Source organism: Streptomyces sp. NPDC091416, from assembly GCF_044756845.1.
Taxonomy (GTDB): domain Bacteria; phylum Actinomycetota; class Actinomycetes; order Streptomycetales; family Streptomycetaceae; genus Streptomyces.
This window is the reverse complement of sequence record NZ_JBIVTU010000007.1, coordinates 11,973-68,625: the sequence shown is the minus strand read 5'-3', so window position 1 is coordinate 68,625 and position 56,653 is coordinate 11,973. Positions and strand designations below refer to the sequence as shown.

Sequence of the window (56,653 nt, the reverse complement as noted above, 5' to 3'; positions counted from 1 at the left end):
TCGCGTTGAGGGACTTCTGGCCCGGCTCCGCCTCCGGCGCGCCGCACTCGCCGACGTCCTGCGGGTCGCTGCCGAGCAGGGTGCGCACCAGGGGGTGGGCGCAGAACAGTCCGTCGCGCACCCCGATGCCGTACTCGGCGGAGAGCGCCGCGGCGAAGTGCGAGCTGTTCCAGCCCTCCACCACGAAGGAGATGACGCCGACCCGCGGGGCGTCGTCGCCGAACAGCGAGAGCACCTTGACCTCGGGGACCTCGGCGAGACCGGCACGGACCTCGGCGACGAGCCGCTGCTCCCGGGCGACCAGGCTGTCGAACCCGGCCTCGGTCAGCGCCTTGCAGGCGGAGGCGATGGAGTAGACGCCGATGACATTGGGCGAGCCGGCCTCGTGGCGGGCCGCGGTGGTGTGCCATTCGACGTCCACCCCGCCGTCGGCGCGCCGGGCGACCTGGCGGGAGGCGCCGCCGCCGGCCAGGTAGGGCTCGGCGGCGGTCAGCCAGTCGGAGCGGCCGGCGAGGACGCCCGAGCCGAACGGCGCGTACAGCTTGTGGCCGGAGAAGGCGACCCAGTCGACGTCCAGCTCGGCGATGTCGACGGGGTGGTGCGGGGCGAGCTGCGCGGCGTCGAGGACGATCCGGGCGCCGTGGGCGTGCGCGGCGGCGGCGAGCTCCTTGACCGGCCACAGCTCGCCGGTGACGTTGGAGGCGCCGGTGACACAGACGAGCGCGGGGCCGTAGGGGTCACGGTCGGCGAGCGCGCGCTCCAGGGTCTCGACGGCCTGCGCCGGGGTGCGCGGGGCGTTCAGGTAGGTCACCCGGGCGTCGCGCCAGGGCAGCAGCGAGGCGTGGTGCTCGGTCTCGAAGACGAACACCTGGCAGTCGGCGGGCAGGACCGCGGCGAGCAGGTTGAGCGAGTCGGTGGTGGACCGGGTGAAGATCACCTGGTCCTCGGCGCGGCAGCCGAGGAACTCCGCGACGGTCTCGCGGCTGGACTCGAAGAGGTCCGTGGACAGCTGCGAGAGGTAGCCGGCACCGCGGTGGACGCTGCCGTAGTACGGCGCGTACGCGGCCACGTCGTCCCAGACCCGCTGAAGGGCCGGAGCGCTGGCGGCGTAGTCCAGCGCGGCGTAGGTGACCTCGCCGCCCGTGACCAGCGGAACCGTCACATCCTTGCCCAGAACCGGCAGCGGGGCACAAATCGACTGGTCGGTGGCAGCAGTGAGGACAGACATGACGAACTCCCGTAACAGGCAGGCGAATTCCGCGTGCCTGCGGATACGCGGCAGCACGGAGGGAAGAAAAGAGGGTGTGCGGAGAAGGGCCGAAAAGCCCTATCGCATTCGCTTGCTCACAAGAGGCTCCCTGAGGACCAGGACCCCACGGGTGGACATCTCACGATGTCGAGGGGTCCGCGCTTGCCGCAGACCTCGCTGCCTGCGGCCTGGTCTTCACCCGGGGCACCCCGCCACGGACGGAGGGTTGCCGGACAGCGGGCCGGGGCCGTAGTCGCTGTCACTCATGACCTGCTCAGCATCTTGCCATACGTGCCCGAACGCGCAAGGGCGCAGTCCATGATCTGGACTGCGCCCTGCCTCACATCCGTGCCCGGAGCCCTCTCAGGCGTTGCTGGCCACGATCCATCTCTCCAGCGCCCGGCCGGCCGCGCCCGAGTCGATGGACTCGGCGGCCTTCGCGATCCCCGCCGTGAGCTGCTCGTTGAGCGTGCCCTCGCCCGGGTCCAGCGCAACGAGCGCCGCCGCCGAGTTGAGCAGGACCGCGTCCCGTACGGGGCCCGTCTCGCCGGCGAGCAGCCGGCGGGCCACATCCGCGTTGTACGAGGCGTCCGCGCCGCGCAGGGCGTCCACCGGGACCAGGTCCAGGCCGACGTCGCGCGGGTCGAAGGCCTCCTCGCGCACCGTGCCGTTCCTGGCGATCCAGACGCGGGAGGTCGCGGTGGTGGTCAGCTCGTCCAGACCGTCGTCGCCCCGGAAGACCAGCGAGGAGTTGCCGCGTCCGGCGAGGACGCCCGCGACGATGGGCGCCATCCGCAGATCGGCGACGCCGATCGCCTGCGCGCGCACCTTGGCCGGGTTGGTCAGCGGACCGAGGATGTTGAAGGTGGTCGGCGCGCCGAGCTCCGCCCGGGCCTTTGCCGCGTACCGCAGGGCTGGGTGGAACTTGACGGCGAAGCAGAACGTGATGCCCGCTTCCTCGGCGACCTCGACGACCCGCTGCGGCGGCAGATCCAGGTTGACGCCGAGCTTGCCCAGGACGTCGGAGGAGCCGCTGGCCGACGACGAGGCGCGGTTGCCGTGCTTGACGACCTTGGCACCGGTGCCCGCCACCACGATCGCCGACATGGTGGAGATGTTGACCGTCTTGGCCATGTCGCCGCCGGTGCCCACGATGTCGACCGTGCGGCCCGGCACGTGAATGGTCGTGGCGTGCTCGTACATCGCACGGACCAGGCCGGCGACCTCCGTGACGGTCTCGCCCTTGGCCCGCAGCGCCACCGCGAAACCGGCGATCTGCACATCGGTCGCCTCGCCGCTCATGATGCGGTCCATCGCCCAGGCGGTGTCGTCCTCGGTCAGGTCCTGGCCGCGCAGCAGGGGGGTCAGCACGCCGGGCCAGGAACGAGCCGCCACGCTGTCGCCGCCTGCCGGGGTCACAACGTTCATGGTCCGCTCCTGGGGTCCACAGCCGGTAAAGGGGATGGGTCCACCCTATCGAGCCCCGCGGACAGCGAAGAGCCCCGTCCATCGAATGGACGGGGCTCCTGCTGTGGCGATCAGTTCAGGTGATCAGTGGTGGCCGTGGCCGCTGGTGATCTCCTTGTACTCCTCGGCGGTGGGCTTGGCGATCTGGTTGTTCTCGCCGTAGTAGCCCTTGCTGAGCTTGGCCCGCAGCTTCTGCACCACGGACACCTTGCGCTTGACACCGTTCTCGTCGACCAGCGGGCCGATCTCGACCGGCTTGTACTGCTCGTGCGCGGTGAGCGTGTGCAGCTGAGCGGGCGCCAGCGGCTCGTGGACCTCGACGAACTCACCGTGCGGCAGGCGCTTGATGAGCCCGGACTCGCGCCCGTGCAGCACCTTCTCCTTGTCCCGGCGCTGAAGGCCGAGGCAGATCCGCTTGGTGATGATGAACGCGACGACCGGGGCGACGAAGAACGCGATCCGGACGAACCAGGTGATCGAGTTGATCGACAGATGGAAGTGCGTGGCCCAGAGGTCGTTGCCGCCACCCATGAGCAGCACCAGGTACCAGGTGATCCACGCGACGCCGAAGGCGGTGCGGGTCGGCACGTTGCGCGGACGGTCCAGGATGTGGTGCTCGCGCTTGTCCCCGGTGACCCAGGACTCGATGAACGGGTAGACCGCGATCGCGGCCAGGACCAGCGGGAAGATCACCAGCGGGACGAACACGCCCAGGACCAGCGTGTGGCCCCAGAGGTTGATCTCCCAGCCCGGCATGACACGGATCAGGCCCTCGGAGAAGCCCATGTACCAGTCGGGCTGCGCGCCGGTGGACACCTGGTCCGGGCGGTAGGGCCCGATGGCCCAGATGGGGTTGATCGAGGCGATGCCCGCGATGATCGCGATCACACCGAAGACGAGGAAGAAGAAGCCGCCCGCCTTCGCCATGTACACCGGCAGCAGCGGCATGCCGACGACGTTCTTGTTCGTCCGGCCGGGGCCCGCGAACTGCGTGTGCTTGTGGTAGAAGACCAGGATCAGGTGGGCCACCAGCAGCCCGAGCATGATGCCCGGCAGCAGCAGGATGTGCACCGAGTAGAACCTGGCGACGAAGTCACCGCCCGGGAACTCCCCGCCGAAGAGGAACATCGACAGGTACGTACCGACGATCGGTACGGACAGGATCGCGCCCTCCATGAAGCGGACACCGGTGCCGGAGAGCAGGTCGTCAGGGAGCGAGTAGCCGGTGAAACCGGTGAACATGCCCAGGACGAACAGCAGGAAGCCGAACAGCCAGTTGATCTCACGGGGCTTGCGGAACGCACCCGTGAAGAAGACGCGCATCATGTGCACGAACATGCCGGCCAGGAAGATCAGCGCCGCCCAGTGGTGGATCTGCCGGACCAGCAGACCGCCACGGACGTCGAAGCTGATGTTCAGGGTCGAGGCGTAGGCCTCGGACATCCGGATGCCCTGCATGGGCTCGTACGGGCCGTGGTACACGACCTCGTTCATGCTCGGGTGGAAGAACAGCGTCAGGTACACACCCGTGAGGATGATGATGATGAAGCTGTAGAGGCAGATCTCACCGAGCATGAAGGACCAGTGGTCCGGGAAGATCTTGCGCATGTTGGCCTTGGCCAGGGAGTAGATCCCGAGCCGGCCGTCCGCCCAGTCGGCCACCTTCTCGCCGGCGGGCGCCTTGCGCTTCGTATCGGTCGCAGTACTCATCCGCGCTCCCAGAATGCAGGACCGACGGGCTCTTCGAAGTCACCGAGCGCCTCGAGGTTGCCCTCGCTGTTCACGCCGATCCGCAGCTGCGGAAGAGCGTGACCGGCCGGACCGAAGATGACGCGGGCGCCGTCGGAGAGGTCGAAGGTGGACTGGTGGCACGGGCAGAGCACGTGGTGCGTCTGCTGCTCGTACAGGCTGATCGGGCAGCCCACGTGGGTGCAGATCTTCGAGAAGGCCACGATTCCCTCGTGGGCCCACTCGCGCTCGCGCTTGTCCTTGATGTTGTCCGGCTCGATGCGGACGATCATCAGGGCAGCCTTGGCGATCTGCTTCTGGAAGTCGTGCGCGTCCTCCTCCAGGCCCTCGGGCATGGCGAAGGTCAGCGAACCGACGACGACGTCCTCGGGACGCAGCGGCTCCATCGTGTTCATGTTGACGAGCTGCTTGCCCTTGGCCCACAGCGTCGAGCGGAGCTTCTTCTCCGGCAGCGGACCGAGGTCGCGCAGCAGCACCACACCGGCGAGCGGCACCAGGGCCAGCGCGCCGAACATGGTGTTACGGATCAGCTTGCGCCTACCGAACGCGGACTCCTCGGCGCCGGCCGCGAAGTCGGCGAGAACCTTCGCCTTGACCTCGGGCTCGGCCGCGATCGCGTGACGCTCGTCCGCGACCTCGACGTCCGACATCAGGGTGCGCGCCCAGTGGACGGCGCCCGCGCCGATCGCGAAGAGCGCGACTCCCAGGGTCAGACCCAGGGAGAAGTTGAGCGCGCTCACATGACCGAACGGGAAGATGTAGACGATCTTGTCGACCGGGAAGATGACGTAGGAGGCGATGAAGCCGACCGTCGCCAGCATCGACAGCGTGAACATGAACGCGACCGCGCGCTCGGACCGGTTGGCGGCCCGTTCGTCGATGTCCTGGATGCGCGGCTTGTGGGCCGGCAGCCCCGGGTCGGCGAACGGATCGCCGGCACCCTCCACCGCGCCGTGCGCGGCGTCCTGCTCTGCGGGCAGGTTCTCTTCTGGAATCTCTTGGCTACTCATGACTTCTTGGCCTTAGCGGTGTGGGCCGCGACCCAGATGGCAACTGCGATCAGTGCGCCCAGACCGAAGATCCAGCCGAACAGGCCCTCGCTGACCGGACCGAGTCCGCCCAGGCTGAGGCCGCCGGGGCTGGCCGAGTCCGAGCCGTTCACCGTCTTGATGTACGCGATGATGTCCTTCTTCTGCTGCTCGGGCATCGTCGAGTCAGGGAAGGACGGCATGCTCTGCGGGCCGGTCTGCATGGCCTCGTAGATGTGCTTCGGGTTCACGCCTTCAAGGCTGGGGGCGTACTTGCCGTTCGTCAGGGCACCGCCCTCACCCGTGAAGTTGTGACACTGCGCGCAGTTGGTGCGGAACAGGTCGCCGCCCTTGGCGACGTCCGCGCCTTCGGGGCTGACCTGGCTCTTGGTCGGGACGATCGGACCGGCGCCGAGCGACGCGACGTACGCCGCGAGCTGGTCGATCTCGGCCTGGGTGTAGATGACCTTCTTCTTCGGTACCTGGGCGCCCGGCTGCTGCGCCGGCATACGGCCGGTACCGACCTGGAAGTCGACGGCGGCCGAGCCCACGCCGACAAGCTGGGGCCCGTCGGTGGTGCCCTGACCGCCGGTTCCGTGGCAGCTGGCGCAACCGACGGAGTACAGCTTCTTGCCCTCGTCGATGGCGAGGGACTGGGCGGTTTCGTCGGCCTGCGCCTTACTCGCGGGCGCAAACGCGGCGTACAGCCCCCCAGTAGCCGCAAGCGCGAGGAGTAGTACGACGACCGCCGCCAACGGATGGCGTCGTCGTGCGGAGAGCTTTTTCACGGATTACCCCGGTGTCAGGATCTTCTGCGTCGATGATGGGTCGGGTGCGAGCCCGGTTACTTGATCATGTAGATCGTGGCGAACAGGCCGATCCACACGACATCGACGAAGTGCCAGTAATAGGACACGACGATGGCTGCGGTCGCCTGCTCATGGGTGAACCTCTTGGCCGCGTACGTCCTGCCCAGAACGAGCAGGAAGGCGATGAGACCGCCTGTCACGTGCAGACCGTGGAAGCCGGTGGTCAGGTAGAACACCGAGCCGTACGGGTCCGAGGACAGCGAGAGGCCGTCCTTCTTCACCAGCTCGGTGTACTCGAAGACCTGGCCTCCGATGAAGATCGAACCCATCACGAAGGTGATCACGAACCAGGTACGGAGCTTCTTCACATCGCCCCGCTCCGCGGCGAAGACGCCGAGCTGGCAGGTGAGTGAGGAGAGCACCAGGATCGTGGTGTTCGTCGCCGAGAACGGGAAGTTCAGGGCTGACGCCATTTCCTTCCAGTGATCCGCTCCGGTCACCGATCGCAGGGTGAAGTACATCGCGAAGAGGGCCGCGAAGAACATCAGCTCGGAACTCAACCAGATGATGGTTCCGACGCTGGTGAGGTTCGGCCGATTGACCGACGGGTGCGCGTGCCCGGTTTCTACTGTCGTTGCTGTCGCCACGACCGACATTATGTCGGTCGCTTATCCCGCCCTCACTCCGGGGGGTGCCGTTCGGTGTGTCAGAGGGGTGTGTCCTCCCCGAACGGCCCATGGATCCGCCGCCCGGACCGGTGCTGACAGCCTGTCGGGCGGAGTACGATCCGCGCATCGGTCCCCCATGCCCCGAAGACACAGACGTCACGGAGGAACAATGCAGCCGACCGCCACGGTCCTGGTCTACAGCGACAACGCACACACCCGTGAGCAGGTGAGGCTGGCGGCCGGGCGCAGGCCCGCGGCGGACGTGCCGCAGGTCGAGTTCCTGGAGTGCGCCACCCTGCCCGCCGTCCTGGACGCACTGGACCACGGGGGTGTCGACGTCTGCGTGTTGGACGGCGAGACGGCCCCTGTGGGCGGCATGGGCGTCTGCCGGCAGATCAAGGACGAGATCTTCCACTGCCCGCCGGTCCTGCTCCTGATGGGCCGCCCCCAGGACGCCTGGCTGGCCACCTGGAGCCGCGCGGACGCCGCGGTGACCCTCCCGGTCGAGCCGGTCGAGTTCGCGGACGCCCTGGCCGCCCTGCTGCGCAGCAGGCTGTCCGTGGGGGCCTGAGCCCCCGCCCTTCCGCCGTCGCTCCGGGGCGCGGCGCACTCCGGAGTCAGACTCCGGGGCGCAGCCGCGCCGCCCGGACCGTGTCGACGCGGTCCGGCGTGGCGTCGTTGCTCAGGGCGCTGCCCTTCTGCCATTTGGCCCAGGACAGGTTCCAGTCTCCGTAGCCGTTGTCGAACGGCGTCATGGTCTCGCCCTCACTGCCGACGACGGTGACGATGTCACCCTCGCGGACGGTGTTGAAGAACCACTCGGCCTCGCTGGTGCTCATGCCGGTGCAGCCGTGGCTGACGTTCGCGGACCCCTGTGATCCGGTGGACCACGGGGCCGCGTGCACGTACTCGCCGCTCCAGGTGACCCGCGTGGCGTAGTAGACGTCGAGGTCGTAGGAGTCCGAGGAACCCTCGGCGATGCCGATGGACTCCCCGCGCATACGTACGTAGTACTCCTTGCCCAGCACGACCTTGACGCCGTTGCGGGTGGAGAAGCCGGGCTTGCCGGTGGTCACCGGGATGGTGTTGATCACTTCTCCGTTGCGCTTGACCGTCATGGAGTGCTCCGAGGCGTCGGTGATGGCCTCGATACGGTCGCCGGTAGTGATCTTCAGCGCTTTCGTGGGCGCGCCGTACAGCGCGTTGGTCACCTTGATGCCCGTCAGGCTGCTGCTGACCTCGATGGTGGCCTTCGCCGGCCAGTAGTCCCGCGGCCGGTAGTGGAGCGTCTTGTCGTCGACCCAGTACCAGGAGCCCGTCACCGCGGGTGTGGAGCGCACCCGCAGGGCGCGTTCCACGGTGGCCCGGGCCGCTCTGTCCGCGACCGGGGCGCTGAGTTGCGCCGTAATGGGCTGTCCGACGCCGTAGGTGCCCGCCTGCGGGCCGAAGGTGACCTTCAGGAACTTCTGGGCCGCCGCGGTCTCGAAGGAGAGCGTACGGCTGCCTGGGGCGCCGTCGTCGTCCTCCATGCTGACCTTGACGGTGTAGCGGGTACCTGCGGCGAGCGGGGCCGTGGAGTGCCAGCGGTGCCCGTCGGCTTCGAGTTCGCCCGCCAGATGGCGTCCTTCGGTGTCCACGGCCGTCACATCGGTGATGCGGCCGTCGTCACTGTCGACGCTGACTTCGAGGGGCTTGTCCGGATCGACCTTCTCGCCGCCGTCGGGGGTGTTGGAGGAGATCTCGTCCGCCGCGTCGAACGGCTGCGCCGAGAGCGGATGGTCGTCGGACTCCCCACAGGCTGCCGCCCCTGCGACCAGGGTCGCGGCCAGCAGAGCGCAGCTGATGACGGGACGGATACGCGGCGTGTGGTTCATGAACCCACGCTAAGAAGATTCATCCGTTTCAGCGCGCCGGGTGACTGCAAACGGGGGGCCCGCACTTCTCGTGGAAGTGCGGGCCCCCCCGTCGGGTGGAGCGGTGTCACGGGTGGAGCGGTGTCACTGGGTGCGGTTCTCGCCGCGGTAGTACTCGAAGACCCAGCCGAACAGACCGATCAGGAGCATCGGGGCCGAGAAGTAGAGCAGCCACCAGCCGAAGACGACTCCCATGAAGGCGAGTGCGCCGCCGACCGCCAGTGAGAGCGGCTGCCAGCTGTGCGGGGAGAAGAACCCCACATCGCCGGCCTCGTCCGCCACATCGGCTTCCTTGTTGTCCTGCGCCAGCGCGTCGACCCGCCGGGCCGTGAAGGCCAGGTAGAAGCCGATCATGACGCTCAGGCCGAAGGCCAGGACGAGGGCGGTGGTGCCGACCGGCTCCTTGGACCACACGCCGTAGGTGATGGCCATGACGAGGATGAACAGCGCCAGACCGAGGAACATCTTGCCCTGGACCTTCACTTGCCCGCCTCCTTGCCGCCGGCGAGGGCCTTGTCACCCTCGGAGTGGTGCTCAAGCTGTTCGAGCGCCGCGATCTCCGGGTGGTGCAGGTCGAACGCCGGGGACTCGGAACGGATCCGGGGCAGCGTGAGGAAGTTGTGCCGCGGCGGCGGGCAGGAGGTCGCCCACTCCAGCGAACGGCCGTAGCCCCACGGGTCGTCGACCTCGATCTTCTTGCCGTACTTGGCGGTCTTCCACACGTTGTAGAAGAACGGCAGGATCGACAGTCCGAGCAGGAACGAGGAGATCGTCGAGATCGTGTTCAGCGCGGTGAAGCCGTCCGCGGCCAGGTAGTCCGCGTAACGACGCGGCATGCCTTCCGCACCCAGCCAGTGCTGCACCAGGAACGTGCCGTGGAAGCCGATGAACAGCGTCCAGAAGGTGATCTTCCCGAGCCGCTCGTCCAGCATCTTGCCGGTGAACTTCGGCCACCAGAAGTGGAATCCGGAGAACATCGCGAACACCACGGTGCCGAAGACGACGTAGTGGAAGTGCGCGACCACGAAGTACGAGTCCGAGACGTGGAAGTCCATCGGCGGCGAGGCCAGGATGACACCGGTCAGACCACCGAAGGTGAAGGTGATCAGGAAGCCGATCGCCCAGAGCATCGGTGTCTCGAAGGACAGTGAGCCCTTCCACATCGTGCCGATCCAGTTGAAGAACTTCACCCCGGTGGGCACCGCGATGAGGAACGTCATGAAGGAGAAGAACGGCAGGAGCACGCCTCCGGTGACGTACATGTGGTGCGCCCACACGGTCACGGAGAGGCCGGCGATGGAGATCGTCGCGGCCACGAGGCCGATGTAACCGAACATCGGCTTGCGGCTGAACACCGGGATCACTTCTGAAATGATCCCGAAGAAGGGCAAAGCGATGATGTACACCTCTGGATGGCCGAAGAACCAGAAGAGGTGTTGCCAGAGCAATGCTCCGCCGTTGGACGCGTCGAAGATATGCGCACCGAATTTACGGTCCGCCTCCAGCGCGAAGAGCGCCGCCGCCAGCACCGGGAAGGCCAGCAGGACCAGCACACCGGTCAGCAGGACGTTCCAGACGAAGATCGGCATGCGGAACATCGTCATGCCGGGCGCGCGCATGCAGATGATCGTGGTGATGAAGTTGACCGAGCCGAGGATCGTGCCGAAGCCGGAGAAGGCCAGACCCATGATCCACATGTCGGCGCCGACACCCGGCGAACGGACCGCGTCCGACAGCGGGGAGTAGGCGAACCAGCCGAAGTCGGCCGCACCCTGAGGGGTGAGGAAGCCGGCCACCGCGAGGATCGAGCCGAAGAGGTACAGCCAGTACGCGAACATGTTCAGCCGCGGGAACGCCACGTCGGGCGCGCCGATCTGCAGCGGCATGATCCAGTTCGCGAATCCGGCGAACAGCGGCGTCGCGAACATCAGCAGCATGATCGTGCCGTGCATCGTGAACGCCTGGTTGAACTGCTCGTTCGACATGATCTGCGTACCCGGACGGGCCAGCTCGGCGCGCATGAAGAGCGCCATCAGTCCACCGATGCAGAAGAACGCGAACGACGTGACCAGGTACATCGTGCCGATCGTCTTGTGGTCAGTGGTGGTCATCCACTTGACGACGACGTTTCCCGGCTGCTTGCGCCGGACCGGCAGCTCGTCCTCGTACGAGTCGTCTGCTGCCGCGGCACCCTGAGGTTCGTTGAGGATGCTCACAGTTTGTTCGTCTCCGCATTCCTGGCCGGGTCGGTCTGCTCGATGCCGGCCGGCACGTAGCCCGTCTGGCCCTGCTTCGCCAGCTCCTTCAGGTGCGCCTGGTAGCGCTCCGGGGAGACGACCTTGACGTTGAAGAGCATCCGGGAGTGGTCGGCACCGCAGAGCTCGGCGCACTTGCCCAGGAAGGTGCCCTCCTGGTTGGGAGTCACCTCGAAGGAGTTGGTGTGGCCCGGAATGACGTCCTGCTTCATGAGGAACGGCACCACCCAGAAGGAGTGGATGACGTCACGCGAAGTCAGGATGAAACGGACCTTCTCCCCCTTGGGCAGCCACAGGGTCGGGCCGGGGTTGCCGGTCTGCGGGTTCCGGGTCCCCGGGACGCCGACGTCGTAGACGCCTTCCGCACCCTTGGGGAAGTCCTTGAGGAACCTGTCCGGGATGGCGTCGAGCTCCTTGGGGACCTCGTTGCCCGTGGCGGTCTCGCCGTCCACGTTCTCGATGTAGTTGAAGCCCCAGCTCCACTGGAAGCCGACCACGTTGACGGTGTGGGCGGGCTTCGGGGTGAGCTCGAGGAGCTTCGTCTCATCGCGCGCGGTGAAGTAGAACAACACCGAGACGATGATCAGAGGGACCACGGTGTACAGCGCCTCGATGGGCATGTTGTACCTGGTCTGCGGAGGTACCTCCACCTTGGTCCGGCTACGCCGGTGGAAGATGACGCTCCAGATGATCAGTCCCCAGACAAGGACGCCCGTGGCGAGCGCTGCCGCCCACGAGCCCTGCCAGAGGGAAAGGATCCGAGGAGCCTCTTCCGTTACCGGGGTGGGCATACCGAGGCGGGGGAAATCCTCCCAGTTGTATGAACAACCGGAGGCCGTCGCCAGGACCAGGCCCGCAGTCAGCACCTGCGGCAGCTTCCGCCGCATCGGGCGCCGCGACAAGCGGTCGGAGCCGTTGGGACTCACGTAGCGCCTTCCCGAGAGTCTCGCCCGCACGGTCGGCGCGCCCGTCTCGCTGGTCGGTCGCCGGCCCTGACGCGGGCAGGGGTTTGGATGTTTATGCGGACCAAACCCTACTGGACGCTATTTGGGGTCGCGCGGGGAGGGTGCCCAACGCGCCGCCCGACTCCCCGAAGGGGTGGAATCCAGGGCTCCGGCCGCCATCTGACGCCCCCTCTCCCCCTCGTACGGGCAGCCGGGTCCCGGGCGGCGGCCGGGACCCGGCTAGCGTGGCCGGGTGCCCTACTTCGACGCCGCGTCCGCCGCCCCCCTCCACCCCGTCGCCCGTCAGGCGCTGCTTGCCGCGCTGGACGAGGGCTGGGCCGACCCGGCCCGCCTGCACCGTGAAGGGCGGCGCGCCCGGCTGCTGCTGGACGCGGCCAGGGAGGCGGCCGCGGAGGCCGTCGGCTGCCGCCCCGACGAGCTGACGTTCACCTCGTCGGGCACGCGCGCGGTCCATTCCGGAATTTCCGGAGCCCTCGCGGGGCGTCGGCGTGTCGGCCGTCATCTGGTGGTGTCGGCCGTCGAACACTCGTCGGTGCTCCATTCGGCCGCCACCCACGAGAGCGCCGGCGGATCGGTCACCGAGGTGCCCGTCGACGTGACGGGCGCGGTGGGCGCGCAGGAGTACGCGAACGTGCTGCGCGCGGACACCGCGCTGGCCTGCCTGCAGTCCGCCAATCACGAGGTGGGCACCGAGCAGCCGGTGGCCGAGGTGGCCGAGGTCTGCCGGGCCGCGGGCGTGCCGCTGCTGGTGGATGCCGCGCAGTCGCTCGGGTGGGCGCCGGTGCCGGCCGGCTGGTCACTGCTGACGGCGAGCGCGCACAAATGGGGCGGGCCTGCCGGGGTCGGGCTCCTCGCCGTGCGCAAGGGGGTGCGGTTCGCGGCCCAAGGACCCGTCGACGAGCGGGAGTCGGGGCGGGCCGCCGGCTTCGAGGACATTCCGGCGATCGTGGCCGCGGCGGCGTCGCTGCGGGCGGTACGGGCGGAGGCGGCCGCGGAGTCGGTGCGGCTGGGGGCGCTGGTCGACCGGATCCGGGCCCGGGTGCCGGTCCTGGTGCCCGATGTGGAGGTGGTGGGCGATCCGGTGCGGCGGCTGCCGCATCTGGTCACCTTCTCCTGTCTCTATGTCGATGGGGAGACCCTGCTCCATGAGCTGGACCGGTCCGGCTTCTCCGTGTCGTCCGGTTCGTCCTGCACGAGCAGCACGCTGACGCCGAGCCATGTGCTCAGGGCGATGGGGGTGCTCTCGGAGGGCAACGTCCGCGTCTCGCTGCCGTCCGGCACGTCCGAGGAGGACGTCGACCGTTTCCTGGAGGTGCTGCCCCCGGCGGTGGCGGGCGTGCGGGAGAAGCTGGGTGCCCCGGCCGCGACGGCCCCCTCCCCCGCCCCGGCGGCCTCGCTGGTCGTCGACGCGCTCGGGCGGCGCTGCCCGATTCCGGTGATCGAGCTCGCAAAGGTGATCGGGGAGGTACCGGTGGGCGGGACGGTGACGGTGCTGTCCGACGACGAGGCGGCGCGCCTCGACATCCCGGCCTGGTGCGCGATGCGGGAGCAGGAGTACGTGGGTGAGGAGCCGGCGGACCGGGGCTCGGCCTATGTGGTCCGCCGGCTCTCCTGAAGCCTCTTACGCGAGGTGCGTGCGCACCTCGGCGGCGGCATCGTGCCCGTACGCCTTGGTGAAGCGGTCCATGAAGTGGTTGCGGTGCAGGGTGTACTCCTGGGTGCCGACCGTCTCGATGACCAGGGTGGCTAGCATGCAGCCGACCTGGGCGGCGCGCTCCAGGCCGACGCCCCAGGCGAGACCGGAGAGGAAACCGGCGCGGAACGCGTCGCCGACGCCGGTCGGGTCGGCCTTGACGTTCTCCTCCGGGCAGCCGACCTCGATCGGCTCCTCGCCGACGCGCTCGATCCGCACGCCCTGGGCGCCGAGCGTGGTGACCCGGTGGCCGACCCTGGCGAGGATCTCGGCGTCGGTCCAGCCGGTCTTGGACTCGATGAGGCCCTTCTCGTACTCGTTGGAGAAGAGGTACGTGGCACCGTCGAGCAGGATGCGGATCTCGTCGCCGTCCATCCGCGCGATCTGCTGCGAGAAGTCCGCGGCGAACGGGATGCCGCGGGAGCGGCACTCCTCGGTGTGGCGGAGCATGCCCTCGGGGTCGTCGGCGCCGATGGAGACGAGGTCGAGGCCGCCCACGCGGTTGGCGACGGCCTTCAGCTCGATCAGGCGGGCCTCGCTCATGGCGCCCGTGTAGAAGGAGCCGATCTGGTTGTGGTCGGCGTCCGTCGTGCAGACGAAGCGGGCGGTGTGCAGGACCTCGGAGATCCGGACCGAGCCGGTGTCGACGCCGTGGCGGTCGAGCCAGGCCCGGTACTCGTCGAAGTCCGAGCCCGCGGCGCCGACCAGGATCGGACGGGTGCCGAGCAGGCCCATGCCGAAGCAGATGTTGGCGGCGACACCTCCCCGGCGCACGTCCAGGTTGTCGACCAGGAAGGAGAGCGAGACCGTGTGCAGCTGATCGGCGACCAGCTGGTCGGCGAATCGGCCGGGGAAGGTCATGAGGTGGTCGGTGGCGATGGAGCCGGTGACTGCGATACGCACGGGGAGACTGCTCCTGCGGAGGTCGAGGGGAACGGTGCCTGCGGGCCACCCCACGCTACCGGGTTCCGGCAACCAGGCGAAGCAGGGAAAACTACCCGATAGTAGGGCTTTCCTCCTGAGCTCGGTGGTGCCTACGGTGCCGATATGTCGAACAACATCGCCCCGCGCGAGTCCGAGACCACCCTGGCCGAGCTGCGCGGGGACTGCGCACGGATGGCCCCGCACTGGGTCGTACCCGTGAGGACCGCCCCCACCCCTGTGGCCCCCTCCCTGATTCACGGCGTGAACGTGCCACCCGCCTCGGCCCGGCTGATCGACGCGACGGCGGAGTACGGCGCCTGAGTCACCGCGCTCCTCGCCGCGCCGGCGGCCCCGGGAGGGAACCGTGTGCGCCCGCGCCTCGTCCCAACGGTGTTCCGTACCAACGGGACGGGCCCGGCAGGGCCCTGGCGTACGACGGCGAAGGAGCGAACCGGTGAGCACCGAGCGACCCGACAACGATGTGACCCGCCCCCGGCGGCGGTCTCCCCTCGCCGTGGCCTCGGTGGCGGCGGCCGTACTGCTGGCCGGTGGCGGCGGCGCGTACTGGGCGATGGCGGCGGACGGCCACGGCGGCGGCGAGTACAGCGCGTCGGACGATTCCGCCGCCACTCCCCGGCCGCTCTCCCTGGACGAGCGGCCGGGTGGACCGGCCACCCCCTCCCCCCGGCCCTCGGCCCCGACGGAGGGCATCGCGCCGGGTGAGCCCGATCCGCACGGCGGCCGGCTGGTCTACCGTGCGTCCGGCGCCCTGCCGGACGGGCCCGGCAAGGCCGCCGTGCAGCGCCCCGCCGGAACGGTTTCGGCGTCCGAGGTCTCCCGGCTGGCCAAGGCGCTGGGCGTGCAGGGCACACCGCGGGCCGAGGGCACGTCGTGGAAGGTGGGCTCCGACGGGGACGGCTCGGGACCGGTGCTGCGGGTGGCCAAGCAGGCGCCCGGGACCTGGACGTTCGCCCGGTACGGTTCCGGCGGCACGGACAACTGCGAGAGCGTCACGGTCTGTTCGAGCAAGCACGTGGGGCCGGGTGGATCGGGGACGCCGGTGAGCGAGAAGGCCGCGAAGGCCGCCGCGGTGCCGGTACTGAAGGCGGTCGGCCAGGACGACGCCGCCCTCGACGCCCGCCAGTTGATGGGTTCGGTCCGGGTGGTGAACGCCGACCCGGTGGTGGACGGACTGCCGACGTACGGCTGGGCGACCGGGGTCCAGGTCGGCCCCGAAGGCGAAGTGGTCGGCGGAAGCGGGCAGTTGAAGGGCCTGGAGAAGGGCGCCGAGTACCCGGTGATCGGCGCGGCCGAGGCGCTGAAGCAGCTGAACACCGCGCAGCCGCCGAGCGGCCCGAAGTCGGGCGACTGCGCCACTCCCGCGCCCCTGGGCAACGGCGAGAAGCCGTCCGGCATGAGCTGCGGCACGCGGACCGGCGCGGAGCCGCCCACGACCACGGTGACGGTCGACAAGGCGGCCTTCGGCCTGGCGGCCCAGTACGTGGACGGGAAGCAGCTGCTCGTACCGTCGTGGATCTTCACGGTCCGTCCGGGTGCCGGCGGTACGGGTGACACCGTCACGCAGGTCGCGGTGGATCCGGCGTATCTGACGAAGGACGCCCCCGCGGAGAAGACCCCGGGCGACGGGACGACGGAGTCGGGGCGCGCGATCCTGTCGTACGAGGCCGACGGGCGGACGCTCTCGGTGACGTTCTGGGGCGGCGCCTGCAGTACGTACGCGGCGAGCGCGAGCGAGGACGGCTCGACGGTGCGGGTGTCCGTGACGGAGACGAAGCCGGAGAAGGGCAAGGCCTGCATCATGATCGCCAAGGAGCTGACCCGTACGGTCACGCTGGACCAGCCGCTCGGTGAGCGGAACGTGGTCGACGCGGCGTCGGGCACCTTGGTGCCGCGCGGCTGACACCCGCGGACACACGGACACACACGACGGCGGCGGCCCCGGGATCAGGATCCCGGGGCCGCCGCCGTACCGTCGCTACTGCCGCGCGCTCTAGCTGAAGGAGTCGCCGCAGGCGCAGGAACCCGTGGCGTTCGGGTTGTCGATCGTGAAGCCCTGCTTCTCGATCGTGTCGACGAAGTCGACGGAGGCGCCGCCCAGGTACGGGGCGCTCATCCGGTCGGTGACGACCTTCACGCCGTCGAAGTCCTTCACGACGTCGCCGTCCAGCGAACGCTCGTCGAAGAAGAGCTGGTAACGCAGGCCCGAGCAGCCGCCGGGCTGAACGGCGACGCGCAGCGCCAGATCGTCGCGGCCCTCCTGCTCCAGCAGGCCCTTGACCTTGGCTGCGGCGGCGTCGGACAGGAGGATGCCGTCGCTCACGGTGGTGGTCTCGTCCGATACGGACATCTGCTTCTCTCCCGGGTTGTACGGAGACTGCTTGCCGACGTTGCAACCGTCGAGGCCGCGGATTCATTCCGGGCCGAGCGCTTGCCTGTTCCCTTCATGCTCGCACACCGGTCCTGCGCGCGGATGCGTCACATCGACGCTATCGGCATCGTCAAAGTGACGTGAAGCAGTTATGATAGATAGCGTCAATTCGACGAAAAGGCTTCCTCCGCAGAGAAGAAAGGGTGCGTGACGTGACCACGGCCCACCCCGTCCAGGAACTCGATGTCCAGCCGACGCCCCTCGCCCTGCTCCTGCTGGGCCGCGAAGCGGACCCCAGGAGCGAGCGCGGGGTCGAATGCCCCGGCGACCTGCCCTCCCCGTCCGACCCGGACCTGGTGGAGCGCGCCCGCGCGGCCAAGGAGAAGCTGGGCGAGAAGGTCTTCGTCCTCGGGCACCACTACCAGCGCGACGAGGTCATCCAGTTCGCGGATGTGACCGGAGACTCGTTCAAGCTCGCCCGTGATGCGGCGGCCCGTCCGGAGGCCGAGTACATCGTCTTCTGTGGCGTGCACTTCATGGCGGAGTCCGCGGACATCCTGACCACCGACGACCAGAAGGTGGTACTGCCGGACCTCGCGGCGGGCTGCTCGATGGCCGACATGGCCACCGCCGAGCAGGTCGCCGAGTGCTGGGACGTGCTGACCGAGGCCGGCGTCGCCGAGCAGGTCGTGCCCGTCTCGTACATGAACTCCTCCGCGGACATCAAGGCCTTCACCGGCCGCCACGGCGGCACGATCTGCACCTCATCGAACGCGAAGCGCGCCCTGGAGTGGGCCTTCGAGCAGGGCGAGAAGATCCTGTTCCTGCCCGACCAGCACCTGGGCCGCAACACGGCCGTCCGGGACATGGGCATGACGCTGGAGGACTGCGTCCTCTACAACCCGCACAAGCCGAACGGCGGTCTCACCGCCGAGGAGCTGCGCAACGCGAAGATGATCCTGTGGCGCGGGCACTGCTCCGTGCACGGGCGCTTCTCGGTGGAGTCCGTCAACGACGTGCGGGCGCGGATACCCGGCGTCAACGTGCTGGTGCACCCGGAGTGCAAGCACGAGGTCGTCGCGGCGGCGGACTACGTCGGCTCGACGGAGTACATCATCAAGGCGCTGGAGGCGGCCCCGGCCGGCTCGAAGTGGGCGATCGGCACCGAGCTGAACCTGGTGCGCCGCCTGGCCAACCGGTTCGCCGCGGAGGACAAGGAGATCGTCTTCCTCGACAAGACGGTCTGCTTCTGCTCGACGATGAACCGGATCGACCTGCCGCACCTGGTGTGGACGCTGGAGTCGCTGGCCGAGGGAAACCTGGTCAACCGGATCGAGGTCGACCCGGAGACGGAGAAGTACGCCAAGCTCGCGCTGGAGCGGATGCTGGCGCTGCCGTAGGCAGCCGTACGCGGGAAGGCCCGGTACCCGTACGCGGGAAGGCCCCGGCACCCTCGATCCGAGGGTGCCGGGGCCTTCCTGTCATGACCGGTCAGGCCTTCGCGGGCTCCGGCTCCTCGGAGGAGGACTCCTCCGAGGCGGCCGGGGCCGGGATGCCGGCCTTCCTGGCCCGCTTCGCGGCCTTCTTGGCCGCGCGGCGCTCCTTGAAGAGCTCCACCATCGTGTACAGCGTGGGCACCAGGAGCAGCGTCAGCAGCGTCGAGGTGACCAGGCCGCCGATGACCACGACGGCCAGCGGCTGCGAGATGAACCCGCCCTCGCCGGTGACGCCGAGCGCCATCGGCAGGAGAGCGAAGATCGTCGCCAGTGCCGTCATCAGGATCGGGCGCAGACGGTGGCGGCCACCCTCGACGACCGCCTCGATGACGCCCTTGCCCTGCGCCCGGTACTGGTTGATCAGGTCGATCAGCACGATCGCGTTCGTCACCACGATGCCGATGAGCATCAGCATGCCGATCATCGCCGCGACGCCCATCGGGGTACCGGTGACGAGGAGCAGGCCGATCGCTCCGGTGGCCGCGAACGGGATGGAGACCAGCAGGATCAGCGGCTGGATGAGCGAGCGGAAGGTGGCGACCAGCAGCATGAAGACGATCGCGATGGCCGCCAGCATGGCCAGACCCAGCTTCACGAAGGCGTCGGTCTGGTCCTCGGTGACGCCGCCGATGGTGGCGGTGGCGCCGTCCGGGAGGTCCAGTGCCTTGATCTTGGACTGGAGGTCGGTGCCGACCGCACCGGTGTTGTCGCCGATGGGCTTGGCGGTGATCGTCGCGGCGCGCTGGCCGTCGATCCGGGTCATGGAGACCGGGCCGGGGACCAGCTTCACGTCGGCGATCGCGCCCAGCTTGACCGGGCCGAGCGGGAGGTTCTTCAGCTCCTCCATCGTGGTGGCCGGGTGGGCGGACTTGATGACGACGTCACGCTCGGTGTCGTCCATGATCGCCTTGCCGGAGGGCGTGCCGCGCACCGCACCGGCGACGGCGGCGCCCAGCGTGGCCTGGCTGAAGCCCGCGTCGGCGGCCTTGGCGTTGGCCGTGACCGAGATCCGCGGGATGCTCTGCGCCAGGTCGCTCTGGACGTCGGTGACGTCCTTGAGCTTCGCGACCTCGGCACGTACCTCTTCGGAGGCCTTCTTCAGGGTGTCCGCGTCGGCGGCCTTGACCACGACGCTCAGGTCCTGGCTGCCGAAGCCGTCGCCCGCGGCGATGGTGGTGTCACCGATGCCATCGAGCTTGGCGAGGGCCTCGTCGATGCGGTCCTGGGCCGCCTCGTAGTCCCCGGAGTCCTTCAGGGTGACCTGGTAGGAGGCCTGGTTGGCTCCCGTGCCGCCGCCGAAGGCCGCCATGAAGCCGGACGAGCCGACGGTGACCTGGTAGTCCTTGACGCCCTTGTCCTCGGCGAGGACCTTCTCGACCTTCTGGGCCGCCTCGTCGGCGGCGGCCAGGCTGGTGCCCGGGGTGAGCTCCTGCTTGATGGACAGGACTTCCTGCTCGCCCTGGTCGAAGAAGTTGGTCTTCAGGAGCGGGACCATGCCGAAGGTGCCGAACAGCACGGCGACGGCGATGACGATGCTGGTGATGCGGCGACGGGTGGCGAAGCGCAGCACCGAGACGTACAGCTTCTGGAGCTTGCTGCGGGCCTCCTTCTCCTCGGCCTCGCGGCGCGCCTTGTCCGGGTCCTCGGCGCTGCCCTTGGGGGCGCGCAGGAACCAGTACGACAGGACGGGGACCACGGTCAGCGAGACCAGCAGGGAGGCCAGCAGGGCCGCGGTGACGGTCAGCGAGAAGGAGCCGAAGAGCTGGCCGACCATGCCGCCGACCAGGCCGATGGGCAGGAAGACGGCGACCGTGGTGAGGGTCGACGCGGTGACCGCCCCGGCCACTTCCTTCACCGCGGTGATGATCGCGGACTGGCGCTCCTCGCCGTAGCCGAGGTGACGCTTGATGTTCTCCAGGACGACGATCGAGTCGTCGACGACCCGGCCGATCGCGATGGTCAGCGCGCCCAGGGTGAGCATGTTGAGCGACAGGTCGCGGGTCCAGAGCACGATCAGCGCGAGGACCACGGAGAGCGGGATGGACACCGCGGTGACCAGGGTCGAGCGCAGCGAGGCCAGGAAGACCAGGATCACGATGACCGCGAAGAGCAGGCCGAGCGCGCCTTCGGTGGTCAGGCCGGAGATCGCCTTGGAGACGGCGGGGCCCTGGTCGGACACGACGGTCAGCTCGGCGCCGGCGCCGAGGTCCTTGCGCAGGTCGGGGAGCTTGTCCTTGACGGCGTCGGAGATGGCGACGGCGCTGCCGTCCTTGTCCATCGTCGCCATGACGGCGAGGCTCGGCTTGCCGTTCGTCCGCGTGATGGAGACCGCGGTGGAGGGCTCCTGCTTCACCGTCGCGATGTCACCGACCCGGACCGGCTTGCCGGGCTTGCCGGTCGCCGGGTTCTGCCCGGTGACCCGCAGGTCCTCGATCTGCTTCAGGGTGGTGAAGGCGCCGCCGACCTGGACGGTGCGGCTCTTGCCCGACTCGGAGAAGGAACCCGCCGGGACGGTCGCGCCACCGGCCTGGAGCGCCTGCGCGAGCGTACCGGCGTTCAGTCCGGCCGCCGCGAGCTTCGCGTCGTCGGGCGTGACGGAGACCTGGAGGTCCTGCACACCGTCGACGGCGACCTGGCCGACGCCGTCGATGTCCTCCAGCGCGGGGACGACGGTGCGGTCCAGCTGGTCGGCCAGCGCCTGCTGGTCCTTGTCGGAGGTGACGGCGAGGACGACGGTCGGGATGTCGTCGGTCGAGCCCGCGATGACCTGCGGGTCCACGTCCTCGGGCAGCTGGGCGCGGGAGCGGTTCACCGCCTGCTGGATGTCCGCGACGAGCTGCTTGGTGCCCTCGTCGCCGAAGTCGAACGTCGCCATGATGACGGCGTTGCCCTCGCTGGCGGTGGAGGTGACTCCGGTGACGCCGTCGACGGCCTTGATCGAATTCTCGAGCGGTTCGACGACCTGCTTCTCGACCACATCGGGGGACGCACCCTGGTACGGGGCGAGCACCGACACCATCGGGAGTTCGATGGTGGGCAGCAGCTGCTGCTTGAGCTGCGGGATCGCGATCGCTCCGAATACGAGCGCGACGATCGACATCAGCCCGATCAGGGCCCTTTGCGCGAGGCTGAATCTGGACAGCCAGGACATGGGTTAGGTCTCTCTTCTGTGGCTTACGCGGCAGGTGGGCGGGTAACTCGGGGACAGACCCGGCCCGGGCCGACCGGTATACCGGTCGGCCCTTATACGATCGCTCACCGCCCGGGCCGGAATCGTCGGTCGCAGGTCGCTTTCCTTATCCCGCGCATACCGCAGGTGGAGTACGCCGCGGCTGCACCCTCACTCCACCCGAGGGCGGACCAGGCCCGATTCGTACGCAATCACAACGAGTTGGGCCCTGTCCCGCGCCCCCAGCTTCGCCATCGCCCTGTTCACATGGGTCTTGACGGTCAGCGGGCTGACCACCAGCCGCTCGGCGATCTCGTCGTTGGACAGCCCGCCCGCGACCAGCACCAGCACCTCGCGCTCCCGGGCGGTCAGGGCCTCCAGGCGCGCGGAGTACTCGGCGGCGCCCGGTCCGTCCCCGCCCGCGCCGGCGCCCTGCGCGAGGAACGTGGCGATCAGCCCCTTGGTCGCGGCGGGCGACAGCAGCGCCTCGCCGCCCGCGGCGATCCGGATGGCGTTGAGGAGTTCCTCCGGTTCCGCTCCCTTTCCGAGGAAGCCCGAGGCGCCGGCCCGCAGCGACTGCACCACGTACTCGTCGACCTCGAAGGTGGTGAGCATGACCACGCGGACGTCCGCGAGTTCCGGATCGGCGCTGATCATCCGGGTCGCGGTGAGTCCGTCCGTGCCCGGCATCCGGATGTCCATCAGCACCACGTCGGCGCGCGTCGAGCGGGCCAGGTCCACCGCCTGCGCCCCGTCCGCGGCCTCGCCGACCACCTGCATGTCGGGTTCGGAGTCGACCAGCACCCGGAACGCGCTGCGCAGCAGCGCCTGGTCGTCGACGAGCAGGACCCTGATGGCCGGTGTCATGCGTTCTCCCCCGTCGGCCCCGCCGCGCCCGGACGGTCCGGCTCCCGCTCGCGGGCCTGGAGGGGCAGGATCGCATGGACCCTGAAGCCGCCGCCGTAACGGGGCCCGGCGGTGAGGGTGCCGCCCAGCGCGGTGACCCGCTCCCTCATGCCGAGGAGGCCGTGGCCGCCGCGGACCGTGTCGCCGGCCGTGCCGGCGGTCGTGCCGCGGCCGTTGTCCAGCACCATGACCTCGGCAGTGGCCCCGACCCGTACGACGCTGATCTCGGCCTTCGCCCCGGGGCCCGCGTGCTTGCCCACGTTGGTCAGCGCCTCCTGGATCACCCGGTACGCGGCCAGGTCCACGGCGGCGGGCAGCGGCGGGCCCTCCTTCGCCGCGCAGGCGACCTCGACGGGCAGCCCGGCCCGCCGCACGGTCTCCACGAGCTCGTCGAGGACGGCGAGGCCGGGGGCGGGTTCGGTCGGTGCGGCCGGATCGCCGGACTGGCGCAGCAGCCCCACGGTGATCCGCAGCTCGTTGAGCGCGGAGCGGCTCGCCTCCCGGACATGGGCGAGCGCCTCCTTGGCCTGGTCGGGGCGCCGGTCCATGACGTGGGCGGCGACCCCGGCCTGCACGTTGACCAGGGCGATGTGATGGGCGACGACGTCGTGCAGGTCACGGGCGATCCGCAGGCGCTCCTCCGCGACCCGGCGCCGGGCCTCCTCCTCACGGGTCCGCTCGGCCCGTTCGGCGCGCTCCCTGATCGCGTCGACGAACGCCCGCCGGGAGCGGACCGCGTCCCCCGCCGCGCCCGCCATCCCGGTCCAGGCGAAGATCCCGAGGTTCTCCTGGCTGTACCAGGGCGCCGCCCCGAAGAGCATCGCGGCCGCGGTGAGCACGCCCATGGTGAGCAGCCCGACCCGCCAGGTCGTCGGCCGGTCGGTGCGGGCGGCGACGGTGTACAGCGCGATGACGGTGCTCATCACGACGGGGGCCGGCGGATCGGCGGTCAGCAGCTCGACGACGGCGAGGACACCGGTGGCGCCGAGCACCGCCATCGGCCGGCGGCGGCGCCAGACCAGGGCGAGGGCTCCGAGCGCCATCAGCAGCACACTGCCGGCCGCGGGCGCGCGGGTGCCGAAGGTGGGCCGGGGATGCGAGCCCGGGTCGACGAACGATCCGACGACCATGGCCACGTACACGGCCAGGGCGAGCGCGCCGTCCAGCGCGAGGGGATGGTCGCGCAGCCAGTTCCGCAGGCGCAGAACCCCGGTTCCGAGGGTGGTCACGTCAAGCTACGTTACGGCGTGTCGCGAGGATTCCGGGACGCTCGGCCCGAGAACGGGCGGGACCTCGCAGCACGGTGCCCCACGACCGGCCGGGGGCCGGTGGCGGGGCACAGGGTGCGGGTGCCGGAGCTGCCGGCCGTCAGCCGGTCAGCCGGGAATCAGACCGTCGCCGCTGAGCATGGCGCGGACCTCTTCGAGGGTCGCGTCGGGCGACGGCAGGATCAGCTCGGACGGCTCCAGGGAGTCGTCCGGCAAGGGTGTGCCGAGTTCGCGCACCCTGGCGAGGAGCGCGTGGAGCGTGGAGCGGAATCCGGGACCGTCGCCGCGCTCCATCTCGGCGAGCAGTTCGTCGTCGAGCTTGTCGAGCTCGGCGAGATGGCTGTCGGCCAGAACCGCCTGGCCCTCCCCCATGATCCGTACGATCATGACGCCGCCTTACTCCTTGTCGAACTTGTGCGGGGACCGGGATCGGTCCTGCTGCTGCGCGGCGTCCTGAGGGCCGCCCTCGATGGCCTGCTTCGAGGTGGAGCCGCCGGCCAGTTCGGCCTTCATGCGCTGCAGCTCCAGCTCCACATCCGTACCACCCGAGATCCGGTCCAGCTCGGCGGCGATGTCGTCCTTCGCCGTGCCGGTCGGGTCGTCCAGGGCTCCGGAGGCGAGCAGTTCGTCGATGGCGCCGGCCCGCGCCTGCAGCTGCTGGGTCTTGTCCTCGGCCCGCTGGATGGCCAGGCCGACGTCGCCCATCTCCTCGGAGATGCCCGAGAAGGCCTCGCCGATCCGGGTCTGGGCCTGGGCCGCCGTGTAGGTGGCCTTGATGGTCTCCTTCTTCGTACGGAAGGCGTCGACCTTGGCCTGCAGCCGCTGGGCCGCCAGGGTGAGCTTCTCCTCCTCGCCCTGCAGCGTGGTGTGCTGCGTCTCCAGGTCGGTGACCTGCTGCTGGAGGGCCGCGCGGCGGGACAGCGCCTCGCGGGCCAGGTCCTCGCGGCCGAGCGCGAGCGCCTTGCGGCCCTGGTCCTCCAGCTTGGACGTCTGGCCCTGCAGCTGGTTCAGCTGCAGTTCCAGGCGCTTGCGCGAAGTCGCCACATCGGCGACGCCGCGGCGCACCTTCTGAAGCAGCTCCAGCTGCTTCTGGTACGAGTAATCGAGGGTCTCGCGCGGATCCTCGGCCCGGTCAAGGGCCTTGTTTGCCTTCGCGCGGAAGATCATCCCCATACGCTTCATGACACCGCTCATGGGCTTCGCGCGCCCCCTTCTGACTCAACCAGTCACCAGCACTCCGACAGAACCCACAGTACGGGCCCTGTCTCTATTACCGCACTGTTCGAGCAGCGATGGGGTCCTCCCCAAGGACGACTGCCGCCGGTGACCGCTCCAGCCCAGGGAGTAGGTGACGGTCGGGGAAACAGCCGATGACGCCCGTATCGTCCGGCTCGGACACCAGCAAGGACGCAGGCCGTTGCCGGATCGTTCCCGGCCGGCCTGGGGTCGTGGCGATCGACCCCGTACCCTTGGGCCTTGTGTTCCGTAGCCGCTCCAAGGAAGAGAAGGCCCCCACCGACAAGGTGACGGCGGACCTCTCCAAGACGTCCCGCGACCCGCAGGCTCCCAAGGGTCGCCCCACCCCCAAGCGAAGCGACGCCCAGTCGCAGCGCCGTCGCGCCTCCAGTGGTGCGCCGCTCGACCGCAAGGAGGCCATGAAGCGCCAGCGCGAAGCGCGGCGCGTCGACATGGCCAAGCAGCGCGAGGCGCTCGCCAGTGGCGACGAGCGCTATCTGCCGGCGCGCGACAAGGGCCCGGTGCGCCGCTTCGTCCGCGACTTCGTGGACTCGCGCTTCTGCATCGCGGAGTTCTTCCTGCCGCTCGCCGTGGTCATCCTGATTCTCAGCGTGATCCAGGTGCAGGGCATCCAGAACATCTCGCTGCTGCTCTGGCTCGGCGTGATCGTGCTGATCGTCGTCGACTCGATCGGGCTCACGTTCCGCCTGCGCAAGCAGCTGAACGAGCGCTTCCCCGATACGCCCAAGCGCGGCGCGGTGGCCTACGGGCTGATGCGTACGCTCCAGATGCGTCGGCTCAGGCTGCCGAAGCCGCAGGTCAAGCGCGGAGAGCGGCCCTGAGTACGGTTTCCGCCGGTCCGGCCGGCGGCGTGTCCGCGGGCCGGCCGGCCGATGCGGTCTCCGGTTTCTCCGGGGCCTCGTCCGTCTGGCTGAAGGGGCTCGGCGGACTGCGCAACACCGTGCGCCAGGAGCTGGTCGCCCGACAGCTGGACGAACAGATCGCGGCGCGCTTCCCCGTCGGGCAGCGGCTGCGGATCCTGGATGTCGGCATGGGCCAGGGCACCCAGGCGCTGCGCCTCGCCCGGGCCGGCCACACCGTCACGGGTCTGGAGTCCGACGCCGAGATGCTGCGGGTCGCCCGCGAGGCGCTGGGCGGCGAGCCGGCGGGCATCCGCGAGCGGGTCCGTCTCATCGAGGGCAACGGCCAGGACACCGGCGTCCACTTCCTGCCCGGCAGCTTCGACGTCGTGCTCTGCCACGGCGTGCTGATGTATGTCCAGGAACCCGACGCCATGGTGGCCGGTCTGGCCAGGATGCTCGCGCCGGGCGGCCTGCTCTCGCTGCTCGTGCGGAACGCCGACGCCCTGGCGATGCGGGCCGGGACGGCCGGGGACTGGGACGCGGCCCTGGCCGCGTTCGACACGGACCGGTACACCAACCGCCTCGGGCTCTCCGTACGGGCGGACCGGCTCGACGCCCTCACCGCCACGCTCGCCGGGATCGCGGCACCACTGCACGCCTGGTACGGGGTGCGGGTCTTCACGGACCATGTGGGCAACGACGCGGAACTGCCGTCGGCGGCGGAGCTGGAGCGGGTGCTCGCGGCGGAGGACCGGGCGGGACGTACGGATCCGTACCGCGGGGTGGCCGCGTTGCTCCACCTGTGCGGGGTGCGGGGCTGAACCGCCCGGCGGGACACCGACGCTGAACCGCCCGGCGGGACGCCCAGGGGGCTGAACCGGCCCGTTGGGACATCCACAGGGCCGAGCCCGGCCGGCCGGAACCCCGCGGGACCAAACCGCTCGGCCGGACACGGGAGGCCGAACCGCTCGGCCGGACACCCCGCGAGGCCGAACCGCCGGACGGATGCCACGGGAAGCCGGACCGCCCGGCCGGACGCCTCCTCGGCCGGGGTCGCCCTGCCGGGCGAACTCAACAGGCCGCCAACCGGGTTAAAAGTGATAATCCGGACATGGATGCCATTCACTCCCGAAGCCGTGTCCGCCGGCTGCTGCTGCCTCTGTCCGCGAGTGTCTGTGCGATCGCGCTGGTGAGCGGTTGCTCCGACTCGAACTCCAACGCCTCGAACGCCGCCGCGACGAAGTCCGGTTCGGCCCAGCAGGGCTCCGCCTCGAAGGCCACCGGCGACCTGCAGGACGACTACCAGAGCGTCATCAACGACGTGCTTCCCTCGGTGGTGCAGATCGACGCCTCCGACAGTCTGGGCTCGGGCATCGTCTACGACGCCAAGGGCCACATCGTCACCAACGCACACGTCGTCGGTGACGAGAAGACCTTCAAGGTCACCGTCGCCAACGGCGGGAAGGTGATGAGCGCCAAGCTGGTGGCCGCCTACCCCCAACAGGACCTGGCCGTCATCAAGCTGGACGACGTCCCGGACGGGCTGAAGCCCGCGAAGTTCGGCGACTCGGAGAAGGTCGAGGTCGGCCAGATCGTACTGGCCATGGGCTCGCCGCTCGGACTGTCCAGCAGCGTCACGCAGGGCATCGTCTCGGCTCTCGGCCGGACCGTGAGCGAGAGCCGTGCGGGCGGCGGCACGGGCGCGACCATCGCGAACATGGTGCAGACCTCGGCGGCGATCAACCCGGGCAACAGCGGGGGCGCGCTGGTGAACCTGAACAGCGAGGTCATCGGCATCCCGACGCTGGCGGCGACGGATCCCCAGATGGGTGACAGCGCGGCGCCCGGCATCGGCTTCGCGATCCCCGTCTCGATGGTGAAGACGGTCGCCGACCAGATCATCAAGAGCGGCAAGGTCACCGACTCCGGCCGGGCGGCCCTGGACATCACCGGCCGCACGGTCGTCGACGACAGCTACAAGCCCGCCGGGGTCGCGATCGTCAGTGCGGAGCAGGGCGGCGCGGCGCAGAAGGCGGGGCTGCGGGCCGGCGACATCATCACCAAGGTCGGTGACGCCTCCGTCACGACCATCACGTCCCTGTCGGAGGCCCTGGCCTCGGACAAGCCGGGTGAGAAGGTCACCGTGACGTATCAGCGCGGCGAGGCGGAGAAGACGGCGGAGGTCACGCTGGGCGAGATCTGAGCACCTGGGCCGCCGCCACGGCGACGGCCCGGTCCGCCGGGCGGGCCCTCACGGGTCCGCCCGGCGGCCGTCGCGGGTCCGCCCGGCGGCCGTCGCGGCTCAGGCCTCGCCGGCGGCCGCCTCGCTCGGCTCGCTCGGCTCGCTCTGCTCACCCTGCTCGGCCCGGAGGCTCATCGGGCCGTAGATCTTCGTCGTGTCGTCGAAGAGCGTCACCTGGTCCGCCCCGCCGTCGAGGAGTTCCTTCCAGTACTCGCCGATCCAGGATTCCGCGTCGCCCTGTGTCGTGAATTCCTCCGGCTGCAGGGCCGGCTCCGTCTCCGTACCGTCGGACTTCTCGAACCGCCACGTCCACGCCATGTCCGCCTCCTGGGTCACTTTGTTCCGTCCGCAGCCTAGTGCTTATGACCAGGGCGGGAAGGGGCCCGCGCGCGTCCGGCCACCCCCACGTCGCGCACCGGGTGCGGGGACGCGGGAGGATCGGAGCGTGGAACTAACTCTGCTCGGCACCGGAGCCCCCGACGGGCTGCCGCGGCCCGACTGCCCCTGCGCCGCCTGCGCCACCGCCCGCGGGGCGCGGGCGCGGGCCGCGACCGCCCTGCTGGTCGACGACGCCCTGCTGCTCGACCTGACCCCCGGAGCGGTGTTCGCCGCCGCCCGCGCGGGCCATTCGCTCACCGGCGTACGGCAGGTGCTGCTCACCCATCCGCACGACGGGCCCGCCCTCGAACTGCCCGCCGGACTGCCCCCGGCGGGCCGCGTTCCGGACGGGCGGGTGCTGACGCTGATCAGCGGACACCGGGTCCGGGCCGTACCGATGGACGCGCCCGGCACCGGGTACGAGGTCACCTCACCGGACGGTGAACGGCTGCTCTACCTGCCGCCGGGCGCCGCACCGGCCGGTCTCGCCGACCGGATGGCGCAGCCGTACGACATGGTCGTCGGGGACGTCGTGGGACGGCCCGACGCCGTCGCCCGGCTGCGGGCGGTCGAGGCGGTCGGGCCGGCCACCGAGGTGATCGCCGTCCATCTGGACCACGACGCACCGCCGGGCCCCGAGCTCGACCGCCGGCTCGCCGCGGGCGGGGCCCGGGCCGTTCCCGACGGGACGACGCTGACGGTCGGCGGATACCGCGCCGAACCCGCCATCCCCCGGCGCACCCTGATCACCGGCGGCGCCCGGTCCGGTAAGTCGGTCGAGGCCGAACGGCGGCTGGAGACCTACCCCGAGGTCGTGTACGTGGCGACCGGTGGCAGCCGGGAGGGCGACACGGAGTGGGCGGCCCGGATCGGACTGCACCGGGAGCGCAGACCGGCGGCCTGGCGCACCGAGGAGACCTGCGAGCTGGTGGAGCCGCTGGCCTCGGACGGACCGCCGCTGCTGATCGACTGCCTCGCGCTCTGGCTGACGGACGCGATGGACCGGGTGAACGCCTGGGACGACGCGGTCTGGGCGAACGGCGGCGAGAGCGCGCTGCGGGAGCGGACCGCCGAGCTCGTCGCCGCCGTCCGCGGGACGCGGCGCACCGTCGTCGCGGTGACCAACGAGACCGGCTCGGGCGTGGTGCCGGCGACCGCGGCCGGGCGGCGTTTCCGGGACGAGCTGGGCCGGCTGAACGCCGCGTTCGCCGACGAGTGCGAGCAGGTACTGCTGGTGGTGGCCGGGCAGGCGCTGACGCTGCGCGGCTGAAGGAGCCGCCGCCGAACGGAACAGGAGAAGCGGGACATGGCACGTGTACGGCCGATGCTGGACGGGGTTCCGGAGACCCTGCTGTGGACGCTGCACAACCGGGCGTTCGAGGCGGGCCGCCGCTATCCGGTGCTGGACGACCCGATGGCGCTCCAGCTGCTGGCGAACCTGGACTACCCGTTCGAGGAGCGGTTCGGGGTGCCGGGCGCCTTCCACTCCCAGGCTCAGGCGCTGCGCTCACGCTGCTTCGACCTGGCCGTGCAGGAGTATCTCGCCGACCGTCCGGAGGCCACCGTGGTCGCGCTCGGCGACGGTCTGGAGACCGGCTTCTGGCGGGTCGACAACGGGCGGCTGAACTGGCTGAGCGTGGAGCTGCCGGAGGTCGCCGCCCTGCGCCGCACCCTGCTGCCGCCCTCGGACCGGCTGCGGACGCTGTCCGGTTCGGCCACGGACCTCTCCTGGCTGGACGGGATCGAGGACCCGGAGGGCCGGGGCGTGGTCGTCACGACGCAGGGTCTGCTCATGTACCTGCGGCCCCCCGAGGTACGCGCGATCCTGGCGGCCTGCGCCGAACGGCTGCCCGGCGGGATCCTCGTCCTGGACTCCATGGCCCGGTGGCTCGCCAGGGGCACGGTGGCGGGCACCTCGAAGGTGGGTGCCATGACCATCCCGCCGATGCGGTGGGCGATGGACCCCGGTGAGCGCGGCAAGCTGCGCGGCGCGCATCCGGGGATCACCGAGGTGCGGGCCCTGCACCTGCCGCGCGGACGGGGCGCGATGGGCGAGCTGATCCGGATCCAGAACCGGCTCCCCGGGCTGCGGACCCTCACGCCCGCGATCACCCAACTCCGGTTCGAGGACCGCACGCCGCACTGAGGGGGGCCGGAAATCGCGGCAGGTACTGTTCGGCGGGGAGCCCGGCTCCCCGGCCCACACCACGTATCGAACCGCGAGGCAGACCCCCGTGAATCTGGACGACTTCTCCGACCTGATCGAACGCCCCGACGGGGGTGTACGGCGCGATGCCGAGGAACGCCGGGAGCGGTTCATCGTGCCGCCGGGTGCCCTCGGCCGCCTCGACGAGCTGGGCGAATGGCTCTCGGCCGCCCAGCAGGCCGTGCCGGTCCGAGCGATCGAACAGGCCCGCGTGGTGCTGTTCGCCGGTGATCACGGGGTCGCGCAGCTGGACGTGTCCGGCCGCGCGGCCGGCACCGCGCACGAGCTGGTGCGCGCCACGCTGGACGGCGCGACGCCGCTCGCCGTGCTGGCCCGCCGGTTCTCCGTGCCGGTGCGGATCGTCGACGCCGGGCTGGACTGCGAGCCGGACCTGCTTCCGGAAGCGGTCGTCCGGACCCGGGTGCGGCGCGGCAGCGGCCGGATCGACGTCGAGAACGCGATGACGTCCGAGGAGGCCGAGCAGGCGGTGCGCCTCGGCATGGCGATCGCCGACGAGGAGGCCGACTCGGGCACCGATCTGGTGGTGCTCGGCGATCTGAGCGTGGGCGGTACGACGGCCGCGGCCACACTGATCGCGGCGCTGTGCGGCACCGACGCCTCGGTGGTCACCGGGCGCGGCGGTGCGGGCATCGACGACCTGGCCTGGATGCGTAAGTGCGCGGCGGTCCGTGACGCGCTGCGCCGGGCCAGGCCGGTGCTGGGCGACCAGTTGGAGCTGCTGGCCACGGTGGGCGGCGCGGATCTGGCCGCGATGACCGGCTTCCTGCTGCAGTGCGCGGTGCGCCGGCTCCCGGTGATCCTGGACGGGGTGGTCTCCGCGGCGTGTGCGCTGGTCGGACAGCGGTCCGCGTTCCGGGCGCCGGACTGGTGGCTGGCGGGGCAGTTGAGCGGGGAGCCGGCGCAGGCGAAGGCGCTGGACCGGATGGCGCTCAATCCGCTGCTGGACCACGGCGTCGTCGTCGGCGAGGGAAGCGGGGCGCTGCTCGCGCTCCCGTTCGTCCAGGCCGCGGCCGCGCTGGCGGCCGAACTGCCCGAGCGTACGCCGGAAACCGACGAGGACGAAGCGCAGGACGGAGCGCAGGACGACGCGGAGGACGGCATGAAGGACGACGTGAAGGACGAGGGCGCGACGTCCGACGGCGCGGGCTCCCCGGCCGGGGAGTGACGAGCGGCGGCTGACCGACGGGACTGCGGCCGTCCGGACACCTGCGCAGCGCGGCCCCTTTCATGAAACGCGATGCCCCATATGATCGCTTTTCATGGGAGAGGTCTGCTTGGCCAGCGAGGAATCCGCCCGGACTGCCGTCCGTCCGCAGAGCACCGGCCGGTCGCGGCGGGGCGCGGCCTTCGCCATCTGGTATCTGCGCGTCGTGTCGTTCGTCAATTTCCTCAGCGCCGTCTGGGTCACCTTCGGCCAGGACCTCCGACGCCACAACACCGAGAACTACTTCACGCCCTACCTGCTCACCGCGGGCTTCTCCTCCGGCGTCGTCGCCCTGTTCCTCGCGGTCACGATGAGACGGCGCAAACGGGCCGCGTGGATCGTCAACACGGTGCTGAGCGGCCTCACCCTGCTGCTCTTCGCATCGGTGATCGGCTTCCCGGAGGTGCGGCGGTATCCGCAGAACTGGATCTCGCTCGCCCTGACCGCCGCGTTCGTCCTCGCGCTCGTCCTCGGCCGGCGGGAGTTCTACGCGAAGGGCGACCGGTCCAATCCGAAGCTGGCCGCGCTGGTGGCGGTCGGCGGACTGCTGGTCACCTCGCTCATCGCCGCAGGCCTGGTCACGCTCACCAACACCGCGCACGACGACTACCGTTCGACGTTCCTCGACCGCTGGCGCTACGGCGCGCTGCGTCTGGTCTCCGTCGCCGCCGACGACTCGCGGTATCCCGGCATCACCACGCCGGGCTGGGTGAACGTCGTCATCAACATCCTTTCCACGCTGCTGCTCGTCGCGGTCGTGTACGCGGCCTTCCGGGCCCGCCGCGCGGTCGACCCGATCACTCCCGAGGACGAGGCGGCGCTGCGCGCCCTGCTCGCCCGGCACGGCGAGCGGGACTCGCTCGGCTACTTCGCGCTGCGCCGCGAGAAGAGCGTCGTCTGGTCCCCGACCGGGAAGGCCGCCGTCGCCTACCGGGTGGTCGGCGGCGTCTCGCTGGCCTCCGGCGACCCGATCGGCGACCCCGAGGCCTGGCCCGGGGCGATCGGCCCCTGGCTCGCCGAAGCACGCGCACACGGCTGGATCCCGGCGGCAATGGGGGTCAGCGAGGAGGGCGGCACGATCTACGCCCGGCACGGTCTCGACGCCCTGGAGCTGGGCGACGAGGCGATCGTGGAGACGTCCGAGTTCACCCTGGAGGGCCGGGCGATGCGGACCGTCCGCCAGGCGTACAACCGGGTGAGACGGGCCGGTTACGAGGTGACGGTGCGCCGGCACGAGGACATTCCCGCGGCCGAGATGGCCGAACTGGTGCGCCGGGCCGACGACTGGCGGGACGGCGCGACCGAACGCGGCTTCTCCATGGCGCTGGGCCGGCTCGGCGACCCGGCCGACGGACAGTGCGTCATGCTCGAATGCCGCGACACCGGCGCGGCCACGGCCGGGGGCGGCGGAGCCGGTGCGCTGCGCGCCGTGCTCAGCTTCGTCCCCTGGGGCCCGCACGGCCTCTCGCTGGACCTGATGCGCCGTGACCGGGACGCCGAGAACGGCCTGATGGAGTTCATGGTCATCGAACTCCTGCAACGTGCCGAGAAGATCGGCGTCACCCAGGTGTCGCTGAACTTCGCGATGTTCCGATCCGTCTTCGAGCGCGGATCACGGCTCGGCGCCGGGCCGGTGCTCCGGCTGTGGCGTTCGCTCCTCAGCTTCTTCTCGCGGTGGTGGCAGATCGAGTCGCTCTACCGCGCCAACGCCAAGTACCGGCCGATCTGGGAACCGCGCTACCTGCTCTTCGAGAAGAGTGCGGACCTGCCCCGCATCGGCATCGCCGCGGGGCGCGCCGAAGGCTTCCTGGAGGCGCCGGGACTGCCCAAGTGGCTGCACCGCTCGAAGCTCGGACCGCGCGCATGAGACGGATGCGGCCGCTCGGGCGGGCGGCCCGCCGGGAGTGGGGTCCGCTGTGGGCGGCCGTACGCACGGCGGTCGCCACCGAGCGGCTGCGGGCCGTCCCGATGACCCTGGCCGCGGTCTGTCTGACGGCACTGCTCCAGATGGTGCAGAACAGTTCCTGGGGCTATGGGCCGGTGCAGGCGCTCGGGGCCGTACGGGCCGAGGATCCGCTCCCGGCGGCGCTGCTGCGTACCCCGCTGTCCCTGTTCGTCCCGGCGCTCGACCTGCCGGTCTGGGGCGCCCTGGCGCAGGTGCTGCTGGTGTTCGGGACCGCCGAGATCTGCCTGGGCCGGTGGCGGACGCTGCTGATCGCGTACGTCGCGACGCCGGCCGGGACGCTGTACGCACGGATCGGCGTCGCGGTCGGCCCCGACGGGTTCCTGGGCCTGCCCGGCTCCGACGCCCGGGTCGTCGACACCGGGCCGTCGGCGGCCGTGGTCGCCCTGGCCGTCTGCGTCTGCTTCGCCCACCGCGCCTGGTTCACCGGCGGGCTGGTCGTCGTGGCGATGGTGGTGGAGGTCGCGGTGAAGGACAACCTGGCGGGCAGGGAGCACCTGGTGGCCGTCGCGGCGGCACTCGCGCTGTGCGCGGTACCGGCCCTGCGCGCGGGGCGGTGCCGTCAGGGTTTGGAGGTGGGGGCCGGGACGCGGTCGGGTGCGCCGCCGATCAGGTCCTGGAACCTGCGCCGCGGCCCGGCCCAGCGCACGTCGTGGTGGTAGGCGCGCAGGACCGAACGGGACCGGGCCCGGTGCCGGTTGCGGTAGAACCGCTTGGCCCACATCGAGGTCGGCCGGGCGAGGCGGACGGCGCCGATCAGGGCGACGAACGGGATCAGGGTGCCGACCACCGCCATCCGCGCCTTGCCCTTGAACAGGGCGATCAGCACGAAGCAGAAGTTGACGACGAGCGTGAGGACGACGCCGAGCCGGCCCTGTTGCTGATCGTCGCTCAGATCGTCCACGCCGAGCGGCGAGAACCCGCCGAGCACCAGCAGGACGAGGGCGGCGGTGAGGACCACCACCTCCACGCTCTGACGGCCCTCCTCGGTCCAGTACACGTCGTCCAGGTGCAGGATCAGCGCGAACTCGTCCAGCACCAGCCCCGCGCCCATGCCGAAGACGACCGCGCAGGCCCCGGCCGCGAAGCCGTGCTTTCCGCTCGCCACCGCGCCGAACCCGCCCACCACGCTCAGCACGACACCCGGCACCACGTGGTGGACATGGACCCCGCCGGGCGTGATGTTGCCGAACGGCCCCTTGCCGGCCCGGATCATCCGGGTGATGACCCGGGTGATCGCGAACGTCAGCACGAAGGCGGTCAGGGACAGGAGCAGGGGCAGCTTCCCCGGCTCGATGATGTTCCGATCGAACCAGTGACCCATCCCACCCACTCCCGATAAGTCGCTTCTGCCCCGCTTCATTGCGTTCCGGACAATCTATCGGCCCCGCCCACCGATTAGCCTGCGCGCCGTGACCTCCCTGAACAGCCACGGCCTGCGTTTCGCCTTCGGCACCCTCACCGTGCTCCCCGTCCGCGTCACCCGCTGGGACCGCGAGACCGCCCGGGCCGGAATGCTCTGCGCCCCACTGGCGGGCCTCGTCGTGGGGGTGCTCGCGGCGGTGCCCGGCAGCCTGTTGCTGCTGCTGGGCTCGGGGCCGCTGCTCGCCGCGGTGGCCTCGGCAGCCGTCCCGGCGGCCCTCACCCGGGGGCTGCATCTGGACGGTCTCGCGGACACCGCCGACGGGCTGGGCAGCGGCAAGCCGGCCGACGACGCGCTGCGGATCATGAAGCAGTCGGACATTGGGCCGTTCGGTGTGATCACCCTGCTGTTCGTCCTGCTCGCCCAGGTGGCGGTCCTTCAGCAGCTGTACGCACAGGGCTGGGCGCAGGGCGCGGTGGCGGCCGCCGTGTCCGGTGCCGTCGCCCGGCTCGCGCTCACCCTGGCCTCCCGGCGCGGCGTCCCCGCGGCCCGGCCGGAAGGACTGGGCGCCGCGGTCGCGGGCACGGTCCCCGCGGCCGGCGCGGCGGCGGCCGCGGCCTTGACCGTGGCGGTCTGCGCGGGCGCCGGGGCGCTGCTCGGCGGGTACGGGGCACTGCGGTACGCCCTCGCCGTCCCGGCCGCGCTCGTGGTTGCCCAGCTGCTGCTGCGGCACTGTGTGCGGCGCTTCGGCGGGGTGACCGGCGATGTGTTCGGCGCGCTGGCGGAGACGGCGGCGACGGTGACGCTCGTGGGGCTGGCGCTCGGCTGAGCCCCTGGACCTTCGGTCAGGCGCCCGCCGCCGGGCACTGCTCCCGCCAGACGCCGAGCTCGTACTTCTTCAGCAGCGAGCTCAGCCCCAGCCGCCGGGACTCCCCGCAGAAGCGTGCCACGGGCAGCTCGTACTCCACGTGGAAGACCGCCTTCCCGGCCTCGATGAACGGGGAGAGTTCCTCGCACTCCTCGTACTGGGCGCACTGTTCGTTGACCGCGAAGTCGAAGTCGCCCACCAGCTCGGGGATCTGGGGCAGGTCGTTCTTCAGGCCGACGGCGAGGTGGTGGCGGTGGGCGATGCGGGCGATGAGCCGGTTGTAGCGCAGCTGGTCGGCGGCGGTCAGCGGGAAGCCGCTCGGATTGCGGTAGCCGTCCATGTTGTCGGGCTCGACCGCGTCGAAGCCCTTCTTCGCGCACATGGCGATCCGGCTCTCCATCAGCGGCTCCAGGACGTCGGTGCGCCGGATGTCGAGCCACCGCTCCCCCTTCCAGCCGTTGCCCTTGCCGAGGACCGCGGTGGGGAACCTCGCCGCGTCCGGGCGGAACTCCTCCCAGGCTCCCGTGGAGAGGTAGCAGATGACCTTGCGCCCCTTGCGGTGCAGCTCGGCCACGCGCGCCGCTTTGTGGTCGAAGCCGTCGATGTCGTAGACCGGGGCGTCCACGGAGGTGTCCAGCCGGCCGGAGAGCTGCCACTGCCAGTCGGTGCCCGGCTCCGGCTGCCAGCGCGCCGGCGCGGACCGGCCGGAGGAGGCGGGCGGCGGGGCGGAGCCGGGCGCCGAGGTGCAGCCGGCCAGCATCAGCAACAGAATCAGTACGGTGGCGGGCAGCGCCCTCGGCCGGCCGCTCGCCCGGGCGGCCATCCGGTCGTCCATCGTTCCCCCTGGGTCCATGCGCAGGACGTCCGTCAACGCCTGTGCGGTCGCGGTCCGTTCCGCCGGGAAGATCATCCCGGTATGACAACCGTACGGCCGCCACGGAGCGCTGACGCCCCGCCGCCGTAATCGGGCAGCAAAGGCGCGCGTAGGCTCATTCCCGGCACATCGCGGGCGGCGTCTACGATGCGCCGGGCACGGTCGGCCACCCCCTCGACCGGCACAGGCCGAAAAAGAACTCAACGGAAGCGAGATTTCACCACCGTGACTGCTCTCACTCTCAGCACTGCCGGTGCGGCGACGCTGCGCGCCGACGCGCTCGTCGTCGGCGTCGCCAAGGGCGGCTCCAAGTCCGGGGACCTGGTCCTGGCTCCGGGCGCCGAGGCCGTGGACAAGGCGTTCGGCGGAAAGCTCGCCACCGTCCTGGCGACCCTGGGCGCCTCCGGTGCCGAGGGCGAACTGACCAAGCTCCCCGCACCCGACGGCCTGAAGGTCCCGGTCGTCATCGCGGCCGGACTCGGCCCGGTCCCGGAGAAGGACGGCGCGTACGACACCGAGACGCTGCGCCGGGCCGCGGGCTCCGCCGCACGCTCGCTCAGCGGCTCGAAGAAGGCCGGCTTCGCACTGCCCATCGCCTCCGTCGAGGACGCCGAGGCCATCGCGGAGGGCGCCCTGCTGGGCGCGTACGCCTTCACCGCCTACCAGGGCGGCGAGAACAAGCTCGCCCCCAAGGGCGCCAAGGCCGACGGCCCGAAGCTGCCGCTCGCCGAGGTCGCCGTCCTCGGCGCCAAGCCGCGCGACAAGGCCTTCAAGGCCGCCGCCGAGCGCGCCGTCGCGCTGGTCGAGGAGATCAACCGCGCCCGCGACCTGATCAACACCCCGCCGAACGACCTGTACCCCGAGTCCTTCGCCGCCGTGGCCACGGCCGCCGGCAAGGAGCACGGCATCAAGGTGCAGGTCCTCGACGAGAAGGCGCTCGTCAAGGGCGGCTACGGCGGTCTGCTCGGCGTCGGCCAGGGCGCGGCCCGCGGCCCGCGCCTGGTGAAGCTCGCCTACACGCACCCGAAGGCGGAGAAGACCCTGGCCCTGGTGGGCAAGGGCATCACCTACGACTCGGGCGGCATCTCGCTGAAGCCCGCCGGTCACAACGAGACGATGAAGTGCGACATGGCCGGCGCGGCCGCCGTGTTCGCGGCCGTCGTCGCGGCCGCCCGTCTGGGCCTGCGGGTCAACGTCACCGGCTGGCTGGCGCTGGCCGAGAACATGCCGTCGGGCAACGCCACCCGTCCCGGTGACGTGCTCCACATGTACAGCGGCAAGACCGTCGAGGTCCTCAACACGGACGCCGAGGGCCGGCTCGTCCTCGCCGACGCGCTGACCCGCGCCTCCGAGGAGAACCCGGACGCGATCGTCGACGTGGCGACCCTGACCGGCGCGATGGTGCTGGCCCTGGGCAACCGCACCTTCGGCATCATGGCGAACGACGACGCGTTCCGTACGTCGATCCACGAGATCGCCGACGAGGTCGGTGAGGCCTCCTGGCCGATGCCGCTCCCGGCCGACCTGCGCAAGGGCATGGACTCCCCGACCGCCGACATCGCCAACATGGGCGAGCGGATGGGCGGCGGTCTGGTGGCCGGTCTGTTCCTTCAGGAGTTCGTGGGCGAGGGCATCGCCTGGGCGCACCTGGACATCGCCGGTCCGGCCTTCCACGAGGGCGCGCCGTACGGCTACACGCCGAAGGGCGGGACCGGATCCGCGGTCCGCACCCTGGTGAAGCTGGCGGAGCGCACCGCGGCCGGAGACCTCGGCTGAGCTCGACGCTGATGTACGGCCCCGGGCATACGTCCGGGGCCGTACGTGTTGCACCCACGGCACCGCGGCAGGGCCCGGGCGGTTTCGCTCTCGACGAAACCCGACGGAATCGGCCTGTCCCTACGCAGCGGTAACCCACTGGGACGGACGATCATCCGTCTCAGACACGGGCCCCGCGTCCCGCCCACCGTCAACAAGTGCGAAGATGGGTTCTCGGCAGGACAGGGCCCCCACCACAGGGCCGAATGACAAAAGCGGCCGAACACCAGCCGACCGGCCGGTCACACCCCGATGACGGGGCCCGGCATACGGCGCACATGCATGGAGGACGTGACGTGGCGAACGACGCCAGCACCGTTTTCGACCTAGTGATCCTCGGCGGTGGTAGCGGCGGTTATGCCGCGGCCCTGCGCGGAGCGCAGCTGGGCCTGGACGTCGCTCTGATCGAGAAGGGCAAGGTCGGCGGCACCTGCCTGCACAACGGCTGTATCCCCACGAAGGCCCTGCTGCACGCCGGTGAGATCGCGGACCAGGCGCGCGAGGCCGACCAGTTCGGTGTCAAGGCCACCTTCGAGGGCATCGACATGGCGGCCGTCCACAAGTACAAGGACGACGTGATCTCGGGCCTGTACAAGGGTCTGCAGGGGCTCATCGCCTCCCGCAAGGTGCACTACATCGAGGGTGAGGGACGGCTCTCCTCCCCCACCTCGGTGGACGTGAACGGCCAGCGCATCCAGGGCCGCCACGTGCTCCTGGCGACCGGCTCCGTGCCGAAGTCGCTCCCGGGCCTGGAGATCGACGGCAACCGCGTCATCTCCTCGGACCACGCGCTGAAGCTGGACCGCGTCCCGAAGTCCGCGATCGTGCTGGGCGGCGGCGTCATCGGCGTCGAGTTCGCCTCGGCGTGGAAGTCCTTCGGCACCGACGTCACCATCGTCGAGGGCCTGAAGCACCTGGTCCCGGTCGAGGACGAGAACAGCTCGAAGCTCCTTGAGCGCGCGTTCCGCAAGCGCGGCATCAAGTTCAACCTCGGCACGTTCTTCCAGGGTGTCGAGTACACCCAGGACGGCGTCCGGGTGACCCTCGCCGACGGCAAGACCTTCGAGGCGGAGCTGCTGCTCGTCGCGATCGGCCGCGGCCCGGTCTCGCAGGGCCTCGGTTACGAGGAGGCGGGCGTCGCGATGGACCGCGGCTACGTCCTCGTCGACGAGTACATGCAGACGAACGTGCCGACGATCTCGGCCGTGGGCGACCTGGTCCCGACCCTTCAGCTGGCGCACGTCGGCTTCGCCGAGGGCATCCTCGTGGCGGAGCGTCTGGCCGGCATGAAGACCGTCCCGATCGACTACGACGGTGTCCCGAAGGTGACGTACTGCCACCCCGAGGTCGCCTCCGTGGGCATCACCGAGGCCAAGGCCAAGGAGCTCTACGGCGCGGACAAGGTCGTGGCGCTGAAGTACAACCTCGCGGGCAACGGCAAGAGCAAGATCCTCAAGACCGCGGGCGAGATCAAGCTCGTCCAGGTCAAGGACGGTGCCGTGGTCGGCGTCCACATGGTGGGTGACCGTATGGGCGAGCAGGTCGGCGAAGCCCAGCTGATCTACAACTGGGAGGCGCTGCCGGCCGAGGTCGCGCAGCTCATCCACGCCCACCCGACGCAGAACGAGGCGATGGGCGAGGCCCACCTGGCCCTCGCCGGCAAGCCCCTGCACTCCCACGACTGATCAGTCGACCGGGCGCGACGACCGACCACTTCCGCATTTTCGTTAGGAGCAACTGAAACCATGTCGGTTTCCGTAACCCTTCCGGCGCTCGGCGAGAGCGTCACCGAGGGCACCGTCACCCGCTGGCTGAAGGCTGAGGGCGAGCGCGTCGAGGCCGACGAGCCGCTGCTCGAGGTATCGACCGACAAGGTCGACACCGAGATCCCGGCCCCCGCCTCCGGCATCCTGGCCTCCATCAAGGTCGCCGAGGACGAGACCGTCGAGGTCGGCGCCGAGCTGGCCGTCATCGACGACGGCACCGGCGCCCCGGCACCCGCCGCGGCTCCGGCCGCCGAGCCCGAGGCCGCCCCGGCCCCGGCGCCCGCCGCCGAGGCCCCCGCGGCACCGGCACCGGCCCCCGCGGCCGAGGCTCCGGCCGCCGCCCCGGCCGGCGGTGCCTCCGGCACCGACGTCACCCTCCCGGCGCTCGGCGAGAGCGTCACCGAGGGCACCGTCACCCGCTGGCTGAAGGAGGTCGGCGAGGAGGTCACGGAGGACGAGCCCCTGCTCGAGGTCTCCACGGACAAGGTCGACACCGAGATCCCGGCGCCGGTCTCCGGCGTGCTGCTGGAGATCGTCGTCGCCGAGGACGAGACCGCCGAGGTCGGCGCCAAGCTGGCCGTCATCGGTGCTCCCGGTGCCGCCCCGGCCGCCGCTCCGGCCGCTGCCGCTCCGGCCCCGGCCGCCGCCCCGGCACCCGCCGCGGCTCCGGCCGCTCCGGCTCCGGCCGCCCCCGCACCGGCCACCCCGGCCCCGGCTCCGGCTCCGGTGGCTCCCGCCGCGCCCGCCGCCGCCCCGGCCCCGGCCGCTCCGGCACCCGTGGCCGCGGCTCCGGTCACCCCGGCCGCTCCGGCCGCGACCTCCGGTGACGACGGCGCGTACGTCACGCCGCTGGTCCGCAAGCTCGCCGCCGAGAACGGCGTCGACCTGGGCGCGGTCAAGGGCACCGGTGTCGGTGGCCGTATCCGCAAGCAGGACGTCGTCGCCGCCGCGGAGGCCGCCAAGGCCGCCGCTGCCGCTCCGGCTCCGGCCGCCGCCGCCCCGGCGGCCAAGGCCGCGCCGAAGCTCGAGGCGTCCCCGCTGCGCGGTCAGACGGTCAAGATGACCCGCATGCGCAAGGTCATCGGCGACAACATGATGAAGGCGCTGCACTCGCAGGCCCAGCTGACCTCGGTCGTCGAGGTCGACGTCACCAAGCTGATGAAGCTGCGCAACAAGGCGAAGGACGCGTTCGCGGCCCGTGAGGGCGTCAAGCTCTCCCCGATGCCGTTCTACGTCAAGGCCGCCGCCCAGGCGCTGAAGGCCCACCCGGTCGTCAACGCCCGGATCAACGAGGACGAAGGCACGATCACGTACTTCGACTCGGAGAACATCGGCATCGCCGTGGACGCCGAGAAGGGTCTGATGACCCCGGTCATCAAGGGAGCGGGCGACCTCAACATCGCCGGCATCTCGAAGAAGACCGCCGAGCTGGCCGGCAAGGCCCGCGGTGGCGGCCTGACTCCGGACGACATGTCCGGTGCCACCTTCACCATCAGCAACACCGGCTCGCGCGGTGCGCTGTTCGACACCGTCATCGTGCCGCCGAACCAGGCAGCCATCCTGGGCATCGGCGCCACCGTCAAGCGTCCCGCGGTCATCGAGACCGAGGAGGGCACCGTCATCGGCGTCCGCGACATGACGTACCTCTCGCTCTCCTACGACCACCGTCTGGTGGACGGCGCGGACGCCGCCCGCTACCTGACCTCGGTCAAGGCGATCCTGGAGGCCGGTGAGTTCGAGGTCGAGCTCGGCCTCTGAACACCGCGGCTGTAACCAGCCTCACCAGCGGCGCCCCCGTCCGGAACACTCCCGGGCGGGGGCGCCGCCGTATTGTCTAGGCACCACCGGTCGCTCCGGCCGCCGAGTTGGTGCAGGCAGCACCGGTTTGCCCCGAAGGAGCCACTCATGACCCCGCCCGTCGTCCACTCGCTGCGCGAACAGATCCGCGAGCACATCGTGGACGGGATCGTCAGCGGGCGATGGAAGCCGGGTGAGCGGATCGTGGAGCGGCGCATCGCCACCGAACTGGAGGTCAGCCAGACCCCCGTGCGCGAGGCGCTGCGCGAGCTGGAGACGCTCCGGCTGATCGAGTCGGCGCCCAACAAGGGCGTCCGGGTCCGCAACCTCACGGCTGCCGATCTGGAGGAGAGCTACCCGGTACGGGCCGGCCTGGAGCAGATCGCCGCCGCACTGGCGGCCCCGGGGCTCGGCGAGGACTGCTCACGGCTCGCCCCGCACGTGACGGCGCTGTACGCGGCGGACCGCCTGGCCGACGGCGAGGCGCAGGTGCGCCACACGGTGGGCTTCCACCGGGAGATGGTCAGGGCGGCCGGCAACGCGGTCCTGCTGCACACCTGGGAGGGGCTGGGCATCGAGGTTTTCACGGCGCTCTCGATCCGCTGGCTGGGCACGGTGCAGAAGTCGTACGCCGAGGAGCACGAGGCGCTCATCGAGGCGTTCCTGCGGAAGGACCCGGACATCGGGGTGCTGGTCAAGGCCCACGTACTCGGCTGCGCGCCGCGCGCCTGAGGCCGGGGCCCGTGTGCGCCCGAGGTCGAGGCTCCGCACGGCAGGCCCCACGGAGGTCGAGACTGCGCGCGCCCAAGGCCGGGGCCGGCCCGCGTGAGGCCTGCGCGCACCGCGGTGCGCATGTGTAGCGGGAGGCGCTCGCCTGTGCGGACGAGCGACCGATTAGTCCGATAAATCCCGTCACTCCGTGCCCCATTTCGCGGCACCCCATGCCACTTTCTTCATATCGAGAAGTTTTGCCTTTCATCCTTTGATCGATCATCGATCGGAGCCTTACAGTTCACTCCGCGGGCCCACCGGCCCCATCGCCCTGTCCTGCCAGTCAGGGACTTCTCCACCCCCCTCCTCACCGGAAGGCGGCGATCATGACCGACCCCGTAGGAAAGCTTCCGAGCGAGCTCGACCAGCTCCCGGACCGCGACCCGGAGGAGACCGCTGAATGGGCGGCCTCCCTGGATGCCGTCACCAAGGCCGCGGGCCCGCACCGTGCCGCGTATCTGATGCGCCGCTCGCTCCAGCACGCCGAGGGCGCCGGTCTCGCGCTGCCCAAGCTGCTGGAGACCGATTACGTCAACTCCATCCCCACCGCCGCGGAGCCCGCCTTCGACGGCGACCTGGAGATGGAATCGCGGATCACCGCGTGGAACCGCTGGAACGCGGCCGCGATGGTCACCCGTGGCTCCCGCTTCGGCGTCGGCGGCCACATCGCGACCTTCGCCTCGGCGGCCTGGCTGTACGAGACCGGCTTCAACCACTTCTTCCGCGGCAAGGAGGGGGACGGCTCCGGCGACCAGCTCTACATCCAGGGCCACGCCTCCCCCGGCATCTACGCCCGTGCCTTCCTCGACGGCCGGCTCAGCGAGCAGCAGCTCGACAACTTCCGCCAGGAGGCGGGCGGCGACGGTCTGCCGTCCTACCCGCACCCGCGGCGGCTGCCCTGGCTGTGGGAGTTCCCCACCGTGTCGATGGGCCTCGGCCCGCTCTCGGCCATCTACCAGGCGCGCTTCAACCGCTACCTGACCAACCGCAACATCAAGGACACGTCGAACTCGCACGTCTGGGCCTTCCTGGGCGACGGCGAGATGGACGAGCCCGAGTCGACCGCCGCCCTCGCCCTCGCGGCGCGTGAGCAGCTCGACAACCTGACCTTCGTCATCAACTGCAACCTGCAGCGCCTCGACGGTCCGGTCCGCGCCAACTTCCGCGTGGTGCAGGAGCTGGAGGGCGCCTTCCGCGGCGCCGGCTGGAACGTCGTCAAGACGCTCTGGGGCACCGCCTGGGACGAGCTCTTCCAGCTCGACACCACGGGTGCGCTGGTGCGCCGGCTCCGTGAGGTCCCGGACGCGCAGTTCCAGACGTACGCCACGCGCGACGTCGCCTACATCCGCCAGCACTTCTTCGGCACCGAGCCGGCGCTCGCCGAGCTGGCGAAGCTGCTCACCGACGCGAAGATCGCCGAGTGCTTCCACACCTCGCGCGGCGGCCACGAGGCCCGCAAGGTGTACGCGGCCTACCGGGCGGCCCTGGAGCACAAGGGCGCGCCGACCGTGATCCTGGCGCAGACGGTGAAGGGCTACACGCTCGGCCCGGGCTTCGAGTCGCGCAACGCCAACCACCAGATGAAGAAGCTGGACGGCAAGCAGTTCCGCGCCATGCGCGACCTGCTGGACCTGCCGATCCCGGACTCGAAGCTGGACGAGGGCCTGGTGCCGTACGGACACCCGGGCGCCGACTCCGTCGAGGTCCGCTACCTCCAGGAACGCCGTGCCGCCCTCGGCGGCCCCGCCCCGGCCCGCCGGGTGCACGCGGTGGCGCTGCCCGCGCCCGAGGAGCGCGCGTTCGCCGCGCTGAAGAAGGGCTCCGGCAAGCAGGAACTGGCCACCACGATGGCGTTCGTCCGCCTGGCCAAGGACCTGATGCGGGACAAGGAGACCGGCAAGCGCTGGGTTCCGATCGTCCCCGACGAGGCCCGAACCTTCGGCATGGAGGCGCTGTTCCCGTCGGCCGGCATCTACTCGCCGCTGGGCCAGACGTACGACCCGGTCGACCGCGACCAGCTGATGTACTACAAGGAAGCCAAGGACGGCCAGGTCCTCAACGAGGGCATCACCGAGGCCGGCGCGATGGCCGACTTCATCGCCGCGTCCACGTCGTACGCGACGCACGGCGAGCCGATGATCCCGTTCTACATCTTCTACTCGATGTTCGGCTGGCAGCGCACGGGCGACCAGTTCTGGCAGCTCGGCGACCAGCTCGGCCGCGGCTTCGTGGTCGGCGCCACGGCGGGCCGCACGACGCTGACGGGCGAGGGCCTCCAGCACGCGGACGGCCACTCGCACCTGATCGCCTCCACGAACCCGGCGTCGCTCAACTACGACCCGGCGTTCGCGTACGAGATCGCGGTGATCGTCCAGGACGGTCTGCGCCGGATGTACGGCCCCGACGCGGAGAACGTCTTCTACTACCTGACGGTCTACAACGAGCCGAAGGCGCAGCCGGCAATGCCGGAAGGCATCGAGGAGGGCATCCTCAAGGGCCTCTACCGGTTCAAGGAGGGCGCGCCCGCGAAGGCGGACGCACCGCGCGCCCAGCTGCTGGCCTCGGGTACGGCGATCCACTGGGCCCTGGAGGCCCAGGAGCTGCTGGCCGCGGACTGGGGTGTCACGGCCGACGTCTGGTCCGCCACCTCGTGGGGCGAGCTGCGCCGCGACGCGCTGGAGTGCGACGAGGCGCTGCTCCGCGGTGAGGTACGGGTGCCGTACGTGACCCAGGCGCTGGAAGGCGCACCGGGTCCGGTCCTCGCGGTCAGCGACTGGATGCGCCAGGTGCCGGACCAGATCAGCCAGTGGGTGGAGCAGGACTGGACCTCGCTCGGCACGGACGGCTTCGGCCTGTCCGACACCCGTGACGCGGCCCGCCGCCACTTCGGCGTCGACCCGCAGTCGATCACGGTCGCGGCCCTGGCCCAGCTGGCCCGCCGCGGCGAGGTGCCGGCGTCGGCGGTCAAGGAAGCCCGCGAGCGGTACGGGCTCTGACGTCCCGGAGGGCGGGGCACGGGACTTCCCCGCGCCCCGCCCTCCGCATGCGTCGGCCCCGCTCCGGCACCGGCTCCGTCCGCAATCGCCGGACGGGCTCGATCTGCACGCCGGAGCGCTGCCCGCGCCCGGCTGCCCTCCACGCTCCGCCCTCCACCGCCGGACGGGCTCGGCATCCCCGCCGGAGCACCGCCATCATCGGCACGGGCCCGTCCGCAATCGCCGGACGGGCTCGATCTGCACGCCGATGCGCTGCCGTGTGGCCCCACTGCTCGCATGACAGCCCGGTCGAGCCGCACGTCCCAGCCCGGCCGGGCGCACGTTCGAGCCCGTCCGGCGATTGAGGACATCTTTTGAGCCCGGCCGGCGCTTGAGGCCACACCCAGCCCGGCCGGCACCTGAGGCCGAGGCTCGCGGGGCCGGGCCACACGCAGCGCCCGCCCGCGGCCACAATGGCCGCATGCGTGCTGCCCGGCTCATCAGAATGGTGCTGCTCCTGCAGTCCCGCCCCGCCATGACGGCCGCCCAGCTCGCCCAGGAGCTCCAGGTGTCGGAACGGACCGTCACCCGGGACGCCCAGGCGCTGTCCGAGGCCGGGATCCCCGTCTACGCGGAACGGGGCCGTGCGGGCGGGTACCGGCTCGTCGGCGGGTACCGCACCGGGCTCACCGGGCTGGCCCGTGACGAGGCCGAGGCCCTCTTCCTCTCCGGCCTGCCCGCCGCCCTGCGCGAGATGGGGCTCGCCGACGCCGCGTCCGCCGCCCGGCTCAAGGTGTCGGCGGCCCTCCTGCCCTCCTTGCGGGACGCCTCCGCCGGCGCCGCCCGGCGCTTCCACCTGGACGCACCCGGCTGGTACCAGGAACCCGCCACGCCGGAGCTCCTGCCCGCCGTGGCCGAGGCGGTGTGGGACGACCGGACGGTCCGCGCCCACTACCGGCGGGCCGGCCGGGAGACCGAGGTGGTGCGTGAGCTGGCCCCGTACGGCCTCGTCCTGAAGGCCGGTGTCTGGTACCTCTGCGCCCGCGCGGAGGACGACTTCCGCGTCTACCGGATCGACCGCTTCACGGCGGTGACCGTGTCGGACACCCGGTTCGTCCGGGACGAGGACTTCGACCTGCCCGCGTTCTGGGACGCACGCGCGGCCCAGTTCGCCCGGTCGCTCCTGCGGACCGAGGTGACGCTGCGGCTCTCGGAGGCCGGTGTGCGCCGGCTGCCGCACGCCGTGGACCGCATCGCGGCCCGGGACGCGCTGGCGGGAGCCGGTGCGCCCGGGACCGACGGATGGGTCACGGTCACCGTGCCGGTCGAGTCCCTGGACGTCGCGTTCGGTCAGCTGCTGGCCCTGGGGCCGGAGTTGGAAGTGCTGGAGCCGGCCGCGCTGCGCGACAGGTTCTCGGCAGCCGCCGAGGCGCTGCACGGGCTCTATGTGAGGCCGTAAGGCTTCATTTCGGCGTCTGGGCGTGCATCGGCCGTCTCCGGGGCAGATGCTGGACCCGTGATGGACGAGACGGAATTCTGGGAGCTCATCGACAGCACCCGCGAGGCCGCCGACGGCGACCCCGAGGACCATGCCGACCTGCTCGTCGAACGGCTGGTACAGCTCGATCCCGATTCCGTGCTGGACTTCGCGCGGCACTTCGAGGCCCGCTACAACCGGGCGTACCGCTGGGACCTGTGGGCGGCCGCCGCCGTCCTGCTCGGCGGGGCGAGCGACGACGCCTTCGACTACTTCCGCTGCTGGCTGATCGGCCAGGGCCGGGAGGTCTTCGAGGGCGCGGTGCACGATCCGGACGCTCTGGCCGAGCTCCTCGACGACTTCGACGGGGAGCTGGACGGGGACGCCGAGGAGCTGGGTTACGCCGCCGACGAGGCGTACGAGCAGCTCACCGGTGTGGTCGCGCCGGATCTCGGACTGCCGCCGCAGCCGGCCGAGCCGGAGGGCACCCCGTTCGGCTTCGAGGACGACGCGGTCCTGGCGGGGCGGCTGCCCGAGCTGTGGCAGCGGTTCGGCGCCGGGTGAGACGCGGCCGGCCCGGGGCCGGTCACGGGCCGAGCGGCCGGCCCATCATCACGTCGTCCACGTAGCGCCCGCCCAGGAAGAACTCACCGGGCAGGACGCCCTCGACGGCGAACCCCTCCGACGCGTACAGCGCGCGGGCGGGCGCGTTGTGCCCCAGCACCCGCAGGGTGATCCGGTTGGCGCCCTGGCTGCGGGCGGCCCCGCACGCGGCGCGTATCAGCGTGCGGCCCATGCCGCGGCCCCGCGCCCAGCCGGCCACGGCGAGGCCCTGTATCTGCCGGACGTGCGCGTTGCAGGCCAGCGGGGTCGGCGGCACGAGGCGGACGTACCCGGCGACGGCCGTCCCGCCCGCCGGGTTCACCGCCTCGGCCACCAGGATGTCCCGCGCCAGGTGCCGGTCGTCGAAGAACGGTGCGTACGGCGGCTGCGGCCGCGGTGTCACGGCGTGCAGCGTCGACCAGGTACTCCGGTCGAGCTCCGCGAGGGCGGGGCCGTCCTCGAGGACGGCGGGTCGGACGAACGGTGCGGGAGGGGTGAAGGACTCGGCCATGGGCGTCACTGTGACACGCGCTGCCGAAGGCGCATGGGGCAGGATGGCCCCATGCCGCACTCCCGTATCGCCGTCACCGGATCGACCGGACTCATCGGAGCGGCGCTGGTGCGCTCGCTGCGGTCCGACGGGCACGAGGTGGTCCGGCTCGTCCGGCGCCCCGCGCGGTCGGGCGACGAGGTGGAATGGGATCCCCAGCGCGGTTACGTGGACGTGGCCGGTCTGGTGGGCTGCGACGCCGTCGTCCATCTCGCCGGGGCCGGGGTCGGCGACCACCGCTGGACCGAGGCGTACAAGCGGGAGATCCGGGACAGCCGGGTGCTGGGCACGGCCGCGATCGCCGAGGCCGTCGCCTCGCTGGACGTCCCGCCGAAGGTACTGCTGTCCGGGTCCGCGATCGGCTTCTACGGCGACACCGGGGACCGCTCGGTGGACGAGGGCGCGCCGCCCGGCGACGGGTTCCTGCCGTCGCTGTGTGTGGAGTGGGAGGAAGCCACGGCCGCCGCGGAGGAGGCCGGGGTGCGGACCGTGCACACGCGTACCGGACTGGTCGTCGCCCGGGAGGGTGGTGCCTGGGGCCGGCTCTTCCCGCTGTTCCGCGCGGGGCTCGGCGGCCGGCTCGGCAACGGCCGGCAGTACTGGAGCTTCATCGCACTGCACGATCACATCGCGGCCCTGCGGCACATCCTGGACACACCGGAGCTGTCCGGACCGGTCAATCTGACCGGCCCGGCCCCGGTCACCAACGGCGAGGTCACGGCGGCGATGGGCCGGGTGCTGCGCCGGCCCACCTTGTTCACCGCTCCCGCGCCTGCGCTCCGCATCGCCCTGGGCGACTTCGCCGAGGATGTGCTGGGCAGTCAGCGGGTGCTGCCGGCACGGCTGCTGGACTCCGGGTTCGCGTTCGCGTTCCCCGGGATCGACGCCGCCATCCGGGCGGCTCTGCGCTGACCCCGCCGACCGGAAACCGTCCTCCGCCGGTCCATTCGGACGGACGTGCGACCCCGTGCACCGGTGCCCCGGCCCGCGCGCGACTGCGCGGAATCCCGCCACCCTCCTAGCCTCATGCCGAACGCGCGCATTCCGGAGGCCGGTTGAGGGCAAGAGCCTCCCACCAGTTGCGCCGACTCGGGGAGGGGCACGTGCTCAGCACGGCACACCACGCGGACGTCGTCATCATCGGGGCCGGGGTCGCAGGCCTGTCAGCGGCCCACCAACTGACCAGTGCGGGAGTGAGCGTCAGCGTCCTGGAGGCCGGCCCACGGGTCGGCGGCCGGATGATGACCGACGAGGTGGACGGGTTCCGGCTCGACCACATAGGACCGCTTCTCATCACCTCGTATCCGGAGCTGTACGCGACGCCCGGACTCGAAGGACTCGTCCTGCGGAACTTCGATCCCGGCGTACTCGTCCACAGCGAGGGCCGCCGGTACCGGACCGGAGAGACACCGGGCCCCCGGGGCTCACGCAGCGCACGGGGCGCGCTCAAGGCAGCGCGCGCCCTCGCGAGCGCCCCCCGGGCCCCTCTGAGCGGCAGCCTCACCGGGGCCATGGGCGGGGCGATCGACCAGGCCCGGCTCGGAGTGGCGCTGGCCCGGCTCGCGGCCACCCCCCGGGCCCGCGTCCTGGCCCGGCCCGAACGGGCCGCGCTCGACGCACTGGCCGGCCGCGGCCTGTCCGCCCGGACGCTGAACGGCTTCGTGCGCCCCCTGCTCACGGCGCTGCTCAGCGACCCCGCGCTCACCACGTCGAGCCGGTGCGCCGACCTCGCGCTGCGCGGCTACGCGAGCGGCAGGCTCTGCGTACCGTCGGGCGGTTCGGCCACGCTGCCCGACCTGCTCGCGGCAGCGCTGCCGCCCGGCACCGTACGCACCGGCGTGCACGTCACCTCGGCGGACATCACCGCGGTCCGCACCAAGGAACACGGCGAGATCGGCTGCCGCTCCCTGCTGCTGGCGACCGGCGCGGGCGCCGCGGCCGAGCTGCTGCCCGGTCTGCGCGTGCCGCCCTTCCACCCGGTGACCGTGCTCCACCACACCGCCCCCGCTCCCCCGCCGACCGGCGCCTCGCTGCTCCTGGACGCCGACCGCTCGGGTCCGGTCGCGCACACCGCGGTGATGAGCGAGGTCGATCCGTCGCGGGCCCCGCGCGGCCGGGTCCTGATCAGCTCGACGGTGCTCGGCACGCCGCCGCCCGATCTGGACCGCACGGTCCGCACGCATCTCGCGGCGCTCTACGGCACGCCCACCGACGACTGGGAGCTGCTGGCGGCCCACCACGATCCGGAGGCGGTGCCCGCCATGGAGCCCCCGCACGACCCGCAGCGCCCGGTCCGGCTGCTCACGGGGCTGTACGTGTGCGGCGACCACCGCGACACCGGCTCGGTGCAGGGAGCCCTGTCCTCCGGCCGGCGCGCGGCCGGGGCGATCCTCGGCGACCTGGGGGTGCGACCGGCCGGAAACACCGCGGCACTCCCGGAGGCGGCCTGACGCCCCGCCTCATCCCAGTGCGGCGACCCGCTCGCGGTAGCCGCGGACCGCGGCGGCGTCCCGGAAGGGTTCGAGGCGCCGCTCGAAGTCCCGTACGTACTCCGTGGCGCGCACCGACCGCATCTCGGCGGCCTGCTGCGCGGCTTCCGCACCCAGCCGGCAGGCCTGGTCAAGCTCGCCGAGCCCGAGCCGGGCGGAGGCCAGTACCACCCGGCAGAACAGCCGGCTGCGGGCGTACGCGGGGGCGCGCAGCTGGAGCGAGCGCTCCGCGTGCTGTGCGGCGGTCCGGTACTGCTGGAGGTCGCGATGGCAGTGCCCGAACTCGTCGGCGAGCTGGGCCTCGTCGAAGTACCGCGCCCAGTACGGCACCTCGTCGCCGGGCCGGGAGGCCTCCAGCGCGCGTTCCGCCCGGGTGAGCGAGGCCGCGCACGCCTTGGCCTCGCCGAGGACCCCGTGCCCACGTGCCTCGACCGCGTGCAGCAGGGCCAGCACGGCCTGCGGCGCGGCCGAGCCGACGCCCTGCTGGGCCACCCGGGCCAGCTGGACCGCCTCCCGGCCGTGCCCGAGGTAGACGGCCTGCCGGCTCATCGTGATCAGGACGAAGCTGCCGTAGGCCCGGTCACCGGCGGCCTGGGCCAGCCGTAACGCCTGGACGAAATAGCGCTGGGCGAGCCCGTGGGCCGCGATGTCGTACGAGGTCCAGCCCGCGAGCCGGGTCAGATCGGCGGCGGCTGCGAAGAGCCGGCGCCCGGTGGCCTCCCCGTACGTGCCGCGCAGCATCGGCTCCGTCTCGTGCTCCAGGTACCGGACGAGGGCCTGCCGGGCGTGGCCGCCGCCGTAGGCGTTGTCCAGGGTGCGGAAGAGTTCGGCGACCGAGCGCAGGGCGGCGACGTCGCCGCTGCTGACCTTCTGCCCGGAGCCCCGTTCGGTCTGCCGCTGCCTGGGGACGCCGACGGGCCCGGCGCCGGGGGCGGCCGGGGAGCCGCCCGGCCCGTGCGGACCGGCGGGCCGGGACGGGGTGGGCCCGCGCAGGCTGTGCCGGACACCGGGTCCGGGCGCGCCGCCCTGTTCGGGCACCCCGGGCACGAAGCCCCCGCCGGGAGCGCTCCCGGCGCCCGGCGTCCCGAGGGCGCCGGGCGCCGGGCGTGGCCCGGCGTGCGCCGCGGTCCCGTGCGCCCTGGCGGCCCCGCCCGTGACGGCGGCGCCCTCTCCGGCCCGTCCCACCCATTCGTCCGCCCGGCCGATCAGCCAGTCCCGGCTGGGGACGACCAGACCCGCCGGGGTGAAGGCGATCTTCCGCAGCTCCACATGACTGCCGGAGTCCTTGCGCCACAGCCCGCTGACGATGTCGACCGCCTCGGCGGGCGTGGCCGCGAACTCCAGACCCGCGTAGACGGGCGCGCAGGCGTCCAGCCCCAGGTCCTGCGCGGAGAGCCGGCGGCCGAGCCGCCTGGTGAAGACCTCCGCGATCAGCGCGGGCGTGGTGCCGCGCGGCTGCTGTCCGCGCAGCCAACGGGTCACGGAGGTCTTGTCGTACCGCAGGTCGAGGCCGTGTTCGAGTCCGAGCTGGTCCACCCGGCGGGCGAGGCCGGCGTTGGAGAACCCGGCTTCGGTGATGAGCGAGGCGAGTCGGCGGTTGGGGGTGCGCTGCGGAGGTCGTTCCGACATCAGCTGTACGGTCTCCTGCCTACGGGGCCGGGCGGGCAGCCCCTCAGGGACTGTTCTGTGTTCTCCCCGCGGCTTCGCGGTGCTGGGCCGGGCCCGAGGGAACGGCGCGAATTTAGCGGCCTCCGGGGCAACCCCGGCCACCTTCGCCCCACATTCATCCGATCGTGTGAGGATTGAGGGCGGCGCTGACGGTAACCACCTGCCGGACCCCCGCTCCGGCGCCGGTCGTACAGTGGCCGGAGGCGCGATTCCGTGCATGGTGACGGGCACGACGGGACACCCCCGGCCCCGGCACCGCAAGTAGAGAGGCTGCTGTCGTGACTGAGCTTCGGTTCGTCCGTCTGGGATTCGGCGAGGAAGCCGTCGACTACCAGGAGGCCTGGCAGAAGCAGCGCGAGGTGCACGCGGCGCGGTTCGAGGACACCGTCCCCGACACCTGCCTGCTGCTGGAGCACCCGCCCGTCTACACGGCCGGCCGGCGCACCGCCGAAAGCGAGCGCCCGCTGGACGGCACCCCGGTCATCGACGTGGACCGCGGCGGCAAGATCACCTGGCACGGCCCGGGCCAGCTGGTCGGCTACCCGATCCAGAAGCTGCCGCGCCCCGTGGACGTCGTCGCACACGTCCGCCGGCTGGAGGAGGCGCTGATCCTTACGGCCGCCGAGTTCGGCGTGGCGACCAGCCGGGTCGAGGGCCGCAGCGGTGTCTGGGTCCTGGGCGACCCGGTCGAGCAGCGCCCGGCGATCGGCGGCCTGTCGCTCGACTTCGACCCCCGGCTGCAGGACGAGGAGTTCGACGCCCGGCTGAACGGACCCGAGTACGCCCCGTCCAACGCCGGCCAGCGCCGCGAGGACCGCAAGCTCGCCGCGATCGGCATCCGGGTCGCCAAGGGCGTCACCATGCACGGCTTCTCCTTCAACGTGAACCCGGACAACACCTGGTTCGACCGGATCGTGCCCTGCGGCATCCGGGACGCGGGCGTCACCTCGCTCGCGTACGAACTGGGCCGCGACCTCACCATCGCCGAGGTGCTCCCGGTCGCCGAGAAACACCTCCGGGACGTCCTGGAGAACGCCGAGCTCGCGCCGCGCACCATCGAGCGTACGAACGATGTCGTGGCCACGGCCTGACCCTCGGAACACCTCCGCGGGAATAGGCCCTGCCGGCCACAGGTTGGGCAGACGTAAAGCCGTTTGAACAACGGGCGTACCCTGGTGTTCGCCGAAGAATCCAATGCAGCGAAAGCAAAGGGGAGTGCCGGAGTGTCCGCTGTCGCACCCGACGGGCGCAAGATGCTGCGCCTTGAGGTCCGGAACAGCCAGACCCCCATCGAGCGCAAGCCCGAGTGGATCAAAACCCGGGCGAAGATGGGCCCCGAGTACAAGCAGCTGCAGAAGCTCGTCAAGGGCGAGGGTCTGCACACGGTGTGCCAGGAGGCCGGCTGCCCCAACATCTTCGAGTGCTGGGAGGACCGCGAGGCCACGTTCCTCATCGGCGGCGACCAGTGCACCCGGCGCTGTGACTTCTGTCAGATCGACACGGGCAAGCCGCAGGCGCTGGACCGGGACGAACCCCGCCGCGTCGGCGAGTCGGTCGTCACGATGGACCTGAACTACGCCACCATCACGGGCGTCGCGCGCGACGACCTGGAGGACGGCGGCGCCTGGCTGTACGCGGAGACCGTCCGCCAGATCCACGCGCAGACGGCGGAGCGGGAGGGCGGCTACACCAAGGTGGAGCTGCTGATTCCCGACTTCAACGCGGAGCCCGGGCAGCTCGCCGAGGTCTTCTCCTCGCGTCCCGAGGTACTGGGCCACAACGTAGAGACGGTGCCGCGGATCTTCAAGCGGATCCGCCCCGGCTTCCGTTACGAGCGCTCCCTGGAGGTCATCACCCGCGCCCGCGAGGCCGGTCTGGTGACCAAGTCCAACCTGATCCTCGGCATGGGCGAGACCCGCGAGGAAGTCAGTCAGGCGCTGAAGGACCTGCACGACGCGGGCACCGAGCTCATCACGATCACGCAGTACCTGCGGCCGACCCCGCGCCACCACCCGGTCGAGCGCTGGGTGAAGCCGCACGAGTTCGTGGAGCTCCAGGAGGAGGCCGAGGCGATCGGCTACTCCGGCGTGATGTCCGGACCGCTGGTCCGCTCCTCGTACCGCGCGGGCCGGCTGTTCCAGCAGGCGATGGAGCGGCGCGGTGCGGTGGCTCCGGCACCGACCGCGTAGCGGCGCTCGTGTGAATCCGAGCACAAGAGACTACTGATCGGTAGCCACTGATTCGACGCGGCCCGTCCGCTCCTCGCAGGTCCGAGGCGCGGATGGGCCGCGTCGGCGTGCGCGACGCCCGTATCAAGGTTTCATTGGTGTTTGACCGACCGGTCACGCACTGGTAACACCAGGCAGTGACCCTGGATACAGGCAGCGCAGCGGTTCTCGCGGCCGCGTCGCTCCTGCGCCCCGTATCCAGTCCGCGCAGCACACTCCGCCCGCCGGGCACCGCCCGGTGAGCGCACCCGTTCCGAGGGGACTTCCACGATGCAGGCCGTGCCGGTACGCGCCACCGCCCTTCCGTCCGTCACCGACGCCCTCCGCGCCGTCGAGTCGCTGCTGCTGAGCAGCGGCCAGCGGACCGCCCGCCGAAACGCCTGGACGGCGGTCCTCGAGGACCGCCGCCGGGCCAAGGACCGGGTCGAGTCCGAGTACGTACTGGAGGCCGTGGCCGACCACCGTTCCTAGGCCACGTAAACTTCATTGCATGGCGAGGAAGGCAAAAACCACTGAAGGCGCGGACAGCGCCGAGAACGCGGGGCGGCTCAAGCAGATCGCCCTGACCTACAAGATGACCAGGCGGTCCGACTCCAAGGTCGGGCTTGTCGTCGCGGGTGTGGGAATCGTCACCTTCGGTGTCCTCCTCGCGATCGGTTTCTTGATCGACCACCCGATCTACCTGGGCATTCTGGGCTTCGTGCTCGCCCTCCTCGCGATGGCGATCGTCTTCGGGCGACGTGCCGAGCGGGCCGCCTTCGGGCAGATGGAGGGACAGCCGGGCGCCGCGGCGGCCGTGCTGGACCGCGTGGGCCGCGGCTGGAGCACGACGCCGGCGGTCGCGATGAACCGCAGCCAGGACGTCGTCCACCGCGCCGTGGGCAAGGCGGGCATCGTGCTGGTGGCGGAGGGCAACCCGAACCGGGTGAAGAGCCTTCTCGCGGCCGAGAAGAAGAAGATGGCCCGCATCGTGGTCGACGTACCCGTGCACGACATCATCGTCGGCAACGGCGAGGGTCAGGTGCCGCTGAAGAAGGTGCGCACCACGATGCTGAAGCTGCCGCGCGTCCTGACCGGCCCGCAGGTGACGGCCGCCAACGACCGGCTGCGCGCCATGGGCGACCTGATGAGTAACATGCCCCTGCCAAAGGGCCCCATGCCGAAGGGCATGCGGATGCCGCGCGGCGGAAAGATGCGCTGAGCGCACCGGGACACGAAGAGGGCGGGGGGGGGGCCCCCGGGGGGGGGGGCCCCCCCCCCCCCCCGGGGGGGGGGGGGCGCGCCGGGGGGGGGGGGGGGGCGGCCCCCCCCCCCCCCGCCCCCCCCGCCGGCCGGCGCCGCCCCCGCC

The 56,653-nt window shown here is 71.2% G+C and carries 49 protein-coding genes and 1 riboswitch (1 of these 50 running past the window's edge); of the genes, 27 read left to right on the top strand and 22 right to left on the bottom strand.

Features of this window, described 5'->3' with window-relative positions:
- The 6 genes from ACIQMX_RS21460 to ACIQMX_RS21435 form a co-directional block, all read right to left on the bottom strand.
- Positions 1 to 1,228, bottom strand: the 5' portion of a protein-coding gene (locus ACIQMX_RS21460) for an aminotransferase class V-fold PLP-dependent enzyme (protein ID WP_363070335.1). It extends 152 nt beyond the left edge of the window; only the first 1,228 of its 1,380 coding nucleotides appear in the window; the start codon lies at positions 1,226 to 1,228; its stop codon lies beyond the left edge, outside the window.
- Between the two features lie 174 nt (positions 1,229 to 1,402).
- Positions 1,403 to 1,520, bottom strand: a riboswitch (SAM riboswitch).
- Between the two features lie 92 nt (positions 1,521 to 1,612).
- A complete protein-coding gene (gene trpD, locus ACIQMX_RS21455) occupies positions 1,613 to 2,677 on the bottom strand; it encodes an anthranilate phosphoribosyltransferase (protein WP_363070333.1) in 1,065 nt (354 codons plus the stop codon).
- A 123-nt stretch (positions 2,678 to 2,800) separates the two neighbouring features.
- Positions 2,801 to 4,426 carry a cytochrome bc complex cytochrome b subunit gene (locus tag ACIQMX_RS21450; RefSeq protein WP_363070331.1) on the bottom strand — a complete coding sequence of 542 codons (1,626 nt, stop codon included), beginning with the start codon at positions 4,424 to 4,426 and terminating at the stop codon, positions 2,801 to 2,803.
- Entirely contained in the window at positions 4,423 to 5,475 is a 1,053-nt protein-coding gene (locus ACIQMX_RS21445) for a ubiquinol-cytochrome c reductase iron-sulfur subunit (RefSeq protein WP_148017687.1), read from the bottom strand. Before ACIQMX_RS21445 ends, ACIQMX_RS21450 begins: the two co-directional genes overlap by 4 nt.
- Entirely contained in the window at positions 5,472 to 6,281 is an 810-nt protein-coding gene (locus tag ACIQMX_RS21440) for a c-type cytochrome (protein WP_363070329.1), read from the bottom strand. Before ACIQMX_RS21440 ends, ACIQMX_RS21445 begins: the two co-directional genes overlap by 4 nt.
- A gap of 56 nt (positions 6,282 to 6,337) precedes the next feature.
- On the bottom strand, positions 6,338 to 6,958 hold the full coding sequence (locus tag ACIQMX_RS21435) for a heme-copper oxidase subunit III (RefSeq protein ID WP_363070327.1): 621 nt from the start codon (positions 6,956 to 6,958) through the stop codon (positions 6,338 to 6,340).
- Positions 6,959 to 7,139: 181 nt separating this feature from the next.
- On the opposite strand from ACIQMX_RS21435, the gene ACIQMX_RS21430 reads away from it, so the two are divergent.
- A complete protein-coding gene (locus tag ACIQMX_RS21430) occupies positions 7,140 to 7,541 on the top strand; it encodes a hypothetical protein (RefSeq protein ID WP_326663145.1) in 402 nt (133 codons plus the stop codon).
- Between the two features lie 46 nt (positions 7,542 to 7,587).
- Here the strand turns inward: ACIQMX_RS21430 and ACIQMX_RS21425 are convergent, their stop codons facing one another.
- The 4 genes from ACIQMX_RS21425 to coxB form a co-directional block, all read right to left on the bottom strand.
- Entirely contained in the window at positions 7,588 to 8,844 is a 1,257-nt protein-coding gene (locus ACIQMX_RS21425; protein ID WP_363070324.1) for an Ig-like domain-containing protein, read from the bottom strand.
- Between the two features lie 123 nt (positions 8,845 to 8,967).
- Positions 8,968 to 9,366, bottom strand: coding sequence for a cytochrome c oxidase subunit 4 (locus tag ACIQMX_RS21420; protein ID WP_219570668.1), 399 nt, complete (start codon positions 9,364 to 9,366; stop codon positions 8,968 to 8,970).
- Positions 9,363 to 11,099, bottom strand: coding sequence for a cytochrome c oxidase subunit I (ctaD, locus tag ACIQMX_RS21415; RefSeq protein ID WP_363070322.1), 1,737 nt, complete (start codon positions 11,097 to 11,099; stop codon positions 9,363 to 9,365). Before ctaD ends, ACIQMX_RS21420 begins: the two co-directional genes overlap by 4 nt.
- Positions 11,096 to 12,064, bottom strand: a complete 969-nt coding sequence (coxB, locus tag ACIQMX_RS21410) for a cytochrome c oxidase subunit II (RefSeq protein ID WP_363070320.1) — start codon at positions 12,062 to 12,064, stop codon at positions 11,096 to 11,098. The genes ctaD and coxB overlap by 4 nt, the downstream gene beginning before the upstream one ends.
- 271 nt (positions 12,065 to 12,335) lie before the next feature.
- Between coxB and ACIQMX_RS21405 the strand changes: the two genes are divergently transcribed.
- Positions 12,336 to 13,718 carry an aminotransferase class V-fold PLP-dependent enzyme gene (locus tag ACIQMX_RS21405; protein WP_363070318.1) on the top strand — a complete coding sequence of 461 codons (1,383 nt, stop codon included), beginning with the start codon at positions 12,336 to 12,338 and terminating at the stop codon, positions 13,716 to 13,718.
- A gap of 6 nt (positions 13,719 to 13,724) precedes the next feature.
- Here the strand turns inward: ACIQMX_RS21405 and ACIQMX_RS21400 are convergent, their stop codons facing one another.
- Positions 13,725 to 14,699 carry a carbohydrate kinase family protein gene (locus ACIQMX_RS21400; protein WP_363070316.1) on the bottom strand — a complete coding sequence of 325 codons (975 nt, stop codon included), beginning with the start codon at positions 14,697 to 14,699 and terminating at the stop codon, positions 13,725 to 13,727.
- A 144-nt stretch (positions 14,700 to 14,843) separates the two neighbouring features.
- On the opposite strand from ACIQMX_RS21400, the gene ACIQMX_RS21395 reads away from it, so the two are divergent.
- A complete protein-coding gene (locus ACIQMX_RS21395; protein WP_363070314.1) occupies positions 14,844 to 15,041 on the top strand; it encodes a hypothetical protein in 198 nt (65 codons plus the stop codon).
- Between the two features lie 133 nt (positions 15,042 to 15,174).
- The gene (locus ACIQMX_RS21390) at positions 15,175 to 16,641 is read left to right on the top strand and encodes a hypothetical protein (RefSeq protein ID WP_402480248.1); all 1,467 of its coding nucleotides are present in this window, start codon (positions 15,175 to 15,177) and stop codon (positions 16,639 to 16,641) included.
- Between the two features lie 90 nt (positions 16,642 to 16,731).
- Here the strand turns inward: ACIQMX_RS21390 and ACIQMX_RS21385 are convergent, their stop codons facing one another.
- Positions 16,732 to 17,088: an iron-sulfur cluster assembly accessory protein gene (locus tag ACIQMX_RS21385; protein ID WP_030970782.1), complete on the bottom strand. Its 357-nt coding sequence runs from the start codon at positions 17,086 to 17,088 to the stop codon at positions 16,732 to 16,734.
- 224 nt (positions 17,089 to 17,312) lie between these two features.
- Here ACIQMX_RS21385 and nadA point away from each other — a divergent pair, with 224 nt between their 5' ends.
- Positions 17,313 to 18,509, top strand: coding sequence for a quinolinate synthase NadA (gene nadA, locus ACIQMX_RS21380; protein WP_363070310.1), 1,197 nt, complete (start codon positions 17,313 to 17,315; stop codon positions 18,507 to 18,509).
- 91 nt (positions 18,510 to 18,600) lie between these two features.
- On the opposite strand, the gene ACIQMX_RS21375 is transcribed toward nadA, so the two are convergent.
- The 5 genes from ACIQMX_RS21375 to ACIQMX_RS21355 all read right to left on the bottom strand — a co-directional run bounded on the left by ACIQMX_RS21375 (position 18,601) and on the right by ACIQMX_RS21355 (position 25,130).
- Positions 18,601 to 21,756 carry an efflux RND transporter permease subunit gene (locus tag ACIQMX_RS21375; protein WP_402480245.1) on the bottom strand — a complete coding sequence of 1,052 codons (3,156 nt, stop codon included), beginning with the start codon at positions 21,754 to 21,756 and terminating at the stop codon, positions 18,601 to 18,603.
- A 189-nt stretch (positions 21,757 to 21,945) separates the two neighbouring features.
- Entirely contained in the window at positions 21,946 to 22,641 is a 696-nt protein-coding gene (locus tag ACIQMX_RS21370; RefSeq protein WP_402480242.1) for a response regulator, read from the bottom strand.
- A complete protein-coding gene (locus tag ACIQMX_RS21365; protein ID WP_363070305.1) occupies positions 22,638 to 23,909 on the bottom strand; it encodes a sensor histidine kinase in 1,272 nt (423 codons plus the stop codon). Before ACIQMX_RS21365 ends, ACIQMX_RS21370 begins: the two co-directional genes overlap by 4 nt.
- Positions 23,910 to 24,056: 147 nt before the next feature.
- On the bottom strand, positions 24,057 to 24,335 hold the full coding sequence (locus ACIQMX_RS21360) for a hypothetical protein (protein WP_363070303.1): 279 nt from the start codon (positions 24,333 to 24,335) through the stop codon (positions 24,057 to 24,059).
- Positions 24,336 to 24,344: 9 nt separating this feature from the next.
- Positions 24,345 to 25,130, bottom strand: a complete 786-nt coding sequence (locus ACIQMX_RS21355) for a PspA/IM30 family protein (protein WP_219567984.1) — start codon at positions 25,128 to 25,130, stop codon at positions 24,345 to 24,347.
- 296 nt (positions 25,131 to 25,426) lie between these two features.
- On the opposite strand from ACIQMX_RS21355, the gene ACIQMX_RS21350 reads away from it, so the two are divergent.
- From ACIQMX_RS21350 to ACIQMX_RS21340, 3 genes are all read left to right on the top strand, one after another.
- Complete coding sequence (locus ACIQMX_RS21350) at positions 25,427 to 26,026, top strand: DUF3043 domain-containing protein (protein ID WP_148017835.1); 600 nt, start codon at positions 25,427 to 25,429, stop codon at positions 26,024 to 26,026.
- 89 nt (positions 26,027 to 26,115) lie between these two features.
- A complete protein-coding gene (locus ACIQMX_RS21345; protein WP_363070584.1) occupies positions 26,116 to 26,868 on the top strand; it encodes a methyltransferase domain-containing protein in 753 nt (250 codons plus the stop codon).
- A gap of 290 nt (positions 26,869 to 27,158) precedes the next feature.
- The gene (locus ACIQMX_RS21340; protein ID WP_402480240.1) at positions 27,159 to 28,250 is read left to right on the top strand and encodes a S1C family serine protease; all 1,092 of its coding nucleotides are present in this window, start codon (positions 27,159 to 27,161) and stop codon (positions 28,248 to 28,250) included.
- A gap of 99 nt (positions 28,251 to 28,349) precedes the next feature.
- On the opposite strand, the gene ACIQMX_RS21335 is transcribed toward ACIQMX_RS21340, so the two are convergent.
- The gene (locus ACIQMX_RS21335; RefSeq protein ID WP_402480236.1) at positions 28,350 to 28,607 is read right to left on the bottom strand and encodes a hypothetical protein; all 258 of its coding nucleotides are present in this window, start codon (positions 28,605 to 28,607) and stop codon (positions 28,350 to 28,352) included.
- Positions 28,608 to 28,734: 127 nt separating this feature from the next.
- On the opposite strand from ACIQMX_RS21335, the gene ACIQMX_RS21330 reads away from it, so the two are divergent.
- From ACIQMX_RS21330 to ACIQMX_RS21310, 5 genes are all read left to right on the top strand, one after another.
- Positions 28,735 to 29,937 (top strand): bifunctional adenosylcobinamide kinase/adenosylcobinamide-phosphate guanylyltransferase, encoded by a 1,203-nt coding sequence (locus tag ACIQMX_RS21330; protein ID WP_363070295.1) that lies wholly within the window; start codon positions 28,735 to 28,737, stop codon positions 29,935 to 29,937.
- 36 nt (positions 29,938 to 29,973) lie between these two features.
- Positions 29,974 to 30,813 carry a class I SAM-dependent methyltransferase gene (locus ACIQMX_RS21325; RefSeq protein WP_402480233.1) on the top strand — a complete coding sequence of 280 codons (840 nt, stop codon included), beginning with the start codon at positions 29,974 to 29,976 and terminating at the stop codon, positions 30,811 to 30,813.
- A gap of 88 nt (positions 30,814 to 30,901) precedes the next feature.
- Positions 30,902 to 32,059 (top strand): nicotinate-nucleotide--dimethylbenzimidazole phosphoribosyltransferase, encoded by a 1,158-nt coding sequence (cobT, locus tag ACIQMX_RS21320; RefSeq protein ID WP_402480230.1) that lies wholly within the window; start codon positions 30,902 to 30,904, stop codon positions 32,057 to 32,059.
- A 94-nt stretch (positions 32,060 to 32,153) separates the two neighbouring features.
- Positions 32,154 to 33,965, top strand: coding sequence for a phosphatidylglycerol lysyltransferase domain-containing protein (locus ACIQMX_RS21315; RefSeq protein WP_363070289.1), 1,812 nt, complete (start codon positions 32,154 to 32,156; stop codon positions 33,963 to 33,965).
- Positions 33,962 to 34,723: a hypothetical protein gene (locus ACIQMX_RS21310; RefSeq protein ID WP_402480227.1), complete on the top strand. Its 762-nt coding sequence runs from the start codon at positions 33,962 to 33,964 to the stop codon at positions 34,721 to 34,723. The genes ACIQMX_RS21315 and ACIQMX_RS21310 overlap by 4 nt, the downstream gene beginning before the upstream one ends.
- Here ACIQMX_RS21310 and ACIQMX_RS21305 read toward each other — a convergent pair.
- A complete protein-coding gene (locus ACIQMX_RS21305; protein ID WP_363070286.1) occupies positions 34,624 to 35,385 on the bottom strand; it encodes a hypothetical protein in 762 nt (253 codons plus the stop codon). The two genes, ACIQMX_RS21310 and ACIQMX_RS21305, sit on opposite strands and share 100 nt — an antisense overlap.
- Positions 35,386 to 35,473: 88 nt before the next feature.
- On the opposite strand from ACIQMX_RS21305, the gene cobS reads away from it, so the two are divergent.
- Positions 35,474 to 36,253, top strand: a complete 780-nt coding sequence (cobS, locus tag ACIQMX_RS21300; protein WP_402480225.1) for an adenosylcobinamide-GDP ribazoletransferase — start codon at positions 35,474 to 35,476, stop codon at positions 36,251 to 36,253.
- A 16-nt stretch (positions 36,254 to 36,269) separates the two neighbouring features.
- Here cobS and ACIQMX_RS21295 read toward each other — a convergent pair whose 3' ends face one another.
- Positions 36,270 to 37,127, bottom strand: a complete 858-nt coding sequence (locus tag ACIQMX_RS21295) for an endo alpha-1,4 polygalactosaminidase (RefSeq protein ID WP_402480744.1) — start codon at positions 37,125 to 37,127, stop codon at positions 36,270 to 36,272.
- A 264-nt stretch (positions 37,128 to 37,391) separates the two neighbouring features.
- Between ACIQMX_RS21295 and ACIQMX_RS21290 the strand changes: the two genes are divergently transcribed.
- The 7 genes from ACIQMX_RS21290 to ACIQMX_RS21260 all read left to right on the top strand — a co-directional run bounded on the left by ACIQMX_RS21290 (position 37,392) and on the right by ACIQMX_RS21260 (position 48,331).
- Complete coding sequence (locus ACIQMX_RS21290) at positions 37,392 to 38,942, top strand: leucyl aminopeptidase (RefSeq protein WP_363070282.1); 1,551 nt, start codon at positions 37,392 to 37,394, stop codon at positions 38,940 to 38,942.
- A gap of 335 nt (positions 38,943 to 39,277) precedes the next feature.
- Positions 39,278 to 40,666: a dihydrolipoyl dehydrogenase gene (gene lpdA / locus ACIQMX_RS21285; protein WP_328948284.1), complete on the top strand. Its 1,389-nt coding sequence runs from the start codon at positions 39,278 to 39,280 to the stop codon at positions 40,664 to 40,666.
- 60 nt (positions 40,667 to 40,726) lie between these two features.
- Positions 40,727 to 42,505, top strand: coding sequence for a 2-oxoglutarate dehydrogenase, E2 component, dihydrolipoamide succinyltransferase (gene sucB / locus ACIQMX_RS21280; RefSeq protein ID WP_402480221.1), 1,779 nt, complete (start codon positions 40,727 to 40,729; stop codon positions 42,503 to 42,505).
- Positions 42,506 to 42,652: 147 nt separating this feature from the next.
- Entirely contained in the window at positions 42,653 to 43,276 is a 624-nt protein-coding gene (locus ACIQMX_RS21275) for a GntR family transcriptional regulator (protein WP_402480218.1), read from the top strand.
- A gap of 365 nt (positions 43,277 to 43,641) precedes the next feature.
- Positions 43,642 to 46,311, top strand: coding sequence for a pyruvate dehydrogenase (acetyl-transferring), homodimeric type (gene aceE, locus ACIQMX_RS21270; RefSeq protein ID WP_402480215.1), 2,670 nt, complete (start codon positions 43,642 to 43,644; stop codon positions 46,309 to 46,311).
- Positions 46,312 to 46,771: 460 nt separating this feature from the next.
- Positions 46,772 to 47,749 (top strand): helix-turn-helix transcriptional regulator, encoded by a 978-nt coding sequence (locus tag ACIQMX_RS21265; RefSeq protein WP_402480212.1) that lies wholly within the window; start codon positions 46,772 to 46,774, stop codon positions 47,747 to 47,749.
- Between the two features lie 60 nt (positions 47,750 to 47,809).
- Positions 47,810 to 48,331 carry a DUF4240 domain-containing protein gene (locus ACIQMX_RS21260; protein ID WP_363078882.1) on the top strand — a complete coding sequence of 174 codons (522 nt, stop codon included), beginning with the start codon at positions 47,810 to 47,812 and terminating at the stop codon, positions 48,329 to 48,331.
- Positions 48,332 to 48,353: 22 nt separating this feature from the next.
- Here the strand turns inward: ACIQMX_RS21260 and ACIQMX_RS21255 are convergent, their stop codons facing one another.
- On the bottom strand, positions 48,354 to 48,881 hold the full coding sequence (locus tag ACIQMX_RS21255; RefSeq protein ID WP_402480209.1) for a GNAT family N-acetyltransferase: 528 nt from the start codon (positions 48,879 to 48,881) through the stop codon (positions 48,354 to 48,356).
- A gap of 51 nt (positions 48,882 to 48,932) precedes the next feature.
- Here ACIQMX_RS21255 and ACIQMX_RS21250 point away from each other — a divergent pair, with 51 nt between their 5' ends.
- The gene (locus ACIQMX_RS21250) at positions 48,933 to 49,832 is read left to right on the top strand and encodes a TIGR01777 family oxidoreductase (protein WP_363078884.1); all 900 of its coding nucleotides are present in this window, start codon (positions 48,933 to 48,935) and stop codon (positions 49,830 to 49,832) included.
- A 191-nt stretch (positions 49,833 to 50,023) separates the two neighbouring features.
- Positions 50,024 to 51,370: an NAD(P)/FAD-dependent oxidoreductase gene (locus ACIQMX_RS21245; protein WP_363078885.1), complete on the top strand. Its 1,347-nt coding sequence runs from the start codon at positions 50,024 to 50,026 to the stop codon at positions 51,368 to 51,370.
- 9 nt (positions 51,371 to 51,379) lie between these two features.
- On the opposite strand, the gene ACIQMX_RS21240 is transcribed toward ACIQMX_RS21245, so the two are convergent.
- Positions 51,380 to 53,038 (bottom strand): regulator, encoded by a 1,659-nt coding sequence (locus tag ACIQMX_RS21240; protein ID WP_402480205.1) that lies wholly within the window; start codon positions 53,036 to 53,038, stop codon positions 51,380 to 51,382.
- Positions 53,039 to 53,355: 317 nt separating this feature from the next.
- Here ACIQMX_RS21240 and lipB point away from each other — a divergent pair, with 317 nt between their 5' ends.
- From lipB to ACIQMX_RS21220, 4 genes are all read left to right on the top strand, one after another.
- Positions 53,356 to 54,168 (top strand): lipoyl(octanoyl) transferase LipB, encoded by an 813-nt coding sequence (gene lipB / locus ACIQMX_RS21235; protein WP_402480202.1) that lies wholly within the window; start codon positions 53,356 to 53,358, stop codon positions 54,166 to 54,168.
- 132 nt (positions 54,169 to 54,300) lie between these two features.
- A complete protein-coding gene (lipA, locus tag ACIQMX_RS21230) occupies positions 54,301 to 55,266 on the top strand; it encodes a lipoyl synthase (RefSeq protein WP_402480199.1) in 966 nt (321 codons plus the stop codon).
- Between the two features lie 309 nt (positions 55,267 to 55,575).
- A complete protein-coding gene (locus ACIQMX_RS21225) occupies positions 55,576 to 55,776 on the top strand; it encodes a hypothetical protein (protein ID WP_136330099.1) in 201 nt (66 codons plus the stop codon).
- 19 nt (positions 55,777 to 55,795) lie between these two features.
- Positions 55,796 to 56,506 (top strand): DUF4191 domain-containing protein, encoded by a 711-nt coding sequence (locus ACIQMX_RS21220; protein ID WP_363072875.1) that lies wholly within the window; start codon positions 55,796 to 55,798, stop codon positions 56,504 to 56,506.
- Positions 56,507 to 56,653 lie beyond the last annotated feature (147 nt).

Excerpts from the sequence above, each read along its gene's own strand:
- ACIQMX_RS21430 (WP_326663145.1), top strand. The coding sequence starts at position 7,140 with ATGCAGCCGACCGCCACGGTCCTGGTCTACAGCGACAACGCACACACC.
- ACIQMX_RS21375 (WP_402480245.1), bottom strand. The coding sequence starts at position 21,756 with ATGTCCTGGCTGTCCAGATTCAGCCTCGCGCAAAGGGCCCTGATCGGG.
- ACIQMX_RS21295 (WP_402480744.1), bottom strand. The coding sequence starts at position 37,127 with ATGGACGACCGGATGGCCGCCCGGGCGAGCGGCCGGCCGAGGGCGCTG.
- aceE (WP_402480215.1), top strand. The coding sequence starts at position 43,642 with ATGACCGACCCCGTAGGAAAGCTTCCGAGCGAGCTCGACCAGCTCCCG.
- ACIQMX_RS21240 (WP_402480205.1), bottom strand. The coding sequence starts at position 53,038 with ATGTCGGAACGACCTCCGCAGCGCACCCCCAACCGCCGACTCGCCTCG.
- ACIQMX_RS21265 (WP_402480212.1), top strand. The coding sequence starts at position 46,772 with ATGCGTGCTGCCCGGCTCATCAGAATGGTGCTGCTCCTGCAGTCCCGC.
- ACIQMX_RS21395 (WP_363070314.1), top strand. The coding sequence starts at position 14,844 with ATGTCGAACAACATCGCCCCGCGCGAGTCCGAGACCACCCTGGCCGAG.
- ACIQMX_RS21310 (WP_402480227.1), top strand. The coding sequence starts at position 33,962 with ATGAGACGGATGCGGCCGCTCGGGCGGGCGGCCCGCCGGGAGTGGGGT.
- ACIQMX_RS21435 (WP_363070327.1), bottom strand. The coding sequence starts at position 6,958 with ATGTCGGTCGTGGCGACAGCAACGACAGTAGAAACCGGGCACGCGCAC.
- ACIQMX_RS21315 (WP_363070289.1), top strand. The coding sequence starts at position 32,154 with ATGGGAGAGGTCTGCTTGGCCAGCGAGGAATCCGCCCGGACTGCCGTC.
- ACIQMX_RS21305 (WP_363070286.1), bottom strand. The coding sequence starts at position 35,385 with ATGGGTCACTGGTTCGATCGGAACATCATCGAGCCGGGGAAGCTGCCC.
- ACIQMX_RS21225 (WP_136330099.1), top strand. The coding sequence starts at position 55,576 with ATGCAGGCCGTGCCGGTACGCGCCACCGCCCTTCCGTCCGTCACCGAC.
- ACIQMX_RS21275 (WP_402480218.1), top strand. The coding sequence starts at position 42,653 with ATGACCCCGCCCGTCGTCCACTCGCTGCGCGAACAGATCCGCGAGCAC.
- ACIQMX_RS21250 (WP_363078884.1), top strand. The coding sequence starts at position 48,933 with ATGCCGCACTCCCGTATCGCCGTCACCGGATCGACCGGACTCATCGGA.
- ACIQMX_RS21355 (WP_219567984.1), bottom strand. The coding sequence starts at position 25,130 with ATGAAGCGTATGGGGATGATCTTCCGCGCGAAGGCAAACAAGGCCCTT.
- sucB (WP_402480221.1), top strand. The coding sequence starts at position 40,727 with ATGTCGGTTTCCGTAACCCTTCCGGCGCTCGGCGAGAGCGTCACCGAG.
- ACIQMX_RS21260 (WP_363078882.1), top strand. The coding sequence starts at position 47,810 with ATGGACGAGACGGAATTCTGGGAGCTCATCGACAGCACCCGCGAGGCC.
- ACIQMX_RS21325 (WP_402480233.1), top strand. The coding sequence starts at position 29,974 with ATGGCACGTGTACGGCCGATGCTGGACGGGGTTCCGGAGACCCTGCTG.
- ACIQMX_RS21335 (WP_402480236.1), bottom strand. The coding sequence starts at position 28,607 with ATGGCGTGGACGTGGCGGTTCGAGAAGTCCGACGGTACGGAGACGGAG.
- ACIQMX_RS21340 (WP_402480240.1), top strand. The coding sequence starts at position 27,159 with ATGGATGCCATTCACTCCCGAAGCCGTGTCCGCCGGCTGCTGCTGCCT.
- ACIQMX_RS21255 (WP_402480209.1), bottom strand. The coding sequence starts at position 48,881 with ATGGCCGAGTCCTTCACCCCTCCCGCACCGTTCGTCCGACCCGCCGTC.
- ACIQMX_RS21360 (WP_363070303.1), bottom strand. The coding sequence starts at position 24,335 with ATGATCGTACGGATCATGGGGGAGGGCCAGGCGGTTCTGGCCGACAGC.
- ACIQMX_RS21445 (WP_148017687.1), bottom strand. The coding sequence starts at position 5,475 with ATGAGTAGCCAAGAGATTCCAGAAGAGAACCTGCCCGCAGAGCAGGAC.
- ACIQMX_RS21450 (WP_363070331.1), bottom strand. The coding sequence starts at position 4,426 with ATGAGTACTGCGACCGATACGAAGCGCAAGGCGCCCGCCGGCGAGAAG.
- trpD (WP_363070333.1), bottom strand. The coding sequence starts at position 2,677 with ATGAACGTTGTGACCCCGGCAGGCGGCGACAGCGTGGCGGCTCGTTCC.
- ACIQMX_RS21425 (WP_363070324.1), bottom strand. The coding sequence starts at position 8,844 with ATGAACCACACGCCGCGTATCCGTCCCGTCATCAGCTGCGCTCTGCTG.
- ACIQMX_RS21220 (WP_363072875.1), top strand. The coding sequence starts at position 55,796 with ATGGCGAGGAAGGCAAAAACCACTGAAGGCGCGGACAGCGCCGAGAAC.
- ACIQMX_RS21370 (WP_402480242.1), bottom strand. The coding sequence starts at position 22,641 with ATGACACCGGCCATCAGGGTCCTGCTCGTCGACGACCAGGCGCTGCTG.
- ACIQMX_RS21385 (WP_030970782.1), bottom strand. The coding sequence starts at position 17,088 with ATGTCCGTATCGGACGAGACCACCACCGTGAGCGACGGCATCCTCCTG.